Raw genomic sequence first — 54928 nt, forward strand, 5'->3', positions numbered from 1 at the left:
CCGCCTCCTTCGAGCCGACCATCGACTACGTGGTCGTCAAGGTGCCCCGCTGGCCGTTTGACAAGTTCAAAGGGGCAGACCGGACGCTCACCACCTCGATGAAGAGCACCGGGGAGGTCATGGCGATCGGGCGCACGCTCGAAGAGGCCTTGATCAAGGCCAAGCGCTCGATCGACACCGATGTCCGGACCCACACGAGCCCGAGCGAGATCCGGATGATCCTCTCCCGCCCGACCGACGAGCGGTTCCATGTTCTCTTCGATGCGTTCCGGCAGGGCTTTACCGTGGAAGAGATCGCGCACCTCACCTCGATTGTCCCGTTCTTCCTCGAAAAGATCAAGAACATCGTGGATCTCGAAAAGCGCCTCGCAGCAGGTGCCACGGATGCCGATATCAAAGGTGCAAAGACCTTCGGGTACACGAACACCGAGATCGCGGCGATCTCCGGCAAAGAGCTGACGGCGATAGAAGAACTTGCCGGCATGCCGGTGTACAAGATGGTGGACACCTGCGCTGCGGAGTTCCCGGCGGTAACCCCCTATTTCTATTCCACGCACGATGCAACGACCGAGATCGTAAAAGATGACCGGCAGAAGATCCTCATTCTCGGTTCGGGCCCCATCCGGATCGGCCAGGGGATCGAGTTCGATTACTGTACCGTCCACGCGGTAAAGGCGCTGCGGGAAGAGGGTGTGGAAGTCCACATCGTCAACAACAACCCCGAGACTGTCTCCACTGACTTCGACACCTCGGACCGGCTCTTCTTTGAGCCCATGCAGCTCGAGGATATCACCAACATCCTCAGGACCGACTCTTACTATGGCGTGATGGTCCAGTTCGGCGGCCAGAATGCGGTCAACCTCGCCGTGCCCCTCGAAAAAGAGATGAAGCGCCTGGGACTTCCCACAAAGATCCTCGGCACTACCCCGGATGCGATGGATATCGCCGAGGACCGCGACCGGTTCAGCGTCATGCTCACCAAACTCAACATCCCGAGTCCGGCAAACAGTTCTGCCTACTCGGAAGCCGAGGCAAAGGAAAAAGCCGAGAAGATTGGCTACCCGGTGCTTGTCCGGCCTTCCTATGTGCTCGGCGGCAGGGCCATGGAGATCGTCCACGACACCTCGGAACTCGAGACCTACATGAAAGAGGCAGTCCGGGTCAGCCGGCACCACCCGGTGCTGATCGATTCGTATCTGAGGAACGCCGTGGAACTCGACGTCGATGCTGTCTGTGACGGGGAAGAAGTCCTTATCGGCGGCATCATGGAGCATATCGAGCAGGCCGGCATCCACTCCGGGGACTCTGCCTGCGTCATTCCCACCCAGTCCCTCTCAAAGGAGATTGTGGATACCGTCCGCGAGTACACGAGAAAGATCGCGCTGGGTCTTGGCGTTGTCGGTCTCGTGAACCTCCAGATGGCGGTAAAAGAGAACGTGGTCTATATCATCGAGGCGAACCCCCGGGCGAGCCGCACCGTCCCGTTTGTCTCAAAGGCAACCGGCCTCCCCATTGCAAAGATCGCAGCAAAGGTAATGATTGGAAAGAAACTGCGCGACCTGGGCTTTAAGGAGAGGACCATTAAGCATGTCGCGGTAAAGGAAGTTCTCCTGCCGTTCAACAAACTTGCCGGGGTCGATACCATGCTCGGGCCCGAGATGAAGAGTACCGGCGAGGTCATGGGGATCGACTACGACTTCGGCCTTGCCTTCTACAAGGCCTGCATCTCCGCAGACAACGAACTGCCGCTCAAGGGAAACGTCTTTATCTCGGTCAATATCGGGCAGAAAGACGAGGTAATACCCATCGCACGGAAACTGCGCGATCTCGGTCTCACCCTCTATGGGACAGAAGGAACTGTGGATTATCTCAATGCGGCAGGTGTAGAAGCGCACATGGTCCTCAAAGTCCAGGAAGGTTCCCCGAACGTGCTCGATATGATGCACCACGGGGAGATCCGCCTCATCATCAACACCCCGCAGGACCGGCAGTCCCGGCAGGACCACTACCAGATCATGCGTGCGGCAGTGGACTTCGGGATCCCGTATATCACCACCATCCAGGCGGCGCGTGCAGCGGCGCTTGCAATCGATGCAATCAAACGCGAAAAGATTACTCTCGAACCGATCAGCCATTATCTCGCATAATGCCGACGGCAACGGCCAATCTCTTTTTTATCAGTGCAGATCGCTGCATACCCTCCCGGACATAAGTGCCGGCCGTTCATACGTAATTCAAGAGAATACTCTTAAATACCGAGATAGCAAAAAATCATGCATGAAGAAATTTCTTGTTGTTCTTGTAGTCCTGTTTATCGGGATCCTGTTCGCGGGATGCACATCCCAGAGCGCGACCCCCGCAACGCCGACCCAGACGGCAGTTCCGACCACGGTTGCCACACCCAATGTGACCGCAGTTCCGACCACGGTTGTCACTGCAAACGTAACGGCCAATGTAACTGCAAACGTAACCGCAGTCCCGACCACGGTCGCACCGGTTCCGGAAAAGCTAGTCGTATTCAAGGACTCCCTCACGGTAACCCCCACGGGAACGATCTATATCCCGACAGGTACAAAGCTCGTCTTCTACAATGCAGACCCGCTCAAGCCCCATGGCGTTCAGCCGGTCGGAATCCTGTCGCAGTCGGTTATCAAGACGGTAAACATCCCCTATAAGGGATTCTATAACGTAACCTTTGACAAGAAGGGAACGTACAACTTCGGTACGCTCTTCCAGCCCTCAATTTCCGGGACAATCGTTGTCAGTTAAGGTAACACGATACCTGCGTTCAGGAGAAACCTCCTGGACAACTCATTTTTGTTCTTTGCTTTACCCTAAAAAAGGGAACTTTACCGGCTCTTTTCGGCAGGATCTACCCTTTTACATATATGGAAAAACATCCTATCTGACTAACGGAAGTATCCATTATGGGAAAAGGAACGATAGTTCTTGCATATTCCGGGGGCCTTGACACCTCCATCTGCATCCCGCTGTTAAAGGAGCGGTACGATTACGACCGCGTGGTAACGGTTGCGGTGAACGTGGGCCAGCGCGACGAAGAGATCGATGTTGCCACAAAGAAGGGTAAAAAGCTCGCCGACAAGCACTATACTCTCGATGTACGGGAACGCTTTGTTGCCGAGCACATCTTCCCGGCGATCAAGGCGAACGGGTCGTACGAGGGTTACCCTATGGGAACCTCGCTTGCCCGTCCTCTGATTGCTCAGGAAGTCGTAAAGATCGCAAAAAAAGAGAAGGCAGTCGCGATCGCCCACGGGTGCACGGGGAAGGGAAACGACCAGCTGCGTTTTGATTTTATTATCCGCGCAGCAGGGTTCGACGTTGTTGCACCTATCCGCGAGCATAACCTGACCCGCGACTGGGAGATCGGGTACGCAAAAGACCATAATATCCCGGTGCCGGTGAAAAAGGATAAGCCCTGGAGCATGGACGAGAACTGCTGGAGCCGGAGCATTGAGGGCGGCAGGCTCGAAGAGCCGGACTTCCACCCCCCCGAGGAGATCTACCTCTGGACGGTCTCTCCCGAGAAGGCACCGGCAAAGCCGGAGAAGATCACCCTTACCTTTGCAAAGGGTGTCCCGGTGGCGATCAACGGGAAGAAGATGTCCGGTATCGATCTCATCGACCGGCTCAACGTCCTTGCCGGGAAGCACGGGATCGGCCGGAACGATATGATCGAGGACCGTATCCTCGGCCTCAAGGCCCGGGAGAACTACGAGCACCCGGCAGCAACGGTGATCCTCTTTGCCCACCGCGACCTTGAAGGGCTGGTCCTTACCCGGTCAGAACTTGCATTCAAGCGTATGGTCGACGACAAATGGTCGGAGCTGGCGTACAAGGGCCTTGTATACGAACCACTGTATGCAGCGCTCAATGCCTTTATCGACACTACCCAGGAGCGGGTGAACGGCAAGGTCGATCTTGAGCTCTATAAAGGAGCAGTACGCGTACTGGGCCGCAGCTCCCCGCAGGCGATCTATTCGGGCGATCTCGTCTCCTTTGACAGTTCGTCCATCGACCAGTGCGATGCCATCGGCGTGTCCCGGTACTTCGGGATCCAGGCACGCCTGGTCCATGCACTGGGTGAAAAACCCACAAAAAAGACCGGCAGGAAATAATTTTTTTTCTTGTCTGGTCCAGGGGGACACGGTTCTCCCCGGCCGGTGATATCCGTTTTTTTATCTGACAGGTAAAAAGAAACATATATCCGATGACAATCAGATCGGATCATATGTGCGCCGGTTTTTTTTCCCGCTTCACGAAACCAAAACCCCATATCGTTGAAAGCCCGCAACCGCCGTCAATTGCGCATGGCGCCGGGATGCAGGTCCCGGAATACAAGAACAAGCCCTATTTTATCGTGGCCTCCGTGGAGATGGGAAATACCACCACGAAATGTATTCTCACCGGGGTAAGTCTCGAGACCGGTAAATCCTATGTGATCAACAAGACCGTGAGCATGAGCCGGGACATCCGGCCTCCCCGGCCGGGCGAAGAGGTCTTTGGCGAGACGCTGGACGGGACAAAACTCTCGCGGCAGGCCGTGACTGAGCTTGTACGGGACACGCTTGTCCAGTGCCACCAGGAGGCGCATCTCGATATTGAAAAAGACCTTGACTTCGTTGTCCGCAGCACGGGAGTCGTGGCCGAGATGGAGTCCCCGGACCAGGTGGGGGATTTCGTAATCGCCCTTGCAAACGGGTGCCTTGCCGCCGGCGTCCCGCCAAAGAAGATGACCCCCCCCATGGCAAAGGCAAACCAGCCGCAAAAACTCCAGCCGTTCAGTTTTGCCGACAAGGTGGTCTTTGTCGGCGCAGTTGCCGGGGTCGTCCCGCCGGTGGGCTCGACCGGGGTCGAGATGGTGGCAAACGAGATGGAAGGGGAGCTCGCCATGGCCGGGATCAAGGAAGGGGCGAAGTGGACCCCGGTTGATTTCCGGAACCCCTGCGTTTCCATGGACTTCGGGACTACCCTTGACGGGAGGATCACTAGCGATGTGGCCCCGGACGCGCCCAGTCCTTTCGCAAAGACCATCGGGAACTTCTGCGGGCTTGCCGGGGCGATCCCCGATGCAATCGTGCGGGGGACCGGTCTTGTCCAGGAACGGACCGGTACAGCCCTTGATATCTTTGGCGAACACAGCGTGACCGGGGGCTTCTTCTCGGGGGGCAACCGAAAGGTTATTGACGATTTCGTGGACCGCTGCCACGAGCACATCGATATCCGGATCGTACCGCCGGACCGCGACCGGTTCGGGAGGGTGCCGGTCAATGCAAAGCTGGCAATTGAATCCCATGTGGCCATGATCGGATGCGACTGCGGGGAAAACAGCAGCGATCTTGGCAAGCTCTCCGCAATCGGTGCCGAGATCCACAAGGACTACAACCTCTCGGTGCTCAACGAGGTTGTTGACCGGGTCTGTGCGAAGATGGCCCTGCGGATGGTTGATATTGCTGTCGGGGAAAACCTTGTCCCGAAGAACGCGTCCATCGGCTTTACCGGACGGGCTGCGATCTCCGGGAGAAAACCCGAATATATTCTCGACGGGATCATCGAGAGGAACCTGTTCGATGACCCCAATGACCACCTGGTCTTTGTCGACGACGGTCTTGCCCGGGGCGCCTCTTTAATGGGCCGGTGCATGAACTCGCTCGGAAAACCGAAAAACCCCATTGGCGGGGTGCGGGGCGGGCCCTGTATTATGAGCCGGCGGATCAAAATAGGTAAGTGAAGGGTAGATCAACCATGGCAGACGAGATTACCGAACCGGCGGGCGCCGGGACTGAAGGAAACGAGGAAGAACTCTTCGATGTAATTATTCCCCCGGGGGTTCCCCGCAAAATCATCATCGACCTCGCCAAAAAATACGATGTCGATGTCGTTGAGCGCAAGCAGAAGCTCTATTTTGCCAATATGAACGGCGACGAACGGGAACTCCTTGCATTCAGGGCAAGCCGCGAGATCGCCGAAAAGATAGAGAAAGAAATGGTAGAGAAAGTCCGCGAATTTATTGCAACATAATCCCGGTGCCCCCGTAAATGCGGGGCGCACACGGAACAGATCTATTTTTTTAAGAGGCTGACCAGAAGTGCTTTTTGTGCATGGAGCCGGTTCTCCGCCTCGTCCCAGACAAGACTCTGCGGACCGTCCAGAACGTCACCGGTGATCTCTTCGCCCCGGTGCGCCGGAAGGCAGTGGAGTACGCGGGCCTCGGGGTCGGCATGTTTCAGGAGGTCGTCGTTTACCGTATACCCGCGGAACGCCGCAAGCCTCTTTTCCTTTTCCGCTTCGTCCCCCATCGAGATCCAGGTATCGGTGACGATCACTTGGGCATCCTTTACGGCATCCTGCGGGGTCTTTGCAAGCGTGACATTGCCGCCAAGGTTCTGTGCCTGCCTGACCAGTTCCGGTGCCACTTCGTAGCCTTTCGGGCTTGCAACGGTCACTTCCATGCCGGTCAGGGCCGTGGAGAGCACAAGGGAGTTGCAGACATTGTTCCCGTCCCCCACCCAGGCGATCCGGAGGCCCCTGACATCCCCGAAATGCTCCCGGATTGTCAGGATGTCGGCAAGGAGCTGGCAGGGATGCTCGTGATCGGAGAGCCCGTTTATTACCGGCACGGTTGCATGGGTGGCAAGGTCCACGATGGTGCTGTGACGGTAGGCGCGGATCATGATGGCTGACACGTACCGCGATGCAACCCGGGCGGTATCCCGGATCTCTTCTCCCCTCCCGATCTGGAGGTCTTTTGCATTCAAAAAGAGCGCATGGCCGCCCAGCTCGTGCATGCCGACTTCAAACGAGATATGGGTCCGTGTCGAGGACTTCTCGAAGATCATGGCAAGGGACATACCCCGCAGGAGCTCGTGCGGGACGCCGGCCCGTTTCTGGCGCTTGAGGCGCTCTGCCCCGGTCATTATCTCGTCGAGTTCGATTTTTGAGATATCTAATATGGAGAGGAAATCTTTCTTCATTTAGAGCTCCTTCATATGAGCGATCCGGCGCTCAAGCAGGGCACGGGTGCCGATATCGCGGCGATGGAAGACGCTTCCCTGTACTGACGAGGCAGCCTGTTCGGCAATCTTTTCTGCCTCTTCAAGGGTCGCTGCCTTGCCGACAAACGCGAGCGTCCTTGAGGTAAGCGTCCGTAAAGCCCCGCCGGACTCCTCGACGTTTGCATAGTAGAGGAGGGCTTTTCCTGCATTTCCCAGGGAAATCGGCCGGTTTACCTGCGGGGACGACGGGTATCCTTCGGGAACAAGGTACTTACAGACCGTTGCCGCGGGTTCGAATGCAACCTTTGAGGCGGAGAGCGTCCCGTCCGTGATGGCAGTGACGATCCCGGGAAAATCCGATGCCAGGAGCGAGAGCACATTCATGGCCTCGGGATCGCCGAACCGTGCATTGAACTCGATCACTTTCGGGCCCTCTTTTGTGTCCATAAACTGGCCGTACAGGATGCCCTTATAGGGCGTTCCTTCTTTTGCCATTGCCGCGACCACGGAGATCATGATGGAGAGCGCCGCAGTGAGGTCGTTTTTTGCCACGAACGGCAGCCGGTGGTCGGGCATCGAGTAGGCGCCCATTCCCCCGGTGTTCGGGCCGGTATCCCCGTCAAAGGCACGCTTGTGGTCCTGCACGAGCGGCATGGGGACGATATGAGTCCCGTCGACAAACGCCTGGAGGGTGAACTCTTCGCCTTTTAACCGCTCTTCGAGGACAACGTCCCCTTTGATCTCGCGGATGTAGTCGATGGCGCCAGCGGTATCCACCTGCTCTCCCATGATCCGGACGCCTTTCCCCCCGGTAAGGCCGATGGGCTTGATGGCAAGATCGCCGTCATGGTTTTTTACAAACGCAATTGCCTCGTCTGCATCGTGGAAGACCCGGTATTCCGGGTTCCCGCTGATGTGGTGCTCCGCCATGAGGTTCCGGCAGAATGCCTTGTCGGTCTCTATCCGGGCTGCCGCTCTGGTGGGACCGACACAGGCTATCCCGTCTTTTTCCAGCCGGTCGACGATTCCGGCTTCGAGTGGGCTCTCCGGGCCGATAACCGCATGGGTAACCCCGGTCTTTTTTGCAAATGCCGCCACTTTTTCCAGATCGGTCTCGCGGGCAATGCAGCATTCCCGTGCGATCCGGGCAATACCGGGATTCTTCTTTGCCATTACGGAATAGATCCCGGCTTCGCTGTTGCGGGAGAGTGCAGCAGCTATGGCATGTTCCCGGCCACCTCCCCCGACAACGAGGATCTTCATATCCATCACATGGGCGCTATTGGTTAAAAATTGTTTACGCTTCTTTTAACGCGCACGTATCCGTCAGAGGATCTCGCTGACCCGTACGAGGGGAAAGAGCCCGATCCCCTGCTTTTCGAGCGTGTCCTTTGCTCCCTGTTCGCGGTCTACCACCGTAACAACACGGTCGGCCGTTGCCCCGGCATTCCTGAGCATGGAGATCCCGTAGAGCGCCGAACCGCCCGAGGTCGTGACGTCTTCCACCAGGAGGACGTTCTTTTTTGCAACATCCCCGATAATGACGCTCTTCTTGCCGTGATCCTTCTCTTCGGCCCGGATGATGGCAAACGGTTTTTTTGCGGCAAGGGAGACGGCGACGGCAAGCGGCACGCCGCCGACTGCAACACCGGCAACGATATCGAACTCGTACCGCTGCGCGATCTCCTGTGCGATCCGGGCAAGGAAATCCGGGTTCGTTATTGCGGTCTTTACATCGACATAGTATCTGCTCTTTGCACCGGAGGCGAGGGTAAAGTCCCCGAATTCCAGCGCCTTATACTGTATCAGCAGGTCTGCAAGTGCGTTCATGCGAATTCACCAGGGTTCTTTTTTGACCTTGATCCGGTACCCGATGATGTTGACCGAACGGTGGAGAACCGGGGTCAGGACGAGGATCACGATCAGGATCGGGAGGGTCATGACGGAGAAGACCCAGGCCGGGTCAAAGACAAGGACCAGTAAAAATGCCCCGGCTACAAGGTCGTACTGGTCAGCGATCGGCCAGGCATCTCCCCGTTCCTTCCCGAGCCTCCGTTTGAAAAAACTCTTTGCCATATCCCCGAGCAGTGCCCCGAGGGCAAGGAGAGAGACCGAGACAAGGGTGTGCTGCGGGAGATCCCAGTGGCAGGTAGTTACCAGCCAGATCTGAAGCCCTCCGCAAAGGATACCTGCCGCTACCCCGCAGACAAGCCCGCGGTAGGTCTTGCCGTCCCCGAAGATCCGTTTTTTGTCGGAGAAATTTCTCCCGAAATCAATGGGGGTGCCGCCACCGCATACTGCAGCAACGGGATTGGGAACATATGCAGGAACCATAATCCAGAAAGCGGCGAGCAGTGTCGAGAGCAATGGTATTATGAATGACTCCACACTAATAATGTAGCACTCCAATACCTCTAATAAAGAGCAGATAAAAAGATTAAAGTTACTCTAAATCCTGTCAATACCAGTCATTTGCTGCATCGGGTGGAATAGATGGAAATCAAGAAAACACGCAGTCTCTGCCCAGTCTGTGGAAAAGTCCTTGAGGCAGATATCGTAGAAGAAGAGGGTAAGATCTGGATTGTACGGACCTGCCCCGAACATGGGAAATTCAGGCATATCTACTGGTCCGACCCGGAGATGTATCACCGGTTCAGCCAGTACGATGCTGTAGGGAGGGGGGTTACCAACCCGCAGAACCCGGTGACCTCCGACACCTGTCCTACGGCATGCGGCCTGTGCAGCAACCACCACTCGGGCACGCTGCTTGCAAATATCGATCTCACCAACCGGTGCAACCTCAACTGCGACTTCTGTTTCGCAAATGCCCGTGCCTGCGGTTTTGTGTACGAGCCGACCTTCGATGAGATCGTGAAAATGATGCAGGTGCTCCGGGGCGAGAAACCCGTCCCGGCGCCCGCCGTGCAGTTCTCCGGCGGCGAGCCGACCATGCGGGACGACCTTGTCGAGATCATCAAAAAGGCAAAGGAACTCGGGTTCCCGCAGGTCCAGATCGCGACAAACGGCGTGAAACTGGCAAACAATCCCGAACTCGCCCAGCAGCTCAAGGATGCCGGCCTCTCGACCGTATACCTGCACTTTGACGGGGTTACGGACAAGACCAACCCGTTTTTGAAGATCCACATAAAAGCGCTGGAAAACCTCACCAAGGCGGGAGTCGGCACTGTTCTCGTGCCCACCATCATCAAGGGCAGGAACGACCAAGAGGTCGGGCAGATCCTGAAATTTGCCGCCGACCATATTGCGGTTGTACGTGGCGTCAACTTCCAGCCGGTTGCATTTACCGGGGCGGCAAAGGACGAGGACATTGACCGGGAACGGATTACGATCCCTGAACTGATCGGCAATATCGAAACGCAGACCGGCGGTATCTTAAAGACGAGCGACTTTTACCCGGTTCCCTGCGTGCTGCCCTTCTCCGACCTTGTGGAGGCCTACACGGGCCGGCCGCAGGTGCGCTTTACCGCCCACGAGCACTGCGGTGCCGCAACGTATGTTTTTGTCACAAAAGACGGCATGACCCCGGTGACCCGGATGGTAGATGTGGAGAGCCTGTTTGCTGCGATCGAGCAGATGTCAGAGAAACTCAAGAAAGGCGGCACCATCAACAAGTATGCAACCCTTCTTGAAGGTGTCCGGGAGCTCCATGCCTCCTTTAAGAAAGGGGAGAAGGGGAGCACGGCGGAGTTCTGGAAGCTGATCGGAAAGACCCTGGTCGGGCAGAACTTCGATGCGCTCAGGGAATTTCACTGGAACGCACTCTTTGTCGGCACCATGCACTTCATGGACCGCTACAATTACGATATCGAGCGCGTCCAGCGCTGCTGCATCCACTATGCCACGCCAGACGGCAAGCTCATCCCGTTCTGTACCTACAACAGCGGCCCGGTGTACCGCGAGCAGGTATGGAAAAAGCACGCAAAATCCCCGCAGCCTGAACAGAAATAACTTTTTTTTAAAATTCCCTGTTATTCAAACGGTAGTTCCATCGATACAGCCTGCCGAAGGGCAATGGATGCAATCGCGAGATCCTGGATTGCAAGCCCGGTGGAGTCAAAGACCGTGATCTCGTCCGGCCGTTCGCGCTTCCTCTTACCGGTCACGACTTCACCGAGCGTCCCTGCAATCATCCCCGGCGGGTAGAGCCCCTTCCTGATGGGGACGTTGATCTCCCCCGAATGGAACGCCTGAGCGGGATCGTCTACAAAAACACGGGCCCGGTGCAGTATTGCCGGGTCGAGCTCCTCTTTTCCCGGTGCATCGGCACCGATAGCATTGATATGCGTGCCCTCATGGATCCATTCGTTTTTCACCACGGGCGTGCGGGAAGGGGTGGTTGTGACAAGTACATCGCAGTCGCAGGCCTGTTCCAGGGTAACGCTCTTTGCATCAAACTCCCTGAACCGTGCAACAAACGCTTCCGCATGGGCCGGGTTCCTGCTCCAGGCACGGATCCCGGAGATAGCAAGCTCATTTGATGTGGCCCGGACCTGTGCCTCGGCCTGGCGGCCGGTGCCGATGATGCCGAGAACGCACTCTTTTTTTGGGGCAAGGAATCTGGCGGCAATTGCCCCGGCAGCCCCGGTCCGCATATCCGTAAGCCGCGTTGCGTTCAGGATGGCCGTGGGTCTGCCGGTCTCTGTATCGAGGATGATGGTGAGTGCCATTACCGAGGGAAGCCCTTGTCCCGGGTTATCCGGGTGGACGTTTACTATCTTTACCCCTGCAATGTCGAGCGAGGGCAGGTACGCAGGCATGGTCCGGAAATCTCCTTTCGGCAGGGTTACGTACAGCTTGGGAGGCATCTGGACAAGGCCCCTCCCGTGGTCGGCAAATGCGGCCTCAACGGCCCGGTTGATTTCGGCAAGATCCAGTCCCCCTTCCGGTGCGGGGTAATAGCGCATGGACGAGAAGTATACCTGTGAGGGTTATAGGGTTATGCATGCCGCGGGAAAACGATAACAAGCGGTCAGGTAGAAAAAAAGCGTATCCGGGTGCCGTACCATGAGAGCGGCAAAATGCTGGTAAAAATTGTTATGCGTATTCCATTTCCTTAAGCGTCTTGTCGGCCAGATCCTTCATCCGGGCCGAGATCCGTGAAGACGAGGTATAATCCACGTCTTTCATGGCATTGGCGATCTCGTTACCCAGCACAAAGATCGCATATTTATGCTCAAGTTTGCTCTTGTGCAGCTGGGAAGGGGTAATTTTAAGGGCATTATACTGCGTGAACTTCAGGTCAGGGTTGACTTCTTCAAAATAGTCCTTGACCTCGTACAGCATCTTATGAAGACTGATCAATTCTTCCTTATGCATACTGCCACACCAAAGTGTTACATGGGGCGCACCATGCATAAATAAATTTGTGTGAGCCCAATTTTACGGGCTCATTTTCATCAGCCGTATGTTTAACGGCCTTTTTATAATTCCCTTAAAATCTTTTGCCGCGATATACTCGACACCCTTGTACACAAGACGGTCGAGCAGTTTCTGGTCCACGGAGCGGTCGGTCACGATACCGGTGACCGGCGTATCGAGCGTCTCGACCGCTTTTTCCATCTCGTCGGTCGAGGTCTCGCGGATCACCGTCATCTCCCCGTCAAGAAACCGGGCGATATTCTTTCCCCGCACATCCTCCAGGTGGTCACGGATCGTGACCGGGGTTTTTGCCGGACTGCCCCGGGATTTCTTCTGTCCGCCGCCGGCGGGGCGGTCGGCCGGTTCCCGCGAGTCGTTATCGTCGTGGGCCGGCACTGAACGGCCGGGCCGGGGGAGATCCGTCGGGAGCTCTGCTGCGTCCTCGAAGTACTGGTCGCGGACATACTCGACCGGCACCTTGTTCCGCAGGGTCTTGATGACCTCTTTTCTTGTCATGTCCTCGACGCTCTTTCCCCGGGGGGAGAAGGCCACGAAATCGATATCTGCCATCTGGAGAAGTTCCCGTAAGATCAGTTCCCCGCCCCGGTCGCCATCGAAGAATGCAGTCGTGGTCTTCTTCCCGCAGAGATCGACGATCGATGCCGGGATGTTGGTGCCTTCGACGGCAACGGCATTCTTGATGCCGTACCTGAGGAGGTTGACCACGTCTGCCCTCCCTTCGACGATGATGATCGCGTCGGACTCCATGACATTGGGACCGGCCGGGAGTTTTTCTTCCCCGATCGTCCCTATCTTTTCGACACGGATCGTCTGGCGTACATCGTCGAGGAGCTCGTCGCTGTCGATAGCCCCGTCGTCAAAGCGCTCGATGAGGATCTCTTTTGCCCGTTCAACGATCTTCTTGCGCTTGCTGACCCTGATGTCCTCGATGGACTCCACGGTCACATGCGCAACGCAGGGGCCCACGCGGTCGATGGTCTCCAAGGACGCTGCAAGGATGGCTGTTTCCGCCCGGTCAAGGGACGTGGAGATCAGGATGTCCCCGGTGGTTTCTCCTTTTTTGCTTGCAATCTGGACGTCGATCCTGCCAACCCTCCCGGTCCTCTGGAGGTCCCGCAGGTCGAGGTCTTCGCCGAGTAACCCTTCAGTCTGCCCGAATATCGCGCCGACTACATCAGGTTTCTCGACCACCCCCTCTGCGCTGAGGCTGATGTGAATAAGGTACTTGGTAGTATCCGGTGAATACACGTAAACGCACCCCCATGTATCATGCGAATGATGATGTGCCTGATCATAGGTATAAAATATATATAACGTGGGGAATTACTTAAAGTGTAGGTTCGTTCCAGCCCCGGGGAATACGAGCGGATCAGGATAGTTTGGCAAGGCGCCCGGCAACTTCGTCCGGGGCGAGTCCAAAAACGAGCACTTTTTTCTGGGTCGAAGTCTGGCCGGCAGCAAGGGTAACGGATGACGGGGAAACGCCGAGCACTTCGCTGATAAGAGCAATGACGGCACGGTTGGCCTTCCCTTCGGTTGCCGGAGCCGTAACCCGGCAGCCAATCGCGTTTCTCCAGGGGTTGTACCCGTCAGGAAACCGTGCAGATTTGGCGTTTGCGGAAACTTCGATAGAAATCAGCGTGCCGTTTTTGTCTGCAGAAAGGGCATCGGTCAGCGCTGGCATGGGGAACGTTCCCGTTGAGAGTGAAGATGTCGCCCGGCTTAAACACACAACGGATCACCAGTGGCTGCTGCCGTTCTTCACCGGTGTATAAAACCCTCAGCCGGGCGATGCCTGTCGCGCACCCGGGTTGTCCCATGGATCACTTCCAGGCGTTTGCCAATCGATCACCCGGGGACCTATGGGTGCGCTATGTCGGCACCTTTTCCCATCTGTTGTTTCTGGCACATTACCGTTTCGGAGACATTAGTGCCGGAGTGTACCCTTTGCCGGCGTACCATACCGGGGGTATCCGGGTAAATTCACCGGATTCATACACGACAGCACCGTCCCGGATCACGATAGCGGGGAAGACCGCCGGCATTCCTTCGTACGGCGTCCACCCGCACCGGCTGTGGAGATTGTCTGCTGCGATCGGTACCGCCTCGCAGGGACAGATTGTAAAATCGGCCCGGTCCCCGGGCAAAAACCCGGCAGCAGGGATCCCCAGTAACGCGGCGGGCGCGGTCGATGTTTTTTTGATCACATCGGGGAGCGCAAGGCGCTTTTCGAGCACCTCTGCCAGTAAGAGGGGAACCATCGTTTCCACCCCCGGGACACCCGATGGGGCAGAGGAAAACTCCTGTGCCTTATCCGCAGGGGTATGCGGGGCATGGTCGGAGGCGATCAGATCGATCCGGTCCCAGCAGGCGAAAAGGGCCTTTCTCTCGCGTTCACTTCGCACCGGGGGGTTGACTTTGAAGGTGGTGTCCTCGTCCCTGGTCTTTTCCCGGGAGAGGAAGAGGTGGTGAGGCGTGACCTCGACTGTTCCGCGGGCTGCGGCAAGTGAGCGCGCCGAGCTCATATGGCAGAAATGGAGCCGGCAGCCCGCCGTGTTGCAGGCCTGGACCGCGAGTACGGCGTCACGTTCCCCTTCGGGGGACCTCAGTCTATCGTGTGCCGCAAGGCCAAAATCCTCCCCGGGCCGGACGCTCTCTGCATGGATGGTGGCAAGGCCGCCGAGAGTCCGGATGCGCCCGAGCATGAGGGAGAGGTCGGAAGCTGAGAGCGCTTCGCCGTAACTCGACGGAGCAAAGAAGGTCTCGCCAAAGGCCATCGCACCGCTGCTCCACATCTCCTCAACCGCGGTCTGCGGCGTCACCGCGCTGTTGATGGCAAAACTGCACAGCGAATGTGCCTGTGCATCTGCAACCCTCCGCCGGTAGACCTCCGGGGCAGTAAGCGGCGGGACGGTATTTGGCTGGTCGACAACGACCGTCACGCCGCCGGCAAGCGCGCTCCTGCTCCCCGTCTCCCAGTCCTCTTTTTCTGACTGGCTCCCGCCCCGCATATGGACATGGACATCGACCGCAGCCGGGAGAACAATTTTACCGGTACAGTCGATCGTCCGGTCTGCCGGTCCCGATGCCCCGGTATGGACAACGCGGCCGTCCCGGATCGAGACATCCGCCCGGCGCCCGTCCGGGAGCCGGACGTTTATGAGTGCGAGGTCCACACGGGATTCCATGCAGATATGATCGGCAGCAAACCATAATAGTCATGCTGCTTCTGGAGAAGTTTCCGATGTGGCGGCGGCAGCCGTTTCCCGGGAGAATACAATGTTTTTTCCCTCTTTACTCTAAACTACAGGTATTGCTCCCGGGACTGGTGCAAAGGGCAGAAATCCCCATCATTCAGTCCCGTGCGGGAGGGAAATCATGGACCGGATCATAAAAATCACGATTGGCTTGTTTATCGTTATTCTGATCGCCTTTGCTGCGGTTGTGACCTATAATAATTACGTTGTCACGGAATACCGGAATTCGCTTACCAGCACCTATTCTTACAGCTGTACCTTTTCGACCGAGGAGGTTCTCACCAATGTGACGTTCTTCTTACCGGTGCCCGAGGATACCAAGGGCAATTCGCCCATTATCACCGAGATTGGCAATCATCATATAACAGGCATCCCCCATGACTGGTCTGCCGTACTCTACGGGACCGGTAAGACTACGTACCTGAAGATATCTACACCGTCGCTTGGCCTGCCGCCCGTTAACGGGAGCGCACAGACCTCGATTGTCATGCTAACGGTGACTGCCCCTTCGCCGGGTCCGATCGATACCCGTTCCCCGATCCAGGACGCAGCGGTATTCCGCCCGGTGCAGAGCATCCAGACTGAAGCCTGTCCCAATGTGAACGCAACGGCCGGGCAGACCTCCTGTTACCGGTACCTGACGAGTGTATATGCAGATTACACCGCATCGCCCGGGGCAGTCGTGCGGATCAACGCCGGCCTCGATGCACGGAATACCTGGAAGATCAGCGAGCCCGAATCAAATGCCTATAAAAACACCGTGGCAGTAGAGCTGCACGGCGAAAATCACGGATGGGTAACCACGACCGGGTGGCTCGAATCCGGTATCGGCTCATACAATGTACCGGATATCTCATCCTGATTTTTCCCCGGTATATCCTTTCCCTGAATTCCCTTTTTGGGGTGTATAGACAAAACCGGTACCGTATCTTATGACCTCGGGAAAAAACCGGGCCGATATCCACCCGGGCTGCACGGTTGATATTGTCCAGAAGGCAGATCAGCGGAGCGGGAGGCTGACCCGGGGAACCGTACAGGAGATTTTGACAAACTCCTCGTTTCATCCCCATGGCATCAAGGTCCGGCTCGCTGACGGCCGGGTGGGACGGGTGGCCGCAGTCATCGGCAGCGGTACTCCTGCAAAAGAGTCGTAACGGTCCCGGAACATCCGGGTAAAAAAAAATAATCTGGCCTTTTGGTATTTGTTATTTCCAGTCGCGGGTGACGACCGTGCTGCCTTCCTCTTTCTTGTGCTCGATCTGTTTTTTGAGGGCGGCGAGCAGTTCCGGTGTGATAAGGGAACCGGTCATTACGTAAAGCGAGGTCTTGTGGGTTTTTGGATCGGTCTCGTAGGTTACTACGAAGTCCTCATGGTTGGCAAGCGCGGAAAAGACCATCTCGGGCAGGTTGTCAACGAGCGTGGTCTTTTTCCGTATGCGGTGTTTTTTTACCAGAGTCATAGTGGAGTGTATCCCTTCGTGAACAGATAAGGTCTCTTACGGTTCCTTCACCGGGCGGGCAAACTGGTAGGCAACTTCAGCCCGGGGGTCCCCTCCCAAAAACACAGCTTTTAAGGTGTTGAATCCCCCGAGATATGTCGAATTTGAACGGTTCATAGTGCAATGGAGCATTTGTTGGAGTAACACTTTGAGTGATAATATTTCCCCGGGTGATTAGAATCCACCCAATAATTACAATTCCAATTATCCCCAGACATAGAAAGATTCCAAATTTCAGACTTTTTTTGCTGGAGTTTTTTAACAACATTTTGTTCTTTCCCGCAAACGGGACATTGATCTGGTGCAGATAGATCCAATTTCGCACCGCAATTTCCACAAAATTCTTCCGTTCAGAAACGTGAGATTTTTTTCATTAATAGGGTTTTGTTATAGATTTATGATAATTCGATAATTTTATTGTCCAGGGGTATAGATCACACACAAAAATTAAGGGGATTAAAAATTTTTCTTAATTATATGGTAGCCCTATTGGTTTCCAATGACCATCAAATTTCAAAACATATGCAGTTATTACAGTGTTTTGGTCATTGTGTTTTCCAGATGGGTCATTACGGGAGTATGATACTAAGCATGTAATTAAATATTTGTTATCATTAATTTTTTCCGAGGATACAACTTTAATTTCAGAACTTTGGACACTAGTCAGGTCTTTAAAACTACCTAGTTCGGAGATCGCTGTTTGTTTTCGTTCTGGCGTGAATGGTTGATTTGTGTAAGGATCCAAACTCAAATCAACGGCTTGAGAATATTCACCTTTTTTAAGAAGATTGTAAGATTGAATGACGGCATCTCCCGGTTGTGTGTCTAATAAAAGTGATTGGAATACCCAGATAAATGCAATTACTGCAATTATCCCTATACCAATGAGCAGGATTTTTTTTCCATGTGCTTTTAAAAAACCAGAACCTGTCAATTTACGTCGGGTTTTGTTTGGATCCGGAGCGCCAGAGACCCAACCGCAATTCGGGCACACATTGGAAACAGATAAGTCCATTTTTGCGCCACATTTCCCACAAAATTCTTCCATTGTTAAGTTTTTAACAATTTATAATAATAATATTTTGTTTTTTTTCGAAAAGAGCGCGCCACTATGCGCGCAGTATGGCAAAATATGAAAGCAATTTTAGAATAGTGACAGCCTTTTACGGAATTGGGCAATTTTTAGAAGAGTGGCGTATTTACAAGATACCTATATCCCAGAATAGGTATGCGAGGGATGGGAGTCGAACCCATGAATCCCTGCGGAACTGGATCTTAAGTCCAGCCGAGTTGGCCACTTTCGTACCCTCGCCCAGGAATGCCATACACGGTGCTTCCCCGTTTTTTAGTTCTGGCAGGAAGCGCACGCGCTCTATAGTATTTGCCGGGTACAATAAAAAAATCGTGGCCGGATCCGGCAGGGATCAGTTGCCACGTATTATAAACCCCCCTGATGCCATACTAGATCCGGCGAAAGCATGGCATCATTCACATGTACCGGCTGGGTAGAGCTGGACGGCAGGAAACTCGCACCTGCCGAGATCGAGACAATCTGCACGACAACACCTGAAAAGGCTAAAAATTTCGGTGGCGAATTTTCCCTCTCCTTTGACACCTGCCATGCCCGCGACCATTTCGGGATCATGCCGGGCCCCGGCCCCAAAGGCGCGCTGGTCTGTCATGACAAGATCATTACTGCAATAGACCCGGACCCGGCGCCCTGCACCCTTGAAGAAGCGATAATTGCCGCCGTAAAACTCCGGAGCGATGAGGGTGTTGTCGCACTCTCGGGAGGCGTGGATTCAAGTCTCGTCGCTGCCCTTGCCGGGCGCGAGTGCGTGGCTGTCGGCCTCGAAGGCTCCCACGACCTCGCGCAGGCCGAGCATGCCGCAGAGCTGCTCAACCTCTCCTGCACGATCGTTGTCATCGAGCCGGAAGAAATCGAGGAAGCCCTCCCGAAGGTCATCAAAGTCATTCCGAAAAAGGATCCGGTAAACACCGGGATCGCAGTCACCCAGTATTTCATCTCGAAGTGGGCCGGGGCAAAAGGCTACCGGCGCATCATTGCCGGGCAGGGAGCAGACGAACTCTTCGGCGGCTATGCCCGGTACCTGTCATCGCAGAATCTGGAGGACGACCTTGCCCGGGATGTTGCCGGCCTCGAACTCCAGGCCCAACGCGACCAGGCAGTAGCGGGATTAAACGGCACCTATCTTTCCATGCCGTACATGGATGTCCGGGTCGTGCGCGCCGCCCGCGCGATCCCGGCGGCGGAAAAAGTCCGTGACGGCCGGCGCAAGATCCCCCTCCGCGAAGTCGCCGCCCGGCACATGCCGGAAGAGCTTGCCGGCTACGGGAAAAAGGCCATGCAGTACGGGAGCGGGGTCTGGGGAGTACTACAAAAACTTGCCCGTAATAATGGTTATAAAACGTCCATGCAAGATTACATAGACCAAATCGGACGGGGAAATCATGGTCAGTGAAAAAGACGTGGAACATATCGGGGAACTCGCCGATATCGGGATCGATGCCGCGGAACTTGCCACTTTTACCGGCCAGTTCAACGCCATCGTTGAATATTTTGACGTGCTGGACAAGGTCCGCGGGGACGATACTGGCGCCCGCGACCTCTATAACATCTTACGGGAAGACAAGGTCGAACCTTCGCTCCCGCACGACGTGGCATTAGGCAATGCCGGCGCACAGGAAGACGGGTTTATCAAGGCACCGCGGGTGATGTAGTGAGCGCACTCCGGTTTGAGCCAGACGACAAATACAACGCGTTCCTTGCCGTGTGTAAAGAGCCGAAGGGAGGGAGCGGGAAACTCTCCGGGATCCCCGTCGCGGTCAAGGACAATATCTCCACACAGGGAATCGAGACCACCTGCGCCTCGAAGATCCTCAAAGGGTACATCCCCCCCTACGATGCCCATGCGGTCGCGCTTGTAAAATCCGCAGGTGCGGCTATTGCCGGCAAGACCAACATGGACGAGTTCGGGATGGGGACGAGCACCGAGAACTCTGCGTTCGGGCCCACCTTAAACCCCCGCGACACCGGGCGGGTTCCCGGTGGATCATCCGGTGGCAGCGCGGCCGCAGTCGCAGCCGGCATGGTCCGGATGGCCCTTGGTACCGATACCGGCGGATCGATCCGCTGCCCGGCCGCATTCTGCGGGATCGTTGGCCTAAAGCCGACCTATGGCCGGGTCTCCCGGTACGGTCTCATTGCGTATGCAAACTCGCTTGAGACGATCGGCCCGATGGCGGCAAACGTTTCCGATGTCTCGCTCTTAATGTCGGTGATCGCCGGCCACGACAAACACGATGCAACCTCGCAGGACCGGCCCTATACCCACACCCCGTCCGCCGATATCAAAGGTACCCGGATTGGCATCCCGCAGGAGTACTTCGGGGCCGGTGTCGACCCGGCTGTTGCCGCGGTTGTCAAAAAGGCGATCGGCAGGCTCGAAGAGCTTGGCGCAACAACCGTCCCGTGCAGCATCCCGTCGATGGAATATGCCCTTGCCGCCTACTATGTGATCTGCACGAGCGAGGCGAGTTCGAACCTTGCCCGGTTCGATGGCGTGCGCTACGGCCCGGCGGTAGAGACCAAAAAGTCATGGCATGCCGCGTTCCAGGATGCCCGGCGCGAAGGGTTCGGCCCCGAGGTCCGGCGCAGGATCATGCTCGGGACCTTTGCCCTCTCTTCGGGTTACTATGGCAAGTACTATGCAAAGGCGCAGGTAGCCCGGGAAAATATCCGAAAGGATTTCGCCCGGCTCTTTGCCGATGTCGATGTCCTCTGCGGGCCTACCATGCCCACGATTGCGTTCAGACTGGGCGAAAAAAGCGATCCGCTCTCCATGTACCTTTCCGATATCCTGACCGTGCCGGTCAACCTTGCCGGCATCCCGGCGATCTCGGTGCCCTGCGGGACCGTGCAGGACATGCCGGTCGGCCTCCAGATCATGGGCCGGCCCTTCGAGGACGAGCGCGTGATCGATGTTGCCTATGCGTACGAACAGGGGGGACAGCCATGAGCGAAAATCCCCCCGCCGATGCGCAGGTGGTTGTCGGCCTCGAAGTCCACTGCCAGCTCGATACAAAGAGCAAGCTCTTCTGCGGCTGCTCGACCGATTACCGTGACGACGGCCCCAACACCCATGTCTGCCCGATCTGCCTCGGTCTTCCCGGCACGATGCCGATGATAAACAAAAAAGTGATCGAGTACGCCATGAAGGTGGGTAAAGCCCTCAACTGCGAGGTCTCTGAAGAGTCCGAGTTCTCGCGGAAGAACTACTTCTACCCCGACCTCAACAAAGCCTACCAGATCACCCAGTACGACAAGCCTCTTGCCCTGGGCGGGTACGTGGAGATCGAAGGCGACGACGGGAAAGAGCGCAAAATACGCCTCACCCGCATCCATGTGGAGGAAGACCCGGGCCGGCTCGTGCACATGGGAAATGCCGAACGCGGCCGGTACTCTCTCGTGGACTACAACCGTGCGGGCATCCCCTTGATCGAGATCGTCTCGGAGCCGGATATGCGCTCGCCAAAAGAGGCGCGGAAGTTCTTAAACAAGCTCCGGGCCACGCTCGAATACCTCGGCGTCTTTGATTCCGACAAGGAAGGCTCCCTCCGTGTCGATGCGAATATTTCCCTCAAAGGGAGCGAGCGGGTGGAAGTCAAAAATATTTCCTCCTACAAGGGTGTGGAAAAGGCGCTCACGTTCGAGGTGACGCGGCAGAAAAACCTCCTCCGGAGGGGACTCAAAGTCGACCGGGAGACCCGACACTACCTTGAAGCACGCGGTATCACCCAGTCGGCCCGCTCAAAGGAGCAGGAGAACGACTACCGCTACTTCCCCGAGCCAGACCTACGGCCCCTCCGGGTCAAGTCCTGGGTCAAAGACATTGCCCTCCCCGAGCTCCCCGATGCCCGGCGCGAACGCTTTGTCACCCAGTACAGCTGCTCGCTTAACCACGCGAGGACGCTCACCGGCGAACTGAAGATGGCCAATTTCTTTGAGTCCGTTGTGGCGCAGAACAAGGACGCCTGCGCCCTTGCCGCAACCTGGATCGCCGACACGCTCACCGGCGAGCTCAACTACCGCGACATGGGGATCGAGAGCGTAGACCCGGCAAAGTTTGCCAGCCTCCTCGCCCTCTTAAAGGCCGGGACAATCACCGACAAGAGCGGGGTCGAAGTCCTGCGGGTGATGCTCGACGAGCAGCACAAGGGCGAAACCGTCGAGACACCGGATGTCATTGTAAAAAGGCTCAACCTTGCCAGAACCTCCGGCGATGATGGGGTCCTCCTTGCCGCCATACAGGAGGTCATCCGTGAGAACCCGAAGGCCATCGAGGATTACAAGGCCGGAAAGAAAGGGGCCCTCAATTTCCTTGTCGGCCAGGCCATGAAGAAGACCCGGGGCCGGTCCGATCCCGGCGAGCTCAACACCCTCATGACAAAAGCCCTGTCTGGTCTGGAGTGAACATATCGTGCACCTGATCGTTGCGGAAAAGAACATCTCGGCCCGGCGGATCGCGCAGATCTTAAGCGAAGGCAAAAAAGTCACCGAGTCAAAGGACTCCGGCGTCTCCACATACAGTTTCGGGGACACGACGACCGTGGGTCTGCGCGGCCACGTAGTCGAGATCGATTTTGTGCCGGGCTATGAGAACTGGCGCAGCGAGACGTACACCCCCCGCAGCCTGATCGATGCAGAGACCATGAAGGTACCGACCGAGAAAAAGATCGTCTCGCACCTCCAGAAACTTTCCCGCCACGCCGACCGGGTCACGATCGCCACGGATTTTGATACCGAAGGAGAGCTTATCGGCAAAGAAGCCTATGAGCTCGTGCGTGCGGTCAACAAGAACGTTAAGATCGACCGGGCTCGTTTCTCGGCCATCACCCCGCAGGAGATCAAAACCGCATTTGCCAACACCACCGATCTTGACTTTGCCCTTGCCGCGGCCGGGGAAGCCCGGCAGGCGATCGATCTCATGTGGGGCGCATCGCTCACCCGGTTCATCTCGCTTGCCGCAAAGCGCGGGGGCAACAACATCCTCTCGGTGGGCCGTGTCCAGAGCCCGACGCTCTCCATGATCGTTGACCGGGAAAAGGAGATCGAGAAGTTCGTCCCGGAGAAATACTGGCAGCTGGGCCTTGTCACCGAAAAGGCCGGGGAGCAGATCGAGGCCCGGCACACGAACGGGCGCTTCAAGGACCAGAAGGCAGCAGAACTTGCCCGGGACAGGACAAAAGAACCGCTGCTGGTCACCGAGATCAAAGAAGGGACCAAACAGGACCGGTCCCCCTCGCCGTTCGATACCACGACCTACATCGTTGCCGCAGCCCGGCTCGGCTTTTCCGCGGCAAACGCAATGCGGATCGCAGAAGAGCTCTACATGAACGGGTACATCTCCTACCCGAGGACCGACAACACGGTCTACCCGGTCTCGCTCGACCTAAACGGCGTACTTGCCACGATCAGAAACTCGCCCTTCAGGAAAGATGTCGAGTGGACGATCGCCCACCGCCGGGCCGAACCGACCCGGGGAAAGAAATCCTCGACGGACCACCCCCCTATCCACCCGACCGGTGCCGGGACACGTGAAGTTCTCGGGGACGATGCCTTCAGAATCTACGAGCTTGTCCTCCGCCGTTTCCTGGCCACCCTTGCCCCCGACGCGCTCTGGAAGACCTTAAAAGTCAACTTTGAGGCCGGCGGCGAGCCGTACACGGTGACCGGCGGCCAGCTCCTCGAACCGGGCTGGCACGCGGTCTATCCCTTCTCGGAAGCAAAGGAGACGATCCTCCCCGGGTTTGTCACCGGGGAAAAACTGCCGATTCGCAAGGTCAACCTTGACGAGAAGGAGACCATGCCCCCTGCCCGCTATACCCAGAGCAAGCTCATCCAGCGGATGGAGGAGCTGGGCCTTGGGACAAAGAGCACCCGGCACGAGGTCATAGCCCGGCTTGTTTCGCGCAAATACGTCGAGGGCAACCCGCTGCGCCCGACCCTTGTCGGCCGGGTGGTGACCGAGGCGCTCGAACACAACGCCGATACGATCACCAAACCCGACATGACCCAGACGATCGAATCGCACATGCAGCAGATAAAACAGAACGAGCGCACCCGCGACGACGTGATCAGCGAATCGCGGGGCCTGCTGCATAAAGCATTCGACCAGCTCGAAACAAACGAGCAGATTATCGGCGACGATATCCGGAACCGGACTGCCGAGGAACTCAACCTCGGGAAATGCCCGGTCTGCGGCAAAGGAACGCTCGCCATCAAGCACCTGCGGGGCTCGACCCAGTTCATCGGCTGCTCGCAGTACCCGGAGTGCACGTTCAACATCGGCCTTCCCGTCACCATGTGGGGCTGGGCCGTGAGAACGGACGACATCTGCGACAAGCACCACCTCCACTATGTCCGGCTCGTGCGGAAAGGGGCCCGGCCCTGGGATATCGGGTGTCCGCTCTGCCACCACATAACGTCAAACGTCGAATCGCTCACCGAACTTGGATCGATGGACGAGGCTTTGCTGGAAAAGGCCCGTTCAAAGCATATCTATTCGGTGGCAGATATTGCAAAAAGCGAGCCGGAAAAGCTTGCGCACCTGCTCGGTCTTGGCCCTGACGCTGCGCAGAAGTTGAAGACCGAAGCGGTTGCCATGCTCGAAACGCTGCGGAAACGTTCCGAGTGCCGCAGGTTCATGAGAGCCCACCTGATCCCACGGAAGGGACGAAGCTCGGCTAAGATCATGGCCGCGCTAAAAGAGGCCGGGATCACCGATCTTGCCGGCCTTTCCAAGGCAAGCCCGGCAACCCTCCAGAAGGCAGGGATTGGGGAGAAGGAGGCAGCGGATATCCTCGCCGAGGCCCGGATCACCTATAACGGGCAGCTCTTAAAAGAGACCGGCATCCCGGCAGTCAGCCTCAAAAAGTACCTTGCCGCGGGGATCGCGGGGCCCGAGGAGTTCTGCACAATTCCCCCGGAGAAGCTTGCCGGCATGGCGGGCATGAGCGCTGCGACCGTGAACCGCCACATCGCACTTGTCTGCGAGTACCTCCACCGCCCGGTGCCCGGGGGGGCAGCGGCAAAGCCGGCAAAAAAAGCGACAGCAGCCCCCAAGAGCGCTGCGCCCAGGACAAAGAAGGTGTTAAAGGAATTGCTCACCTTAAAGGGCATGACCCCGAAGGTGGCACGTGCCTTTGCAGATGCGGGAGTCATCCGGTCAGCCGATCTCATCGGTGCCGATCCCGCAGAGATCGCCACCCGGACCGGGACCGAACGGGCGCTGGTGGCCGATCTCCAGAAACAGCTTAAAAAGCGGGAAGAAATTATCCAGATTTAAGATCCCGCTCTTTTTGTCGCAGGGTTCCCCGGGTCACGGGATTTTTTATTTTTCTCTCCTTAAAAAAAACCTCCCATGCACCGGTTTATGGACTTGGAACGCACACATACTAGGTGATACTGACATGAAGTGGAAAGACTGGGTACATGTGACAAAACTCGATCCCGACAAACAGCTCAAAGCCGGTGATATCGACGCCATTGCCACGAGCGGCACCGACGCCCTGATGCTCTCGGGGACGCTCAACGTGACAAAGGAGAACCTCGAAACCCTCCAGAAGCAGATCGCGGCATACGGCCTGCCCCTCGTGATGGAACCGGCCGGGCCCGAAGCGGTCCTCGTCAAGGGGGTAAACTATCTCTTTGTACCCAGCGTGATGAACACGACCGACGTGCAGTGGATCGTGGGCAAGCACCGGTACTGGGTCCAGCAACAGGACGGCCGCATTCCCTGGGACATGGTCGTTCCCGAGGCCTACATTGTCTTAAACCCCAACTCCTCGGTGGGCAAGGTAACAAAGGCGGTCTGCGATCTCAAGGCTGAAGAGGTTGCCGCGTACACCGCGGTTGCCGACCGGTACTTCCACTTCCCGGTCGTCTATATCGAATACTCGGGGACCTACGGCAACCCCGCGGTCGTAAAGGCCGCTTCCGAGGCGCTCGATGAAGCGATCCTCTACTATGGCGGCGGGATCAACTCGGCGGAGAAAGCTGCCGAGATGGGCAAATATGCGGATACGATCGTGGTCGGGAACGCCGTGTATGACCTGGGCGCTGCGGTCCTCAAGGCTACCGTGGACGCTGTCCAGTAATTCCTTTTTTTTATGCCCGAGATCGACATCGTGCTTGTTGCCCCTCTCTACGAGGGAAATGTGGGATTTTCGGCACGGGTGATGAAGAACTTCGGGTTTACCCGGATGGTGCTCATCGATCCCTGCCCGCTCGGGGATGAAGCAAAGGCCCGGGCATCGCATGCGCAGGATGTCCTGAGAAATGCGGAGATCTGCACGATAGAGGATGTCTTTGCCCGGAGCAGCCTTGTGATCGCAACCACGGGGCAGGTGAGCAAGTCGGTCTGCACGCCGATGCGGATGCCGTTTTATTCGCCAAAGGAACTCCGCGAGAAGATCGGGACGGCGGAGGGACGGATCTCGATCCTCTTTGGCAGGGAAAACTGGGGACTCAACAACGAAGAGGTGAAACGGAGCGATATCATCTGCACGATCCCGACCGCAGACGAGTACCCGATCATGAACCTCTCGCATGCCATCGGCGTGGTCTGCTACGAGCTTGCGAACCTTCCCCTGCCGCAGTACCGCCTTGCTTCGCCCTACGAGATGGGGCACCTGTACCGGCATATCGACCGGTTCCTCGATTCGGTGCACCACCCGGCGTTCAAGCGCGAGAATACGATGATCATGATCCGCCGGATCCTCGGGCGGGCCTGCCTGACCACCCGGGAGGCAAGCACTGTTCACGGCCTCCTGCGCCGGACCGAGTGGCACGTGGATCCCGATGCGCTCAACCGGGAAAAAGAGGAGATGCGCCGGCACAAGAACCCGGAGGAAGAGCCGGATTCGGATCCCGCTCCTGACCGCGAAGAATAAACCCATAACAAAGATTGATCCAACGGCAGGGGATTCTCACAAAGGATCGACCCGCGGTCCGGCAATTCCTAAAAAAACCCGGGGGGTCACCCCCACCTTTAAAAAAAATGGTGCCCCCCTCCCCCCTGCCCTTCACGCAACAAAAAAAATGATCGGACCGATCGATCTCAGAGATCGGTCGGGGCGGCCTCTTTTCTTCCAGTTCTGCGACCTACAGTTCCTCTGGAATTTCAGACGAGAAGAGGTGGTCGCCCCGACCGTACCCGATCAGAGGTCGGGGTGACCGATTTCAGACATTGGCCGGGGCGACCATTGATCCACGCGGATTTGAGATCGCCCCCACCCCCCTGCCATGCACGTAACAGAAAAGCTGGTCGGGTCGATCATTTTTAAAAATCGGTCCGGGTGGCCTCATTTCTTCCGGTTTCCCGGCCGGTGTTTCCACTGGAGTTTCAGATGAGGTCAGGCGGTCGCCCCCTAGGCCGGGTTCCGGAATGTGAACCTGCTCTGGCCGTGGTAGTTCCAGAAGAACGCACAGCAGGTTGCAAGGATCTTTGCCAGCAAGGGCGGGAAAGCAAGGAACGTGACTACGAGCCAGACGATCCCGAGATTGACAATCAGGCAGGAGACCGAGATTGCGGCAAAGGTCGCAAACTGGGTTGCGGTCTGTTTGCTCTTGTCATGGAAGGTGAGGTACTTGTTTGCCGCATAACTCACCATGATCCCGCAGCCGTACGAGAACGCCGCAGCGTACAGGTACCAGATATCAAGGTACGTCATCGCGGCATACATCAGCCCGATATCGACAAGCGACGAGAGGATCCCGACAAAAAAGAACGGGACGATCCGCGAATGGCAGTACCCGGCGATCCTGTTATCCATACCAGGTTGTCTCCCGCGCACCATCTGTTCGCTTTTACCCTCACGCCGCGCCCAGGCAGTCGTAGAGGGAAATTCCTGCCCTGTTTTCGCTGCTCCGGTTCGCTGCAATCCCTGCCGCTCCGGTCCCTTCTGAAAGGGAGACCGCCGTACACTGAGCGCTCACCCAGCTGAAGATCGCGCTGTTCCCGCTTCCCGTGGGGCTGCTCTGGCTGTCGGTCTGGAAGAACCGGACCTTCCCATCATGGATGTATTCCTGGAGCGTGGTCACGTTCAGGACCTGGTCGCTGCCGGCAAATCCCCCGAGGCACATGACCGGTTTTCCCGTAGCGATGATCAGGTCCGCACCCTGGTGCGAGCTGGGGACGGCAAGGATCCAGGTCTCGTTTGTCGTGTGCGAGAGCAGGTAGTTTGTAAGCGTTGCAGTCGATCCGCTCTCCCCGGGTCCGCCCATGCCGCCCGGTCCGCTGCTCATGGAAGAGCTTCCTGTAGCCCGGTCACCTGTGTTCCCTTCCCTCGAAGGCATCCCGGAGGTCCCGGTCCACGGGCCGGACCGGTCCATTCCCTGCCGGTCGGAAAGGCGCGTGCTGTTCCCTGCCATACCCGGCTGCATGCCACCAATACCCGGATCGGCACCGCTGCTGCCCGGGCCAGAGATTCCGGTATTCCCGGGCCCGGCCATACCCGACGATAAGGGGTCCCCGGACATACCTCCGCCCGGCCCACCGCCTCCCATGCTGCCTCCGGAACCGCCGGACAGGCATGCTGACGGGAGGTTCCCGCTGTTTCCCCCCGGTAGCTGCGTGCAGGACCAGACCAGCGGCGCGATAAGGAGGATCGCGATGGCAATGGCGGTGATATGCCCGCGGTAGTTCCCCGGCACCACGGTTGTGTGGATCATCATCGGGGCGAGGAGTACGGCGCAGATGAGGGTCGCGGCAAGAATGAAGGGAGAAAGCGAGCCGGCAAAGCCCGTAACCTTCCCGAGGAAATATGCCTGGACGAGGCCGGTGGCAAGGACGGCGATGACGAGCAGCCACCCGGCCCGGCTGCCCGTGATGTACTCGTGGTACATACCCGCCGCCCCGATCCCGACAAGGGCCGCGAGGGGCGGGGCCAGCGTTGCGATATAGTAGTCGTGCCAGAACCCGGAGGTGAAACTGAAGTAGATTAGCCCCGGGACGAGCCAGAGCAGCATGGCAAGGAGCGTCAGCCCCCGCTCACTGAAATACCCGGCCTCTCTTACGCCGGTAAGGGTGAGGGAGCGGGGTTTTTTTGCCCATGCAAGGACCCCGATAAGGGCAAAGACAAGGAGCCACCCGATATCGCCTGCAAGATCGTTCTGGAAGAGCCGGAAGATACCCGGACTGCTTTTTCCCGATCCACCTCCGCCCATGCCTCCGGGACCGCCCGAAGACATACCGGAGCTGCCGGCTGCATTGCCCGGGCCGGTTCCTTCTCCAGGTTCCTGGGATAAAGATCCTCCGGGCTGAGCAGAATCACTGCCGGGAGAACCCGGGCTGCCGCCCGGCCCCGCCGATGAGAGCCCTCCCGTGGATCCCCCTGAAGAAGGACCGGCCGAACCGCCGGGACCGTTGCTGTCCCCTATCCCGAGACGGTGAGCGCCGTTGTAGTTGAGGATAAGGCCCAGTTCCGTATTGTCGTCGCTGCCGCCAACAAACGGGCGCTGGTCTGCGGGGATGCTGTCGACTACGACAGCCCAGGAGAGGGAGACTGCAAGGAGGACAAGGACCGCAAGCCCCATATGGACGACCCGCTTCTTCCACGAAAAGTCCGTTGTTGCCAGGAGATAGACGATGAGAATGGCAGGGACGACGATAAAAGCTTGGATCATCTTGATATTGAACCCGATCCCGACAAGGACCGCCGCGCAAAGGAGCCAGGGAAGCGACTGCTCGCGGGCGGCTTTGAGCGCTGCCCAGACTGCGAGAAGGACAACAAAGATCATCTGCATGTCCATGGTCCCGTTTCTTGCTATGGCAACCGAGATCGGGGTCACGGCAAGGGCAAAGGCTGCGACAAGTCCCGCCGGTTTCCCGAACGGGCGGGAGACGATGAAATAGATAAGCGCGACCGAGCCTGTCCCGGCAAGCGCCTGGGGGAGGACGAGAACCCACCCCGAGAACCCGAGCACGGCAGCAAATGCGGCCTGCACCCAGAGGCCGACCGGGGGCTTGTCTATCGTGATAAACCCGGCCGGGTCAAGGGAGTTAAAGAACCCGGCAACCGGGTTTACGAGCGTGCTTTTTACCGCCGCTGCATAATACGCATTCGAGAACCCGCCGGTCCAGATGTTCCAGAGGTTTAAGAATGCCGAGAGGCAGAGGATCGCACAGAGGGCGATCTCTGCGGGATATTTTTTAACAACCTCAGCAGGCATCATGTCAGGCGCCGCTCAACATTTTTAATGATTTCTGCGGCCATCCTGAGATGCTCGCGTGCAGGGCCCTGTACCGTCCGCCCGGCCAGGGCGAGGTTCATGAGGATCTCGTTTGTCTCATCTGCGGTAATGATATACCACCGGGCAGGGAATTTTTTTGCCCCGCTGGTTACCGTATTCGTGGGTTCCGGCAGGGATCCGGTATTTCCTGATTCTGTCATGGAGAGTCATCCTCACGGGTGTCCGGGACGGGAACGGTAAAGGTCCGTTTCCACGGGCATAAGTTGGAAGATGAAACTTCCCGGTCAGGTGATATATTGGTGAGATAGCCTCGGTATAACCCAAAACCCGGTCCGCGATATATTGAACCGGCACGGATCATCAATCGTCCGGCTCCCTGCTATCGGATTCGTTCATGCCTGCGGCGGAGGCCGGGACCTGCTGCCAGCCGGAGGGAATGCCAATCCTTTTTATCACTCCAAAAGATAGTAATGGTAGAGAATACCTGTTTGGTCAAACAGGAACGGGAGGCTATCTTCCATGGCTGACAAAAAAACGGTATGCATCTCAACCGATCCGGATTTTATCCAGGAGTTGTCCGAGTACCTCGAAGTCCTCTCTAACCCCGTCAGGCTCAAGATCCTCAAGGTGATAGAGAAGGATCCAAAGGAGATCAGCGAGATCGCATCCCGAATCGACACGAGCTATGCAAACACGAAAAAACACATCGATCAGCTCGTCCGGATTGGCCTGGTAAAAAAGGAGGCCGGCTTTGGGCGGGAGACGGTCAAGGGCATCCACCCGGTCTGGAAGTTCTCCCTTGCCGAGGGCAGCCTTGAGATGCTCATAAAAAATCTCGGGGTCTTTTCCCGGGTCAATATCCCGGTTGGCTTCGGGGGCCTGCAGGAGAAACTCGATTCTGTCCGGGCTGCCGTGGTAAAAGAGGCCGGGGCAGGAGTGCCGGCGCTGCACCTTGTCGGGGGAGCATGGGCGGGTCGCACGTTCCTGGTAAAGAAGGACCATATCGCGATCGGGCGGACGGATCCCGACACTTCCTCAAAAATGGGAGAGTCTGATATCGTGCTTCCCGAAGAGTACGTAATGGTAACAAGGATCACAAAACCCCATGCAGTCGTGTCCCGGTCATCGTCGGGCTGGCAGGTCGAGGACCGCGGCAGCTCGGGGGGAACGTACGTTAACTCCGATCTCATCGCCCCGATGCGCAAGACCCCGGTGAAGAATGGCGATGTCATCGATCTTGCACTGGGCGAGAACGCGGCCCGGTTCCTGTTTATTTCAGACGCCTGAGTACGGATTTTCCTGTCCCCGGGATAACGAGAAGTGAGATGATGATGGTTCGGAGAAACACGTACTGGGTTGTCCTTGGCCTCCTCATTGCCCTTCTCGTTCTTGCTGCCCCGGCCCCGGCAAAAGTCATTACTTATGACCGGTCAGGATCCGCCGGATCGGTACAGGACGTAATCAGCAATGCATCAGGAGGAGACAGTATCTTCCTCCCGTCCGGGACGTACTACGGGAACCTTGTCATCGACCGGCCGATCGTTTTTGGCGGCCTCGATACCGCAAATCCCCCGGTCATTGTTTCCGATAATTCATCGGAAGCCGGCCTTACCCTGTCATCAGACGGGATCACGGTAAACGGCCTTGTGATATCCGGGAACGCGACCGCGGGCATTGTCGTACGCTCGAACAACAACCGGATCAGCTCAACCACGTCGACCGGTCACCCAGCCGGGGTTTCTGTAAGGGGTGGATCGAACAACTACTTCGTGGACAATACGATTGACGGAAATTCCGTAGGGGTAAATCTCGATCGTTCGTCCCGTTCCAACACGTTCTTTCTCAATTCCTTAAACAACAGCATAAATGTCGTCAGTCCGGGATCCCAGAATGCATGGTATTCGGGCCGGCAGGAGTACCAGTACAAGGGGGCGGCATTTTCCGGGCCTCTGGGAAATTACTGGGCCGGAACAACGTTTTCCGATACCGATGGTAATGGCGTCGGCGATACCCCGTATACGCAGGACGCGCCTGCCGGGACAACGCCCGGAACTTCCGGGGTGATCGATGAGGCTCCCCTGGTAAGTCCGCCCTCCGCATACACGGTTACTGCCTCGTCTGTCCCGTTCAATGCAACCGGTCTTGGCAACCTGATGCAGCCCCGGGGCGACCTGGCCACGGGCCTGTCCCCTCAGTCGAATAATCCCCAGTCATCGGGCTCGGGCTTTCCGAGCGAACCATTTACCGGATCCCAGCAGCAGGGCCAGGGTCTCCTTCCCGATAACCTGCAGCCCCCCAACAACCCTGTCGGAGGTTTCCTGGCCCGGTTCTGGTGGCTTGTACCCATCGCCATCATCATCTCTGTTGTCGGGGGTATCCTCTTCGAACGCTCGCGCCGGCGGATGAAGGCTGCGGTCCCCGCAGACAACCTGTCTCCTGCTGCACGGAATGCAACCGTTGTCAAAAAGCCGGATTCGCCCGGTACCATGCCTGCCCTGACGGATCAGGAGTACGGTGCCCGCCTGCCGGCAGCCCTTGAAAAGAGATACCCGGATGCGGAATATATCGCGGAGGGCGGGGTTGCCCGGGTCTTTAAGGCACACGATGAAAAGAACAACCGGGATATCGCGGTGAAAGTCCCTATCCGGTTCGACGAGGAGACGGGATCCCAGTTCACAAAAGAGCTCCATGTCTGGGAAGGTCTCCACCACAAGAATATTGTCGAGATCTATGCGGCAAACATCTTCCCCCGCCCCTATATTGAGATGGAATTCGTGGAATCGTCCCTTGCCGGGATGAAGTTCCCCCTCGATGAACCAACCGCGGTCCGGATTGTCACCGGCGTTGCAGAAGGTTTGGAGTATGCCCACGAACAGGGGATCGTCCACCGGGACATAAAGCCGGGGAATGTCCTTATTACTCCCGACGGGATCCCGAAGATCACCGACTGGGGGCTCTCGAAAGCACAGGGGACGCGCCAGTCCGGGCTGATCGGGTTCTCTTTAGAATACGCAGCGCCGGAACAGCTCGCACCGAACCTGTACGGGGAGCCCGGTCCATGGACCGATATCTACCAGATGGGGATACTCTTTTACGAGATGCTGACCGGGCGCGTTCCCTTTGGCGGAGATGGGATGGGCGAGATCACCCATGCGATCTTACATGGCGAGCCGGAACCCGCGTTATCCGAAGGCCCGCACGCAGCGGCGATCAATGCGATCATTGCCCGGTGCCTGAAAAAGAACCCGAAAGACCGGTATGTATCGGTCGCCGATCTCCTTGCCGATTTACAGAAACTCTGATCTTTTTAAAGGAGTGGGATGAGAGAAGATGCCCCGGTACTCCAGGGAAGAACTGCATACGGAAAATTAAAAAAAAAGATTACTGTTTTTCAGGTGGGGTGCCTGAGGGTGCAGTACCCGAGGGGGGTGTCCCTGAGGGAGCCGTGCCGTTCATCTGTCCGCCAGCCTGGCCTCCCGATGGCGGAGTGCCTGACGGGGCAGTCCCATTCATCTGCCCGCCCGCCGGTGCGCCGGAGGGTGCGGTACTGTTGGTCTGATCTCCTGCAGGCGGAGTGCCCGAAGGAGTCATTGCTGCGTTTTGTCCTGAGGACTGGCTGTTGTCGGTTACTGCGGGAGTTGCGGACGCAGTGCTGCCCGACGACTGGGTCGAGTCTGTTGAGCTGGTGCATCCGGCAATCATGATGCCTGCGATCAGGATTGCAGAGGCAACCAGCAGGAGTGTAATGCTCTTCTTCATGAGATTGTTCACTGTCCTTGTTTTCATATTCCCCGGGTTAGGGAGAACATTCTCTCCCCCCTTACCCGGTGGAGTTATTATATCTGCTGTATGGCACCGGTGATACCCTGTAAAAGCCGGGGAATATTTGAACCCCCTGGTATTGTATATGGAGCTTGGAAAAGCGGGGCATCCTCCTTCCTGGTACCGTTCGCCATACCTGGGGGAAATCCGTAAAAATCTTCTGCCGGCACAGGACCTGGTGGCTAAAAAAAAGAATAAAAAACAGACACCTGCTGCGGTCCGGCAACAACAATCCTAAAAAAAGTGCTTTTAAAGATCCCTGCCTCCGCCGGAACGAGGGCCGCGCGGGGGACGTTTCAGCAACAGATAACCGGTGGTTCCTATCGCTACAAGAACCGCGATACCCGCATAGGGGAGAATACCTGATCCGTCTCCCGATCCCGCTGGGGCCTCTGCCGCAGGAATGTCAGTTGTCTCTGTCATCTCCGGGTAGGTGGTGGCAGCGGTCGGAGTGGCTGCCTCTGTCACGGGGGAGGTTGTAGTGACGGTAATGTACCCGTTCCTGACAACGGTATCGGTACCCCCGGTGTTGGATGCCGTGAGTTTAACGGTAAAACTGCCTGCCGCTGTGTAGGTATGGGTGGGGTTTGGCAGGGTCGAAGATGCACCATCGCCAAAGGACCAGACCCAGGCAGTGGGGGTGTTAGACGAGGTATCGGTAAACTGTACGGCAAGCGGGACAGAACCGGTTGTGGTGTCTGCCGTAAAGGATGCAGAGGGGATTCCAATCGCGTTGCTTACCGCGATAAACCCGGATTGTGTTGTCGTATTGCTGCCCTCGTCGTTGGTGGCAGTGAGGGTGACCGAGTAGCTTCCGGTATTCTCATAGGTATGGGTAACATTCTGCGCAGACGAAGTGCTCCCGTCGCCAAACGACCAGTACCACGCGGTCGGCGTATTTGTCGAACTATCAGTAAATGCGACCGTGAGCGGGACCGTGCCTGACGTGATATTGGCAACAAATGCCGCAACGGGCTTGGCAGGATCTGCCACAACGCAATCCTCTTCAACTTCGGTATCGCTGCCCGCAGTATTGGATGCGGTCAGCGTGACGGTGTAACTCCCTGCTGATGTATAGGTATGGGAGGGATTCTGGCTTGTTGCATAATCCCCGTCCCCGAACGACCAGACCCATGATGAGGGGGCGTTGGACGATGCATCGAAGAACTGGACGGTCAGCGGGATCTCTCCGGAAGACCCGGATGCAAGGAAGGAGGCTACGGGAACCGCAGCCTCTTTTGTGACCGTAATATATCCCGGCTGGGAAATGGTAGTCGATCCGGCGCTGTTTGAAGCGGTGAGGGTCACCGAATAGGTCCCGGCGGACGTGTAGGTATGGACCGGATTCTTGGTAGTTGCAGAAGAACCATCGCCGAACGACCAGAGCCATGCAGTGGGGGAGTTGGAGGAAGTATCCATAAACTGGATGGAAAAGGGTACTGTTCCCGAGGTCTGGTTGGTCACGAATGCAGCAACCGGCACCGTCCCGGATTTTGTCACGGTGATATACCCTTCTTCTGTGTCCGTTGCGCTGCCTGCGGCATTGGATGCAATCAGGGTGACCGTGTAGGTTCCTGCCGTTGTATAAGTATGGGAGGGAGTCTGGAGCGTGGACGTACTGCCATCGCCAAACGACCAGAGCCAGGCAGTCGGTGTATTCGTGGATTCATCGACAAAAAGGACGCCCAAAGGCAGGGTTCCTTCGGTAACATTCGAGGTAAATGCCACGGAAGGCAGTGTCGCTGCAAAGCCCGGTACAACAAGGATAAGGCAAAGGAGGAGGCCGCAACCGGCGCAGAGGGGAATTTTCATGCGAAACCCCCGGCATGCATATGCAGGAAGATCCCTGGGGAGTCAATGTGCGTTTTTTTCATCAGATCACCATTATGATCCCCCCATCGCCGATCCCCGTATTTATTATGAGCATATATGCCGCGTGCAGGTTTTTCCCGGAAACGGTAAGTATTGAACCAACTGGTACAAGGTACCCTTTCTCGGAATGCAATCGTGCAGAGAACGGGAAGCTAAAAAGAGGGTAGGTGAGGGAAGATCCCTCCCTCACGCGTCTGCATTTCCCGACCGGCGGGCCCTGCAGGGTGTATCTCCATCCCGGTCATGGAATGCCTGGCCGTACGCGATAGGGTTCCGGCCTGTTTCCCGGGAGCTGCTGCACATCCCGGGAAGATAACGGTCTCATTCGTATCGTGCTTTTTCCTGACACCCCTTCACGGCAGGGGTTGTTTTGTGCCTTTCCTGATCGTGTGCTCTTCCTTGTCTTTTGTCGGATATCTGCGAATCGTTTCGTATATCCGGTTCATGAATGCTCCTGCAGGGCAAAAACACCCGGCCCCGGGTCTCATCACGGGGTTGTGACGGATTCAGGGTGTTTTTTAGGAGTTATCCCGTATGCTGCAAATCTCTCATCTCACCTCCGCTGGTGATTTCCCGGTCGGGTACTCACCATACATGCCCGTGGTAAGCAGGACTCTTATAATGCCCTCATGGCAGTCGTGAAATTAAGGACAGCAAGGGATATGGATGAAACCGGGAGGTACAACATATCCGGTAACCGGCTCTTCCGGGCAAACAGGGTGCATGGAAAAACAAAAAAGAGGGGGGGAAAACGGGGCGGGGTATGCACCCGCATACCGTTTATTCGCTCCGCAATGCATCGATGGGATCCATATTCGAGGCCCGCCACGCCGGGTACAACCCCGAGACCACGCAGACCACGATCCCCACCAGCATCGCCGCCGGAACATACATGATGCTCTCCGGCATGAAGAAGTATGCCGTTGTCCCGATCATGGCATCCACCACCGAGTACCCGATGATGAGACTGCTCACCCCCCCGATAACCGCCCCAAGGAGGCCGAGAATGAATGCCTCGTAGAGGAACATCCGGCGGACTTCCCCGCGTTCGGTCCCGATAGAGAGCAGGATGCCGATCTCCTGGATCCGCTCGTTCACCGACATCATCATCACGTTAAAGATGCTCACTGCCGCGACAAGGAGCGAGATACCGCCGATAGCCATGATAAATGTCGTTACGGTACTCAGCGTCGACGTTGCAGTTTCGAGCTGCGAGGTCGCATCCGTTATCCGTACTGCCGGCGATTTGCTGTTGGTATTGATCTTTGCATCGATCGCCTCTTCGATATCGGCAATATTATCGGTATCCTTGACGATCACGTTCACCTGACTGTATTTGTCTTTCCCGCCGTACTGGTCGGTGTACCATTTGCTGTTCACGATGATCGCGTTGTCTGCGGATACCCCATCCGAGGTAGTCCCCCGGGCCTTTAAGACCCCGGCGACCTTTACCTCGGGACGGGACGTGGACGAGAACGAGCCGATCTTGATCCGGCTCCCTACTTTGAGGTTGAACTGTTCGGCAATGTTTGCCCCGACAAGTGCATCATTCACGCTTTCAATGCTCGAGTTCCCGTAGGTCTGGTTGAGGGTCAGAAATGTGGTGATATCATCGGGATCGATACCGTAGATCTGGGCACGGCCCGGTACCGATGACAGGGTAAACTCACCCGTCGTCGAATAGATCGGGATCACCGTACCGTTTGTCCCCACAATGGTTTTGATCTTTGCAAGCTGGGTTTTTGTGATCCCAGTGGCAGTCGACGAGGTCGGCGTTGACCCTGGCGGGCCCATACGGACGGAATCCGACGAGATGACGATCGTATTCGCACTCGATGAGAGCTGGTCTTTTACCTCCAGCTGCATGTTTGTACCCAGCATTCCCATCGACGCGATGGCGACCACACCGATCACAATCCCGATGGCAGCAAGGAGCGAGCGGGTGAAGTTCAGCTTCACACTCCGTACCGAGAGGCTGAAGAAGATATCGCCCTTGATCATGATTCCACGATCCTCCCATCGTCCAGCCGTATGGTACGCTGTGCGTACTCGGCGATCTTCGGGTCATGCGTAACGATGATTACCGTTTTGCCTTTGCTGTGCAGGTCGCAGAGAATATCCATGATCTGGAGCCCGGTCTTCCGGTCGAGGTTACCGGTCGGCTCGTCACAGAGAAGGATCTTCGGATCGTTCACCAGCGCCCGCGCAATGGCTACCCGCTGCTGCTGGCCTCCCGAAAGCTGGGTGGGGCGATGGGCGCTCATGTCCTTATCAATACCTACCTGTTCGAGGAGGTCAGCCGCCCTCCCGGTTGAATCATGTTTTTTGTATTTCAGGATCAGCGGGTACTCCACGTTCTCGTACGCGGAGAGGAGGGGGATCAGGTAGAACTTTTGAAAGATGTACCCAATCGTGTCCCGGCGCATGTGCGTCCGCTCCAGCGGCGTCATCTTTGCCACATCTTTTCCTGCAATGTACAGTGTCCCCGATGTCGGGACATCGAGGATCCCCAGCTGGTTCATCATGGTCGATTTACCCGATCCCGAGGGCCCCATGATGGCGACAAAGTCGTTCTCCCTGATATCGAGGGTGACGTCATTTAATGCGGTAAAGTCGCCGCTTTCGAGATGGTAGGTCTTTGTCACGTTAACAAGCTGGATAATGGGGGTATCGGTCATGTCCGATCCCTCACTGCTGCTTTTTGATCTTTCCCATGACCCATTTCCGCTTTTTCCACAGGACAATCCCTGCCACAAGTACGATTGCGGCGATGATCACCGGCATAAATGAGCTGATTCCGCCGCCTTTGCTGCCGGTAAGGAGCGAGGTTGCGCTGTTGCTGCTGCTACTGCCGCCAGGGCCCCCGCCCATTCCCCCGGGACCTCCGCTCATGCCGCCCGGTCCGCCGCTCATGGATGAGCTGGAGAAGGTCTTTGTGCTGCTGCCTGACGTGCCTGTAGTGGCACCGGCAGAGCTGGTGGAGAGGTCGAGGGTCTTGGTGATGCTGTAATCGTTTCCTTCACTGTCTTTCCAGCTCACAACGAGCGGGATGGACGAAAGGTCGTTTGTGGTAAAGGTCACCTCAAAACTGTTCGAATCGTCAGAGGCAATGCTTCCGATGGCGTATTCGGGATACGTGCCGGTCCCTTTGGCCGGGGAGCCTACGCTCACCACCACACCTTTTGCATCGGAGACACCGGCGTTCGTAATATCCCCGGTGATATCGTAGGCGCTGCCCGACGAGGAGAGCACCACGTTATTTACCACCGGCACAGCTGCGGTCTTGTCCGCACCGAAGTTTATCGGCAGCACGACATCGATGGAATGGGGGTTGTTGCCGTTCTCGTAACTGACATGGAACGTCATGTTTGATGCCGTGTGGGGGGTAATGCCAAACGTCACATCGGTGGAACTGCCAGCACTGATTGTCGGGACGAGATAGGTACTTGGGTAGGCATCGCTCCCGGAACCTGTTGGAGTAATCACAACATTGTTAACTGCACCATCACGGGTGTTCATGATAGTAAGTGTCACGTTCTGTTCTGCTTCCGGAGAGAACGAGGTGGGCTTATCCGTGATGGCTGCTGAGAGCGGGTCTGAATCAATAATGATCTTGATAGGGTAATGGATGGAGTTGCCGCTCTTGGTTCCTATAGAGAACAGTCCATAATACGTCCCATCGGTGGATTTTGCGGTGGTGATCAGGGAATAGGAAATTGTCGAACCTGCACCGACATAGCTCATCGCTTCCCAGTTATCCTCGTTGTTTACATTCAGTTTGGAACTCAGAAGATCCGGATGCGAGAGCCCGATCGCGGATGTGCCGCTGTTTGTGAGCGTTACGGTGATCGTACCAGTATCGCCCGGAAAGTACGAGACCGGATCCATGGTCACATTCGAAACATAGACCAGCGCTGCATCATCCACATTCGTCGTGCTTGACGAACTGCTTGACGAAGTACTGCTGGTGCTGGAACTACTGGTCGTGCTGCCCGATGAGGTGCTGTCTGCGAAACAGACCGGCACCATCATCAGCAACAGGATGATGGAAAATATTCCCAGTTTTACCTTCATAATATCTCCAGAGAGTATGAGCCATCACTTCCCCTGCCACGACAGATATATTCACAGCATACCGACCGGCGAATTATGAACTATTCCGGGTATGTATTGAACCGGGCGGTTCACTATATCGTCTCCACATTCCCTGATGTGTACTAAAATCAGAGTTTCCCGCCGACCTGCTTTGGCCGCTCGTAAGAAAATGAAAAGGGACCGGTCAATCCGGTGGTAACATTGTCGGGACAATCCGTTCTTGGAGTCGCCGCTGGTGCGACCCGTTCCAGTACAGTCTCCCGCATGCTTCGCACCAGAAAAAAGTAAAGCCGGTCTTTTCCTGCGGGGCATATGGAGCTGAGGCAATCTCGTCATCGGCTGCCCTGCGCAGCACGGTATTGCACAGCGAGCACCTGCACATCAGGAGCCGGCGGCTGATCAGTCCGCGCCCGATAAGCAGTCCGCTCTGCCCGATGACGTCTTCTGCCTCTACGAGTACTGCCTGTTTTCCGCCCCTTCGGGCAAGCTCATGGTCCCGGGTCAGCAGGATCCGCTTTTCACGGTACGCCAGATCGAGCAGCCGGGTGTCTTCCCGGGGATCCCCCGGGGACCAGCCATTCGCACTGATCGTGTCGTACCCCATGAACCGGAGGTACCGGGTAAGGGTACCAAGCATCCGGTCGGCAAGGAACCGGGACTCATCAGCAACCGGCTCTTCAGACATGACGAACGATCCCGATGGTCTCGCCGCAGTTTTTGCACTGACGTTCATCGAGGCCGACGATCTCTGCGGAAAATCCCCGCCGTTTTATGAGGAGCGAGCCGCAGGCCGGGCAGCAGGTGTCGTCAAACCCGTTGTGTCCCACGTTCCCGGCATAGGGGAACTGCAGGCCGAGCTCTTTTGCCCGGGTGCAGATCTTTTCGATGAGTGCTGCCGGTGTCCCGCCACGGTCGGTCATCCGGAAATCCGGGTGGAATGCGGAGAAGTGCATGGGGGTCTCGGGGCCAAGGTTCTCGATCACCCACCGGATCAGGGCTTCCTGCTCCTCCATGCTGTCGTTTTCCCCCGGGATCACGAGCGTCACGGTCTCGATGTGCATGCCCAGTTCGCGGGCAAGAACCACAGCATCGAGCACCGGTTGCAGGTGGGCCCCGCAGATTTTCCGGTAAAAATCGTCGGTGAATGCCTTGAGGTCCACCCGGAATGCCGAGAGCATGGGGGCAAGCTCCCGGAGCGCCTCTTCGGTGATATAGCCGTTCGTGACATAACAGGTGCCCAGGCCCCTGGACCGGGCAAGCATCCCCATATCGAGGGGATATTCGTGCCAGATGGTCGGTTCGTTATACGTCCACGAGATACTTGCGCACCCGCTCGCGGCGGCGCGGCTGACGCCCTCTTCCGGGGAAATAGAAACGAGACGGGCACTTTGCCGATCGGCCTGCGAGATCTGCCAGTTCTGGCAGTGGCGGCAGGTAAAATTGCACCCGATCCCCCCGAGCGAATAGGTGAGTGTGCCGGGCAGGAAATGGTAGAGCGGTTTTTTCTCTATCGGGTCTACGGCTTCGGCACTCACCAGGCCATAGGTTGTTGCATAGAGCGTTCCGTGGGTATTCTGCCGGACGCCGCAGATCCCGTGCTTCCCGTCGGCGATCCGGCACCGGTGGCTGCACAGGGTACACTGGACCGCGTTATTCCCTGTTTTTATGTACTGGCGCGCTTCCCTCATGGCCCGTCACGCCGCAGATCCCTTACGTATGCAACCCGGAGGTTTTCCCGTCTTTTTCCGGTTCGTCATCAACCTCAAGGACAAACGAGCCGCGGTACTTACAGTCTTTGCAGAGATATACCTGGCCGATATATCCCCCGGCGACCGGGAAGATATTGCGGCTCTTGCAGGCCGGACAGTATAACATGACAAACTCCCCTTCAACAACTCTATATGAGCATCCGGCACAAAAACTAGTGCAATGAAGACGGTCGTAATCTCGCTGGGCGGCTCAATTCTGATCCCGGAACTTGAAAAGAACCGGATCAAGGCATATCTCGCGGTCTTAAAGAAGCTCGCGGCAAAGCACCGGATTTTTGTCGTGGTCGGCGGCGGGGGAGCGGCCCGGGATTACATCGATGTTGCACGGGACCTTGGGATCGACGAGGGGACAGCAGACGAGATCGGGATCCTCGTGACAAGGCTCAATGCAACGCTGTTAATCGCCGCGCTTGGCGAGGCGGCCTATCCGAAGGTGGCGGAAAGCCATTCGGAGGCAAAGAAGTTCGCCGAGGCAAAGAAGATCGTGGTGATGGGCGGGATTACGCCGGGCCAGACCACCGATGCGGTCGCCGCCGTGCTTGCGGAACGGGTCCGGGCCGATCTCTTCGTGAACGTGACCTCGGTCGACGGGATCTACGACCGTGACCCCAACCGGTATACCGGTGCCCGGCGCTATGACACGCTCACCCCAGCAGAACTCCTCGATATCGTCGGGAAAGGCGGCCTGGGGGCCGGCTCCCATAACGTGCTCGACATCATTGCCGCCCGGATCGTCGAACGCAGCCACATCCCGCTCGTAGTAGTAGACGGCCGGCGGCCGGCGAACCTGGCCGATGTCCTGCTTGCCGGGAAAGGGACCTGCTCGGTTGTGAGCGACACAAAAGATACGATCCTCCCTCTCTGACGTGAGGGGAGGTAACGGCAGGTATTTTTAGCGGCCGACAACAATACTGTAAGGCGCGGGGTAGTAGGGTAGCCTGGTCCATCCTAGAGCGTTTGGGACGCTTTGACGGCGGTTCGAATCCGCCCTACCCCATACGGACATGAAAAAACAGGACGCCCTTCGGATTTACTCTCTTTTAGTAAAACAGTATCCGCACGCCCGTGAATCGCCGACCACCGTCTGCCGGGGCACCCCGTTTGAGGTGCTTGTCCTAACGATTCTCTCTGCCCAGACCACCGACAAGGCGGTCCTGATGGTAAAAGACCCCCTTTTTGCAGCCTACCCGACACCGGCGGCCCTTGCCCGGGCAGAGATCGCGGATGTGGAACCGATCATCCACCGGCTCGGGTTTTACCATGCAAAGGCAAAGCACATCGTCGCCGCTGCACAGGCATTGATCGACCGTTTTGGCGGAAAGGTTCCCCGCACCATGGATGACCTGCTCACGATCCCCGGGGTCGGCAGGAAGACGGCAAACATCGTGATGTATCACGGTTTCGGGCAGAATACCGGGATTGCCGTGGACACCCACGTGCGCCGTCTGGCACAGAGGATCGGGTTCTCGGACACGGACGATGTAAAAAAGATCGAACAGGATCTCATGGCGCTCTTCCCGAAGAAGGAATGGGGCGATCTCACCGATGTCTTCATTGCCCACGGGCGGGCGACCTGCGATGCGAGAAAACCTCTCTGTGAAACCTGCGTGATCCGGCAGCACTGCCGGTACTACCACGGCCTGCACTGACCCTCAAAAGCTCACAGCGCTTTTTTTAAAGAACTGCACGGGGCACTACATTAAAAAAAAGGCGGTTATGCCCCGACAAAGATGCGGATCACCGCAAACGCGGCATACCCGATCAGGGCGCTCACCGGGATCGTCAGGATCCAGGCAAACATGATGCTCCGGGCCATTCCCCATTTTACCGTACTCGACCCCATCGTGGTACCGACACCCATAATGGACGAACAGATCACGTGCGTTGTGCTGACCGGGATCCCGGCCGCAGATGCACCAAGGATCGTTGCCGCACCCGCGGTCTCTGCTGCAAACCCGTGGACCGGGCGAAGTTTGGTGATCTTGTATCCCATGGTCTTTACGATCCGCCATCCCCCGGCAAGGGTGCCGAGGGCAATGGTCGTGTAACAGACCATGATCAGCCAGAACGGTACCGGAAGCGAGGTCGTGCTCGCGGTTGCACCGAAATACCCGATGGAAAAGAGGAGGGGGAGGATGATACCCATCGTTTTCTGGGCATCGTTTGTCCCGTGGCTGAAACTGTATGCTGCCGCAGAACAGAGCTGGAGTCGTTTGAAGTAGCTTTCCGCGGTAGGCCGGTTCGAGCCCCGGGTGATCCAGAGGATCGCCGCCATAAAGAGGAACCCGCAGGCAAGGCCGATCAGCGGCGAGAGCACCATAAAGAGGGCAACCTTTCCCACGGTCGACCATTTGATTGCAGCAAGCCCGGCAGCGGAGATGCCGGCCCCGGTAAGACCGCCGATCAGGGCATGGGACGAGGAAGTGGGCAGGCCAAAAAACCAGGTGATAAGGTTCCAGCTGATGGCGCCGGTCAGCGCCCCGAGGATGATATAGGGAATGACCAAGGTCGAAACAATGTTGAGCTGGACGATGCTGCTGATCGTATCTGCCACCGCCACCCCGAAACCGAATGCGGCAAGGAAGTTGAAACACGCGGCGAAGATCACGGCGTTCCTGGGAGAGAGAACCTTGGTGGAGACCACGGTCGAGATCGAGTTTGCCGAGTCGTGGAAACCGTTGGTGAAATCGAAGATCAGGGCGACGATGATGATCGCGATAATCAGGATCAGGGGGGCTTCTATCACGGGATCTCACCGCCGGACCGCTTGTTCATGTCAGTACCCTCACGAGTGCCGGATCGCAATGTCCGAGAGCACATTCGCTACATCTTCGCAGTAGTCGGTCGCTGTTTCAAGGTTCTCGTAGATATCCTTGTACTTGATGATCGCCACGGCATCGTTTGTCTTGAAAAGGTCGGTTACTGCATGGGCAAGCACATCGTCGGCAAGGTTTTCGAGTCGGTTCACCTCAATGCAGCGCTCCTCGATATACCGGGGGTCCTTGATCGAGCGGATGCCTTTTACCGCCCCTTCGATCTCGACGGTTGAGAGGTGGATGAGCTTTGCCAGTTCGATCATGTGCGAGTCGGTGCTCTCGATCCCGTAGTAATACATCTTCTCTGCCGAACTGTCGATATTGTCCATCACGTCGTCGAGAGCCGATGCGAGTCGTGAGATCTCTTCCGGATCGAGGGGGGTAATAAACGTCCTGTTGAGCTGCTCGTAGATCCCGTGGGTGATCTGGTCGCCCTGGTGCTCCAGGAGTTCGATGGCGTGCCGTTTCTCCTTGACGTTGGTGAAATCCTCGCTCAATCCTATGAGCTGGTAGGCGGCTTCGCGCACGGTTGCCGCCTGGCGTTCGAACATCTCAAAAAAGATCTTGTCCTGCGGTATCAGTAATTCCCGGAGCCCCATATGCTAAAACCTACTCTTCATCAGCGCAGAAAGACTAAAAATATACCGAAAGATCGTGCCTACGGGATAAGGGTGCCGACAAGCAGGAAGAGCATGTAGCCCGCCCACGCGCATATGGCTGCAAGCGGGATCGTGACCACCCACGCCGTCATCATCTCCCGCACAACCTTCCACTGGACCGCATTTTTTCCCCGGGTTACTCCGACACCGACAATTGCCCCGCTTATCACGTTGTTCGACGAGACCGGGATGCCGTGCGTCGTGACAAGGGCAAGCGTCATGCTGCCGGCAGTTCCCGCACAGAACCCCTGGTAGGGCCGGATCTTCGTGATCCCTTTTGCCATCCGGTCCACGATCTTCCACCCGCCAAAACAGGTGCCAATCCCGATGGCAGCGACAGAGGAGAGGAGAACCCAGGAAGGTACGGTAAATGTGGATAGGATCCCGGCAGAGACGAGAAGTGCGACGATCACACCGACGGCGTGCATCCCGTCGTTTGCACCATGGCCTGCGGCCTGGAAGCAGCACGCAACGATCTGGAGCGGGGAAAAGATCCGGTTCATCCGGTCCTGGCGGGAATTCCGGAACAGGTGCGAGACCAGTATATCGAAGAGGAACGATGCCGTTGCGCCAAGAACCGGCGAGATAAAGATGAAAAGGACGACCGCAAGGAGGCCGGTGATCTTCAGCATGCCAAAAAGGATGAGGAGGGGGATTGCCAGGGCTCCGCCGCAGATGGCGCCGATAATGGCTGCCAGCCGCATGTCCCCCTGGAACGTGGCGGCAATTGCACCTACCACAATCGCTCCCACAGCAGCCCCGGCCAGTGCCCAGGCAAACGTATCGAGGATAATTCCCGCATCCGGCCAGATCACCGCCCCGATCCCGAACGCGGCAATGCCCGCCCCGATGAGCCCGCCGATGAGGGCATGGCTGCTTGAGACGGGAAGGCCGAGCCGGGTTGCAAGGAACACCAGTGTCGTAGAGGACAGCATCGCCACGATGAGGGTCTGGGGGGTGAGCGCCCCCGGAGTTACGATTGCTGTCCCGATGGTCGCTGCAACGGCCGTGGTGAAGATAAACGGGCCGATCATGTTACAGAACCCGGTCAGGAGGACGGCTTTGAACGGGGAGAGCGCCCGGGTTGCTACTACCGTGGCGATCCCCTGCGCAGCATCGGCCATGCCGTTCAGGAAGTTGAGGACGAGCGCCAGTGCGATACCGAATACGATAAGAGGCTCGATACCGGTCATGTATGACTCATCGAGATATCAGAGAGTGCATGCCCGACATCGTTGCATTTCTCCATCACCTTTGCAAGGCTCTCGTAGATATCCTTGAGCTTGATGATCATGAGGAGATCCTTGGTCTTGAAGATCTCAAGAATGGCACGGGAGAGCAGCTCGCTTGACAGGTTATACAGCCTGCTGATCTCAAGGATATGGCTGTGGACTTCCTGGGGTTTTGTTAAGTCTGCAAGGGCATCCACCGCCTCAACGATCTCGTTACTGGTCATCAGGATGAGGTACGAGTATTCCTTGAGCACGTCGCTCGACCGGGTGAGTTCATAGGTAGCCAGCTGGTGGGCCACCCAGTCGAGCTTGTCGAGGACATCGTCGAGAGCCGGGGCAAGGCGGGCGATCTCATCGGGTTCGAGCGGCGTGATCAGCGACTCGTTGAGCCGCTCGTAGATATGCCTCGTTACTTCGTCCCCGAGATGTTCGATCTGGCGGATCTTATGGGCTTTTTCGATCCCTTCCGGGAGCTCGTGGGTGATCTCGTTTAAGGTTGCCGAAGCCTCGTTGATCTTCTGGGCCATATCCTTAAAGAGGGCAAAAAAGATCTGGTCTTCGGGAAGGATCAGGTCGCGGATGCGCATGGTCTCCTGACATACCGTTTGCCGGGAAGTATAAAAAGGTGATTAAAAACGGATCAGAAAAATGGACCGGGCGGGAATTGAACCCGCGGCCTCTTCCATGCCAAGGAAGCGATCTACCACTGATCTACCGGCCCGCTCTAACAGTGTAGAACGGCATAGGTTAAAAGAATTGGGGGAAAGACCGGCAAAAAACAGGGGGTGGCAATGGAACGGTGCGACCCGTTACTCCGGGGATTTTGCCCCGGCTTTTCCTTTCGCACCGTTCTTTCTCTCTTTTTTTGCGGTTGCGTCCGGATTCGCTGCCTCTTCGGCAACATGCCGGATCCAGGCAAGCACCCGTCCCCGCGCCGTCGGTATTTCGGACTGTTGCACGATCTTCCCGTTCTCGATGTACCGGACGATTAAGGGCGTGGCATTTGCCGGGGCGGCCTGCCCGGCCGGCAGGGTGCGGTGCTTTCCGCAGACCAGCTCCCAGACCTGTTTTATCCCGCTCTTTTTTCCCCGCTTTGCCTTTGGCACTCCTTCGATCTCCACAATATCCATGGCAAAGTCGACCACGGGAGCATTCGCAATAGCGCCTCCGATCCCAAACGCATCCACGCAGTCCCGGTAGGCAATCACATCGTCTCTGGTGACCCCTCCCGAGAGGAAGATCTGCACCCGGGAATAGCCGTGCGAATCGAGCTCCCAGCGGACTTCGTCGATGATCGCCCGCATGTTCCCGCGCCGGGACCGGGGCGTATCGAGCCGGACCGCGGTCGCCCCGCACTCCGCTGCATGGAGCGATTCCGCTTTCTCGTCGCAGTAGGTATCGCAGAGCATGATCCGGGGCACGGCCTTCGGGGCGTCCCGGTCAAAGGCCCGCCATGCCTCTTCGGGGTTCTTAAAACACATCACCATTGCATGCGGCATGGTGCCGACAACGGGCATACCCGGGGGGGCGCAGGTGTTCGAGACCCCGTCCGCACCCCCGATCCAGGCCGCCCGTTCGATCATCATCGCAATGGAGGGGTGCTGGCGGCGGGAACCAAAGGAGTACACCGGCTTTCCTTTTGTCTCGCACATGATATGGGCGGTTGCCGATGCGATCCCTGAGGCGTGGCAGAGGAAACCGAGAATGGCGGTCTCGTACCGGCAGAAGTCCCGGTAGCGCCCGGTGATCCGGACCACCGGTTCGCCGGCAAAAAAGAGCGTGCCCTCCTTCAGGGCATCGACCGTTACCGGCACCCCTTCGAGGAGCGCGAGCACATCGGCAAGGCCGCAGAAGATACCCCAGGTATCGGGAAGAGCAGCAGCGGTTACTTCCATCGAGACCAGCGGGTTGATCCCCTCCTTTTTGAGGATCTCCTCGGTCCGGACAAAGTAGATATCCGTGCATTCCCCAGACTTGATCTTCGCGTCGCTCACCGTGTCGAAAAGGCCCATACGCAGTTATTGGGATACCGGAAAATTTACGTCTGCTGGTCGCACCCCCCCTGTGATTCGCTAGGTATTAGTTCCGGGGCAACCTACCCTTGACAGAAGGTCTTCATGGAGAAACAACGTGCAAACGGCAGCCCCGCTTTTTCCGGGCAGAGGGGGCGTGCCTGAATGCTTGGCATCATCGGCGGGACAAGCCTGCTCTTCTCTACCTTACCGGAACTAAAAAAGGAGACGGTTGCAACCCCGTTTGGCAGCGCCGAGATCCTCAACGGGGAGATCGTGATGCTGATGCGCCACCAGTTCGGCAGGCCGCCGCACCGGATCAATTACCGGGCAAACCTTGCCGCCCTTGCACTGGCCGGGGTGGACCGGATCGTTGCGTTCGGGTCGTCGGGGTCGCTTAAAGCAGCGATCCCGCCGGGCACCGTCCTGATCCCGACCGATTATATGAGCGTGACCGACATTCCCTCGATCCATGATCATAAGATCGAGCATGTGATGCCGGAGCTCCCCCGGGCATTTGCCGAAGAGCTTTCGCGGACGGTCCCCGAAGCCCGGCTCGGCGGGGTCTATGTCCAGACCCGGGGGCCCCGGATCGAGACCGTTGCTGAGGTTGCGGCGCTCGCCAAGGTTGCCGATGTGGTCGGCATGACGGTTGCCTCGGAGGCAACGCTTGCCTGCGAACTCAAAATGGACTTTGCCGCGCTCTGCACGATCGATAACTATGCAAACGGTCTGGGGAAGGATGTGCTCAGCTTCGACCACATCCTCTCCACTGCAAAGGAGAACTGCCAAAGGACCGAAGAGACCCTGGGCGCGATCATAGAAAAGATGGGATGAATGAGGAGTTGCCATGACGGAACAGAATCACCAGACTACTGATATATTCGGGAAAAAGAAGTCCGTGCTCATTACCAATGTTGTCGCGGAGAAAACGCCGGTCGACATTTTTATCGATGCATCCGAGACCATCACCGATATCGGCCACGATATCCGCAAGCGCCACCGGGGCGAGGCGGAGTTTATTATTGACGGCGACGGGGCGCTTGCGCTTCCCGGCCTTGCAAACACCCACACCCATGCGGCAATGTCCCTTTTACGGGGCTATGCGGACGACATGATCCTGCAGGACTGGCTTGCCACCAAGATCTGGCCGCTTGAGGCCCATCTTACGGCAGACGACGTGTACTGGGGCACGAAACTTGCCTGCCTCGAGATGATCCGGACCGGGACGACTGCCTTTAACGATATGTACTTCTTCATGGAGTCCGCGGCAAAGGCCGTGGACGAGAGCGGGATCCGGGCCCTGCTCTGTTACGGGTTCATCGATCTCGGCGATGCCGCAAAGCGGGAGCACGAGTGCAAAGCGACCGAGGCGCTGGTCTCCCATATCAAAGGGTTGAAGAACCCGCGGATCCGGGCCGCTGCCGGGCCGCACGCTCCTTACACGGTCTCACCCGAGGGCCTGAAATGGTGTGCGGAGTTTGCAAAAGAGCAGGAGATTCCCCTCCACATCCACCTTTCCGAGACGGAAAAAGAGGTAAACGACTGCGTTGCGCAGCACGGGAAACGCCCTGCCGCCCTGCTCGATTCATGCGGGGCGCTCACGCCAAAGACCATTGCAGCCCACGGCTGCTGGCTGGATGACGGCGAATGTGCGCTGCTCGGGAAACGCGGGGTCTCGGTCTCCCACAACCCGGCAAGCAACATGAAGCTTGCCACCCACCGGGCGCTCCCGTACCAGAAGCTGGTTGCGGCAGGGGCAAACGTCTGCCTCGGGACTGACGGCTGCGCCTCGAACAACAACCTTGACATGTTCGAGGAGATGAAGATCGCTGCCCTGCTCCAGAAGTTCTTCTGGAACGACCCGACCGTGCTCCCGGCACCGGCGGCTCTTGCAATGGCCACCACCAACGGGGCAAAGGCACTGGGCTTTGGCACCGGGACCCTTGTCGCAGGCGCACCTGCCGACCTTATCCTTGTCCCGACCCGCACGGCCTGCAACACGCCCCTCCACAATGCGGCATCGAATCTGGTGTACGCATGCAGCGGGGCTGCGGTGGAGACCACGATCTGCGCCGGGCGCGTCCTGATGCTCGACCGCGAGATCCCGGGCGAGCACGAAGTCCTTGCCGGTGCAGCGGATGCCGCAAAGAACCTGGTGAAACGGGCACAGACTGCCTGATCCTTTTTTTCATGAAAGCCGTTATCGAGCGCATCGGGGATCCCACCGCGGTGCTTGTGCTTCCCGACCGGGATTTTCTCCGGTTCAACATACCGTCAGTCCTTCTTCCGGAAGGGTGCAGCGAAGGCGATATCATCACGGTCTCGCTCGCACCCGATCATGAGGCGACCCGCGAGGCCCAGGATCGTGTCGCCCGGCTCATCAACGGCCTGATGGATCAGTAATCCCCCGGATCATATCCGACATATCTTTACCCTATCCCGGGCAAACTTTTGCACTATGACGTGCTGTGAGAAGCATTCGGAACACAATCACTCTAAAACCTGCAAGATCTGCAAATCCGAGTTCTGCCACGACTGCCACCCGTCGGCATTTGGCATCTGCGAGAAGTGCGGGTACAAGATCCTGATCGTCCTTGTCGTCGTGATGGTGATTGCCTCGTACATGGCCTGGTTCGGCGTATTTTAAAAAAAGGCCGATATCATTCTCCTTTTTATTCTACCTGCCCGGAAGCGAGGGTAAAAAAATGCAGTCATTAGAACCTGCAAACGGCGATGCCGCAGCCCAGAGTCCCGCGATCTGCCGGACCCCGGCCCGGCCGGTAACCGCGACCGAGAAGCACATTGTCCTTTTAATCGCGATCCTTGCCGGCTTTTTAACGCCTTTTGACGGTTCTGCGGTCAACATTGCCCTCCCTACTATCGGTACCCAGTTCCACATGGACGCAATCGCCCTCTCTTGGGTTGCGACCGCATACATCCTCGCATCCGCCCTGTTCCTCGTGCCGTTCGGGAAGATCGCGGATATCTACGGGAGAAAGAAGGTCTTTTTATGTGGCCTTGCGGTATTCGGGGCTGCGTCGCTGGTCATGACCCTTGTTGCAACCGAGCAGCAGATGATCGCGGTCCGGGTTTTACAGGGGATTGGCGCAGCGATGATCTACGGAACCGCGGCTGCGATCCTGATCGCGGTTTACCCCCCGGGCGAACGGGGAAAAGTGCTCGGCATCTACATCACAGCCGTGTACCTCGGCCTGACGATCGGGCCGTTTGCCGGCGGGATCCTTACCGATCTCTTCGGCTGGCAGACAATATTCTACATCAACGTGCCCATTGCTATCGGTGCGATCGCCCTTGTCCTGTGGAAACTCAAAGGCGAGTGGGCCGAATGCGCAGGAGAACACTTCGATCTTATCGGATCGCTGATCTACAGTGTCGGCCTCGTGGCGCTCATGTACGGGTTCTCTGTTCTCCCGGCCGTGTACGGGGGCGCACTCGTGATTGCCGGTATCGTCTTTTTGGCCTTCTTTGTCTGGTTCGAGCTGCATCAGGCCTGCCCGGTCCTCGACATGAAGCTCTTTACCCGGAGCCGGATCTTCACGTTTTCGAGCCTTGCGGCGCTTATCAACTATGCTGCAACGTACGCGATTGCCTTCCTGCTCAGCCTCGACCTCCAGTACACCAAAGGCTTCTCAGCGGAACACGCCGGCCTGATTATCGTCGCAGCCCCGTTTGTCCAGATGCTTGTCTCGCCCTTTGCCGGCTGGCTCTCGGACCGGTACGACTCGCAGGTGATCTCATCGGTGGGGATGGGTCTTTCCGCACTGGGGCTCTTCCTCTTTGTCTTCCTGACCGCAGCAACCCCGCTCTGGTATATCATTGCCGTGCTCATGCTCCTCGGGCTGGGTTTCGGCCTGTTCTCGTCGCCGAATACAAACGCGATCATGAGCGCGGTGGAGAAGCGGTACTACGGTGTCGCATCGGGGATCAACGGGACGGTCCGTCTTCTCGGCCAGATGCTCTCGATGGGTATCGCGATGATGATCTTTGCCATCTTCATCGGTGATGTGGAGATCACGCCGCAGTATTACCCGCAGTTCACCGCAAGCCTGCACTGGCTTTTCATGATCTTTACCGTGATGTGCGTGATCGGCATCTTTGCCTCCCTTGCACGGGGGAAAGACGAGCGGCCCGCCGAAGCGGAATAATTTTTTTCTTAAAAAAAAGAGGACGGGGCCGGGCTCTTTATGCGGTCTTGATCCCGTCTGCGGATTCAAGGCCCAGTTTTTTGATGGACTCTTCCCGCATGGCAAACTTCTGGATCTTGCCGGTCACGCTCATGGGGAAGTCGTCGACAAAGAGGACATACCGGGGGATCTTGAAGTGGGCGATCTTTCCCTTGCAGAACTCTTTTACCTCGCTCTCGGTGAGTGCCTGCCCGCTCTTTACTTTGATCCAGGCGCAGAGCTCCTCGCCGTACTTCACGTCCGGCACGCCGACCACGTACACATCGGAGACCTTCTCGTGGTGGTGGAGGAACTCCTCGATCTCGCGCGGGTAGATGTTCTCCCCGCCCCGGATCACCATGTCCTTTAGCCGGCCCACGACCTTAAAGTAGCCCTCCTCGTCCATGGTGGCAAGGTCTCCGGTATGGTTCCAGTGGTCCTTGTCGAGGGTTGCATGGGTGGCGGCCGGATTGTTGTAATAGCATTTCATCACGCAGTAGCCGCGGGCGCAGACTTCGCCGACCTCGCCCATCGGGACAATTCGGCCGGTTTTGGGGTCCACAATCTTGAGCTCCGTGTGCGGGAAGGCTTTGCCGATGGTCGTGACCCGGCGTTCGAGCGGGTCTTTTGTCGTGGTCATGGTAACGCCCGGCGAGGTCTCGGTCTGGCCGTACACGATCACGATGTCCCGCATGTTCATGAGGGTATTGACCTTCCGCATCACCTCGATCGGGCAGGGGGAACCGGCCATGATGCCCGTGCGCAGGGTGGAAAGATTGTATTTCCCAAAGTTCGGGAGGGAGAGCTCGGCAATGAACATCGTGGGCACGCCGTGGACGGCGGTGCAGCGCTCTTTTTCGATCGTCTTTAAGACCTCCTCGGCATCGAAGGTGGGGCAGGGAAGCACCATGGTCGAGCCGTGGGTGGCAGAGGCCATGTTGGAGAGGACCATCCCGAAACAGTGGTAGAACGGTACCGGGATGCAGAGCCGGTCCTTCTCGGTAAAGCCCATGCCCGAGCCGATGATGTAGCCGTTGTTTAAGACCCCGTGGTGGGTGAGGACAACGCCTTTGGGGAACCCGGTCGTACCGCTCGTGTACTGGATGTTGATGGGATCGTCGAACGTGAGCGACTCGCCCCGCTCGACCAGTTCGTCCTGCGAGATCTCTTCGGCCTTCTTCATGAACTCGGGCCAGGTGAACATGCCGTTATACGGGATGTCCCCCATAAAGACGACATTTTTTAAGAAGGGGAACTTCTCGCTTGAGACCTTTCCCGCCTTCTGCTCGTAGGCTTCGGGGCAGGCCTCGTAGAACATCCCCACGTAATCGGAGGTCTTGAACCGCCCCTGGAGGATCAGGGTCTGGATCTCGGCCTGCTTTAAGGCGTATTCGAGCTCGTAGGTACGGTAGGCGGGGTTGATGTTGACCATGATCGCCCCGATCTTCGCGGTTGCGAACTGGACTACGATCCACTCGGCATGGTTCATTGCCCAGATGCCGACCCGGTCGCCTTTTTCTACCCCGAGGCCCATGAGCGCCCGGCCTACCTCGTTGACCTTCTCGCGGAACTCCTTATACGTCCAGCGGATGTTCTGGTGGACCGAGACCACGGCCTCGTTATCCGGATATTTTGCTGCGATCACGTCCAGCATTTCCCCGATGGTCATCCCCAGCAGCGGGTACTCTGCGGTGCCGCACGTGTAACTGATACCCTGAGCCATCGTAAAATATGGGGGGAGAAGAGCATATATCATTAGTGCCGCCCCGGCGTTCGTCGGTGTCTTTTGGAGACTGGGCCGGGGAAAACCGACGGGCCTTGCAGGGCTGCCTGTGGCGGGAAAACCGGGCGTCCGGTAACAACACTTAAATTTTGTCAGCACGATTTTGTACAGTCAGCTGTAGCAACATGCTGCATGACGGGCGGGGTTGTGGCCAAGCCCGGAATGGCGACGGGCTCCAGCGGTCTTTGCGTTCAAAAAACGTGCTCGCAGATGATGAACAATGGGTCTGCTGA

General features: G+C 57.3%; 53 protein-coding genes and 4 tRNA genes (1 of these 57 cut by a window edge). 27 read left to right on the top strand and 30 right to left on the bottom strand.

Going from position 1 to position 54928, the window contains the following annotated elements:
* The 5 genes from carB to BP758_RS00025 all read left to right on the top strand — a co-directional run.
* Window positions 1-2147: carbamoyl-phosphate synthase large subunit (gene carB / locus BP758_RS00005; protein ID WP_292367475.1), on the top strand; the 2147-nt coding region annotated here is incomplete at its 5' end.
* Window positions 2148-2277: 130 nt separating this feature from the next.
* Window positions 2278-2769, top strand: a complete 492-nt coding sequence (locus BP758_RS00010; RefSeq protein ID WP_292367478.1) for a hypothetical protein — start codon at window positions 2278-2280, stop codon at window positions 2767-2769.
* A 158-nt stretch (window positions 2770-2927) separates the two neighbouring features.
* A complete protein-coding gene (locus tag BP758_RS00015; RefSeq protein ID WP_292367480.1) occupies window positions 2928-4139 on the top strand; it encodes an argininosuccinate synthase in 1212 nt (403 codons plus the stop codon).
* A gap of 113 nt (window positions 4140-4252) precedes the next feature.
* Complete coding sequence (locus tag BP758_RS00020; protein WP_292369934.1) at window positions 4253-5752, top strand: methanogenesis marker 14 protein; 1500 nt, start codon at window positions 4253-4255, stop codon at window positions 5750-5752.
* A 14-nt stretch (window positions 5753-5766) separates the two neighbouring features.
* Window positions 5767-6042: a hypothetical protein gene (locus BP758_RS00025; RefSeq protein ID WP_292367482.1), complete on the top strand. Its 276-nt coding sequence runs from the start codon at window positions 5767-5769 to the stop codon at window positions 6040-6042.
* Window positions 6043-6083: 41 nt separating this feature from the next.
* Here the strand turns inward: BP758_RS00025 and argF are convergent, their stop codons facing one another.
* Genes argF through BP758_RS00045 form a run of 4 tightly spaced genes read right to left on the bottom strand, consistent with a single transcriptional unit; the run spans window position 6084 to window position 9383 of the window.
* Window positions 6084-6995: an ornithine carbamoyltransferase gene (gene argF / locus BP758_RS00030; protein ID WP_292367484.1), complete on the bottom strand. Its 912-nt coding sequence runs from the start codon at window positions 6993-6995 to the stop codon at window positions 6084-6086.
* Window positions 6996-8285, bottom strand: coding sequence for a phosphoribosylamine--glycine ligase (gene purD, locus BP758_RS00035; protein ID WP_292367486.1), 1290 nt, complete (start codon window positions 8283-8285; stop codon window positions 6996-6998).
* A 57-nt stretch (window positions 8286-8342) separates the two neighbouring features.
* Window positions 8343-8846, bottom strand: coding sequence for an orotate phosphoribosyltransferase (gene pyrE / locus BP758_RS00040; protein ID WP_292367488.1), 504 nt, complete (start codon window positions 8844-8846; stop codon window positions 8343-8345).
* A 6-nt stretch (window positions 8847-8852) separates the two neighbouring features.
* A complete protein-coding gene (locus tag BP758_RS00045) occupies window positions 8853-9383 on the bottom strand; it encodes a CDP-2,3-bis-(O-geranylgeranyl)-sn-glycerol synthase (protein WP_394339189.1) in 531 nt (176 codons plus the stop codon).
* Window positions 9384-9509: 126 nt separating this feature from the next.
* Here BP758_RS00045 and tes point away from each other — a divergent pair, with 126 nt between their 5' ends.
* Entirely contained in the window at window positions 9510-10985 is a 1476-nt protein-coding gene (tes, locus tag BP758_RS00050; protein WP_292367489.1) for a tetraether lipid synthase Tes, read from the top strand.
* A 20-nt stretch (window positions 10986-11005) separates the two neighbouring features.
* Here tes and BP758_RS00055 read toward each other — a convergent pair whose 3' ends face one another.
* The 5 genes from BP758_RS00055 to pyrC all read right to left on the bottom strand — a co-directional run bounded on the left by BP758_RS00055 (window position 11006) and on the right by pyrC (window position 15604).
* A complete protein-coding gene (locus BP758_RS00055) occupies window positions 11006-11941 on the bottom strand; it encodes an ornithine cyclodeaminase family protein (protein ID WP_292367492.1) in 936 nt (311 codons plus the stop codon).
* A 130-nt stretch (window positions 11942-12071) separates the two neighbouring features.
* A complete protein-coding gene (locus BP758_RS00060; protein ID WP_292367493.1) occupies window positions 12072-12353 on the bottom strand; it encodes a UPF0058 family protein in 282 nt (93 codons plus the stop codon).
* Between the two features lie 63 nt (window positions 12354-12416).
* On the bottom strand, window positions 12417-13664 hold the full coding sequence (gene dnaG, locus BP758_RS00065; protein WP_292367495.1) for a DNA primase DnaG: 1248 nt from the start codon (window positions 13662-13664) through the stop codon (window positions 12417-12419).
* Between the two features lie 121 nt (window positions 13665-13785).
* On the bottom strand, window positions 13786-14100 hold the full coding sequence (locus BP758_RS00070; RefSeq protein ID WP_292367497.1) for a DUF167 domain-containing protein: 315 nt from the start codon (window positions 14098-14100) through the stop codon (window positions 13786-13788).
* Between the two features lie 226 nt (window positions 14101-14326).
* A complete protein-coding gene (gene pyrC / locus BP758_RS00075; protein WP_292367499.1) occupies window positions 14327-15604 on the bottom strand; it encodes a dihydroorotase in 1278 nt (425 codons plus the stop codon).
* Window positions 15605-15794: 190 nt separating this feature from the next.
* On the opposite strand from pyrC, the gene BP758_RS00080 reads away from it, so the two are divergent.
* Together BP758_RS00080 and BP758_RS00085 are read left to right on the top strand one after the other, a co-directional pair.
* Window positions 15795-16535 carry a hypothetical protein gene (locus tag BP758_RS00080; protein WP_292367500.1) on the top strand — a complete coding sequence of 247 codons (741 nt, stop codon included), beginning with the start codon at window positions 15795-15797 and terminating at the stop codon, window positions 16533-16535.
* 70 nt (window positions 16536-16605) lie between these two features.
* Window positions 16606-16827 carry a YwbE family protein gene (locus tag BP758_RS00085; protein ID WP_292367502.1) on the top strand — a complete coding sequence of 74 codons (222 nt, stop codon included), beginning with the start codon at window positions 16606-16608 and terminating at the stop codon, window positions 16825-16827.
* Window positions 16828-16878: 51 nt separating this feature from the next.
* Here BP758_RS00085 and BP758_RS00090 read toward each other — a convergent pair whose 3' ends face one another.
* The 3 genes from BP758_RS00090 to BP758_RS00100 all read right to left on the bottom strand — a co-directional run bounded on the left by BP758_RS00090 (window position 16879) and on the right by BP758_RS00100 (window position 18484).
* Window positions 16879-17133, bottom strand: coding sequence for a hypothetical protein (locus BP758_RS00090; RefSeq protein WP_292367504.1), 255 nt, complete (start codon window positions 17131-17133; stop codon window positions 16879-16881).
* Between the two features lie 508 nt (window positions 17134-17641).
* Complete coding sequence (locus tag BP758_RS00095) at window positions 17642-18220, bottom strand: hypothetical protein (RefSeq protein ID WP_292367506.1); 579 nt, start codon at window positions 18218-18220, stop codon at window positions 17642-17644.
* A 181-nt stretch (window positions 18221-18401) separates the two neighbouring features.
* Window positions 18402-18484, bottom strand: a tRNA-Leu gene (locus BP758_RS00100).
* Window positions 18485-18650: 166 nt separating this feature from the next.
* On the opposite strand from BP758_RS00100, the gene BP758_RS00105 reads away from it, so the two are divergent.
* The 7 genes from BP758_RS00105 to BP758_RS00135 all read left to right on the top strand — a co-directional run bounded on the left by BP758_RS00105 (window position 18651) and on the right by BP758_RS00135 (window position 27147).
* Window positions 18651-19655 (top strand): asparagine synthase C-terminal domain-containing protein, encoded by a 1005-nt coding sequence (locus tag BP758_RS00105; protein WP_292367508.1) that lies wholly within the window; start codon window positions 18651-18653, stop codon window positions 19653-19655.
* The gene (gene gatC / locus BP758_RS00110; protein ID WP_292367511.1) at window positions 19645-19914 is read left to right on the top strand and encodes an Asp-tRNA(Asn)/Glu-tRNA(Gln) amidotransferase subunit GatC; all 270 of its coding nucleotides are present in this window, start codon (window positions 19645-19647) and stop codon (window positions 19912-19914) included. The genes BP758_RS00105 and gatC overlap by 11 nt, the downstream gene beginning before the upstream one ends.
* Window positions 19914-21212, top strand: a complete 1299-nt coding sequence (gatA, locus tag BP758_RS00115; RefSeq protein ID WP_292367513.1) for an Asp-tRNA(Asn)/Glu-tRNA(Gln) amidotransferase subunit GatA — start codon at window positions 19914-19916, stop codon at window positions 21210-21212. The genes gatC and gatA overlap by 1 nt, the downstream gene beginning before the upstream one ends.
* Window positions 21209-22666 (top strand): Asp-tRNA(Asn)/Glu-tRNA(Gln) amidotransferase subunit GatB, encoded by a 1458-nt coding sequence (gene gatB, locus BP758_RS00120; protein ID WP_292367514.1) that lies wholly within the window; start codon window positions 21209-21211, stop codon window positions 22664-22666. Before gatA ends, gatB begins: the two co-directional genes overlap by 4 nt.
* Before the next feature lie 7 nt (window positions 22667-22673).
* Window positions 22674-25541, top strand: a complete 2868-nt coding sequence (locus BP758_RS00125; RefSeq protein ID WP_292367516.1) for a DNA topoisomerase I — start codon at window positions 22674-22676, stop codon at window positions 25539-25541.
* A gap of 124 nt (window positions 25542-25665) precedes the next feature.
* Window positions 25666-26352, top strand: coding sequence for a phosphoglycerol geranylgeranyltransferase (locus tag BP758_RS00130; protein WP_292367518.1), 687 nt, complete (start codon window positions 25666-25668; stop codon window positions 26350-26352).
* 12 nt (window positions 26353-26364) lie between these two features.
* Window positions 26365-27147, top strand: a complete 783-nt coding sequence (locus BP758_RS00135; RefSeq protein WP_292367520.1) for an RNA methyltransferase — start codon at window positions 26365-26367, stop codon at window positions 27145-27147.
* 477 nt (window positions 27148-27624) lie between these two features.
* Here BP758_RS00135 and BP758_RS00140 read toward each other — a convergent pair whose 3' ends face one another.
* Genes BP758_RS00140 through BP758_RS00150 form a run of 3 tightly spaced genes read right to left on the bottom strand, consistent with a single transcriptional unit; the run spans window position 27625 to window position 30648 of the window.
* Window positions 27625-28029, bottom strand: coding sequence for a GtrA family protein (locus tag BP758_RS00140; protein ID WP_292367522.1), 405 nt, complete (start codon window positions 28027-28029; stop codon window positions 27625-27627).
* A 40-nt stretch (window positions 28030-28069) separates the two neighbouring features.
* Window positions 28070-30430: an ArnT family glycosyltransferase gene (locus BP758_RS00145; RefSeq protein WP_292367524.1), complete on the bottom strand. Its 2361-nt coding sequence runs from the start codon at window positions 30428-30430 to the stop codon at window positions 28070-28072.
* A complete protein-coding gene (locus BP758_RS00150) occupies window positions 30427-30648 on the bottom strand; it encodes a hypothetical protein (RefSeq protein WP_292367526.1) in 222 nt (73 codons plus the stop codon). The genes BP758_RS00145 and BP758_RS00150 overlap by 4 nt, the downstream gene beginning before the upstream one ends.
* Before the next feature lie 319 nt (window positions 30649-30967).
* Between BP758_RS00150 and BP758_RS00155 the strand changes: the two genes are divergently transcribed.
* Together BP758_RS00155 and BP758_RS00160 are read left to right on the top strand one after the other, a co-directional pair.
* Window positions 30968-31735, top strand: coding sequence for a helix-turn-helix domain-containing protein (locus BP758_RS00155; protein ID WP_292367528.1), 768 nt, complete (start codon window positions 30968-30970; stop codon window positions 31733-31735).
* A gap of 38 nt (window positions 31736-31773) precedes the next feature.
* Window positions 31774-33750: a protein kinase domain-containing protein gene (locus tag BP758_RS00160; RefSeq protein ID WP_292367530.1), complete on the top strand. Its 1977-nt coding sequence runs from the start codon at window positions 31774-31776 to the stop codon at window positions 33748-33750.
* 79 nt (window positions 33751-33829) lie between these two features.
* Here the strand turns inward: BP758_RS00160 and BP758_RS00165 are convergent, their stop codons facing one another.
* Window positions 33830-34234 carry a hypothetical protein gene (locus tag BP758_RS00165; protein WP_292367532.1) on the bottom strand — a complete coding sequence of 135 codons (405 nt, stop codon included), beginning with the start codon at window positions 34232-34234 and terminating at the stop codon, window positions 33830-33832.
* Between the two features lie 121 nt (window positions 34235-34355).
* On the opposite strand from BP758_RS00165, the gene BP758_RS00170 reads away from it, so the two are divergent.
* A complete protein-coding gene (locus BP758_RS00170; RefSeq protein WP_292367534.1) occupies window positions 34356-34508 on the top strand; it encodes a hypothetical protein in 153 nt (50 codons plus the stop codon).
* 11 nt (window positions 34509-34519) lie between these two features.
* Here the strand turns inward: BP758_RS00170 and BP758_RS00175 are convergent, their stop codons facing one another.
* The 7 genes from BP758_RS00175 to BP758_RS00205 all read right to left on the bottom strand — a co-directional run bounded on the left by BP758_RS00175 (window position 34520) and on the right by BP758_RS00205 (window position 42112).
* Window positions 34520-36082 carry a PKD domain-containing protein gene (locus BP758_RS00175; protein ID WP_292367536.1) on the bottom strand — a complete coding sequence of 521 codons (1563 nt, stop codon included), beginning with the start codon at window positions 36080-36082 and terminating at the stop codon, window positions 34520-34522.
* An 840-nt stretch (window positions 36083-36922) separates the two neighbouring features.
* On the bottom strand, window positions 36923-38143 hold the full coding sequence (locus BP758_RS00180) for an ABC transporter permease (RefSeq protein ID WP_292367539.1): 1221 nt from the start codon (window positions 38141-38143) through the stop codon (window positions 36923-36925).
* Window positions 38140-38820 (bottom strand): ABC transporter ATP-binding protein, encoded by a 681-nt coding sequence (locus BP758_RS00185; protein WP_292367541.1) that lies wholly within the window; start codon window positions 38818-38820, stop codon window positions 38140-38142. The genes BP758_RS00180 and BP758_RS00185 overlap by 4 nt, the downstream gene beginning before the upstream one ends.
* 10 nt (window positions 38821-38830) lie before the next feature.
* Window positions 38831-40216 carry a hypothetical protein gene (locus BP758_RS00190; protein ID WP_292367543.1) on the bottom strand — a complete coding sequence of 462 codons (1386 nt, stop codon included), beginning with the start codon at window positions 40214-40216 and terminating at the stop codon, window positions 38831-38833.
* A 205-nt stretch (window positions 40217-40421) separates the two neighbouring features.
* A complete protein-coding gene (locus tag BP758_RS00195; protein WP_292367545.1) occupies window positions 40422-40922 on the bottom strand; it encodes a Mut7-C RNAse domain-containing protein in 501 nt (166 codons plus the stop codon).
* Window positions 40915-41925 (bottom strand): AmmeMemoRadiSam system radical SAM enzyme, encoded by a 1011-nt coding sequence (gene amrS, locus BP758_RS00200; RefSeq protein WP_292367547.1) that lies wholly within the window; start codon window positions 41923-41925, stop codon window positions 40915-40917. Before amrS ends, BP758_RS00195 begins: the two co-directional genes overlap by 8 nt.
* Before the next feature lie 22 nt (window positions 41926-41947).
* Window positions 41948-42112 (bottom strand): hypothetical protein, encoded by a 165-nt coding sequence (locus BP758_RS00205; protein ID WP_292367550.1) that lies wholly within the window; start codon window positions 42110-42112, stop codon window positions 41948-41950.
* 54 nt (window positions 42113-42166) lie between these two features.
* Here BP758_RS00205 and pyrH point away from each other — a divergent pair, with 54 nt between their 5' ends.
* The 3 genes from pyrH to nth all read left to right on the top strand — a co-directional run bounded on the left by pyrH (window position 42167) and on the right by nth (window position 43655).
* Complete coding sequence (gene pyrH / locus BP758_RS00210) at window positions 42167-42871, top strand: UMP kinase (protein WP_292367552.1); 705 nt, start codon at window positions 42167-42169, stop codon at window positions 42869-42871.
* Between the two features lie 57 nt (window positions 42872-42928).
* Window positions 42929-43003 (top strand) — tRNA-Pro (locus tag BP758_RS00215).
* 7 nt (window positions 43004-43010) lie between these two features.
* Window positions 43011-43655: an endonuclease III gene (nth, locus tag BP758_RS00220; protein WP_292367554.1), complete on the top strand. Its 645-nt coding sequence runs from the start codon at window positions 43011-43013 to the stop codon at window positions 43653-43655.
* A 65-nt stretch (window positions 43656-43720) separates the two neighbouring features.
* Here the strand turns inward: nth and BP758_RS00225 are convergent, their stop codons facing one another.
* The 6 genes from BP758_RS00225 to BP758_RS00250 all read right to left on the bottom strand — a co-directional run bounded on the left by BP758_RS00225 (window position 43721) and on the right by BP758_RS00250 (window position 48725).
* Window positions 43721-44752: an inorganic phosphate transporter gene (locus BP758_RS00225; RefSeq protein WP_292367556.1), complete on the bottom strand. Its 1032-nt coding sequence runs from the start codon at window positions 44750-44752 to the stop codon at window positions 43721-43723.
* Window positions 44753-44791: 39 nt separating this feature from the next.
* Window positions 44792-45421, bottom strand: a complete 630-nt coding sequence (locus BP758_RS00230; protein ID WP_292367557.1) for a DUF47 domain-containing protein — start codon at window positions 45419-45421, stop codon at window positions 44792-44794.
* A 59-nt stretch (window positions 45422-45480) separates the two neighbouring features.
* Window positions 45481-46674 (bottom strand): inorganic phosphate transporter, encoded by a 1194-nt coding sequence (locus tag BP758_RS00235; protein ID WP_292367559.1) that lies wholly within the window; start codon window positions 46672-46674, stop codon window positions 45481-45483.
* Window positions 46671-47300, bottom strand: coding sequence for a DUF47 domain-containing protein (locus BP758_RS00240; protein WP_292367561.1), 630 nt, complete (start codon window positions 47298-47300; stop codon window positions 46671-46673). Before BP758_RS00240 ends, BP758_RS00235 begins: the two co-directional genes overlap by 4 nt.
* Window positions 47301-47362: 62 nt before the next feature.
* A tRNA-Ala gene (locus BP758_RS00245) sits at window positions 47363-47434 on the bottom strand.
* A gap of 88 nt (window positions 47435-47522) precedes the next feature.
* Window positions 47523-48725: a nicotinate phosphoribosyltransferase gene (locus tag BP758_RS00250; protein WP_292367563.1), complete on the bottom strand. Its 1203-nt coding sequence runs from the start codon at window positions 48723-48725 to the stop codon at window positions 47523-47525.
* 165 nt (window positions 48726-48890) lie between these two features.
* On the opposite strand from BP758_RS00250, the gene BP758_RS00255 reads away from it, so the two are divergent.
* Genes BP758_RS00255 through BP758_RS00275 form a run of 5 tightly spaced genes read left to right on the top strand, consistent with a single transcriptional unit; the run spans window position 48891 to window position 52894 of the window.
* On the top strand, window positions 48891-49562 hold the full coding sequence (locus BP758_RS00255) for an MTAP family purine nucleoside phosphorylase (protein ID WP_292367565.1): 672 nt from the start codon (window positions 48891-48893) through the stop codon (window positions 49560-49562).
* A gap of 13 nt (window positions 49563-49575) precedes the next feature.
* Window positions 49576-50907: an amidohydrolase gene (locus BP758_RS00260; RefSeq protein ID WP_292367566.1), complete on the top strand. Its 1332-nt coding sequence runs from the start codon at window positions 49576-49578 to the stop codon at window positions 50905-50907.
* Window positions 50908-50918: 11 nt separating this feature from the next.
* Complete coding sequence (locus BP758_RS00265; protein ID WP_292367568.1) at window positions 50919-51131, top strand: DUF3006 domain-containing protein; 213 nt, start codon at window positions 50919-50921, stop codon at window positions 51129-51131.
* 55 nt (window positions 51132-51186) lie between these two features.
* Window positions 51187-51375 (top strand): hypothetical protein, encoded by a 189-nt coding sequence (locus BP758_RS00270; protein ID WP_292367570.1) that lies wholly within the window; start codon window positions 51187-51189, stop codon window positions 51373-51375.
* Window positions 51376-51433: 58 nt separating this feature from the next.
* Window positions 51434-52894 (top strand): MFS transporter, encoded by a 1461-nt coding sequence (locus BP758_RS00275; RefSeq protein ID WP_292367572.1) that lies wholly within the window; start codon window positions 51434-51436, stop codon window positions 52892-52894.
* Window positions 52895-52931: 37 nt separating this feature from the next.
* Here the strand turns inward: BP758_RS00275 and BP758_RS00280 are convergent, their stop codons facing one another.
* Window positions 52932-54635, bottom strand: a complete 1704-nt coding sequence (locus BP758_RS00280) for an AMP-binding protein (protein ID WP_292367574.1) — start codon at window positions 54633-54635, stop codon at window positions 52932-52934.
* Window positions 54636-54836: 201 nt separating this feature from the next.
* Here BP758_RS00280 and BP758_RS00285 point away from each other — a divergent pair.
* Window positions 54837-54928, top strand: a tRNA-Trp gene (locus BP758_RS00285); it runs 349 nt beyond the window's last position.

The organism is Methanoregula sp. UBA64 (assembly GCF_002502735.1).
Classification (GTDB): Archaea; Halobacteriota; Methanomicrobia; order Methanomicrobiales; family Methanospirillaceae; genus Methanoregula.

Coding starts and splice junctions, on each gene's coding strand:
- tes (WP_292367489.1), top strand. CDS start 9,510: ATGGAAATCAAGAAAACACGCAGTCTCTGCCCAGTCTGTGGAAAAGTC.
- BP758_RS00170 (WP_292367534.1), top strand. CDS start 34,356: ATGGAGCTTGGAAAAGCGGGGCATCCTCCTTCCTGGTACCGTTCGCCA.
- BP758_RS00160 (WP_292367530.1), top strand. CDS start 31,774: ATGATGATGGTTCGGAGAAACACGTACTGGGTTGTCCTTGGCCTCCTC.
- argF (WP_292367484.1), bottom strand. CDS start 6,995: ATGAAGAAAGATTTCCTCTCCATATTAGATATCTCAAAAATCGAACTC.
- BP758_RS00090 (WP_292367504.1), bottom strand. CDS start 17,133: ATGACTCTGGTAAAAAAACACCGCATACGGAAAAAGACCACGCTCGTT.
- BP758_RS00180 (WP_292367539.1), bottom strand. CDS start 38,143: ATGATCAAGGGCGATATCTTCTTCAGCCTCTCGGTACGGAGTGTGAAG.
- BP758_RS00095 (WP_292367506.1), bottom strand. CDS start 18,220: ATGGAAGAATTTTGTGGGAAATGTGGCGCAAAAATGGACTTATCTGTT.
- BP758_RS00135 (WP_292367520.1), top strand. CDS start 26,365: ATGCCCGAGATCGACATCGTGCTTGTTGCCCCTCTCTACGAGGGAAAT.
- BP758_RS00240 (WP_292367561.1), bottom strand. CDS start 47,300: ATGCGCATCCGCGACCTGATCCTTCCCGAAGACCAGATCTTTTTTGCC.
- BP758_RS00155 (WP_292367528.1), top strand. CDS start 30,968: ATGGCTGACAAAAAAACGGTATGCATCTCAACCGATCCGGATTTTATC.
- BP758_RS00150 (WP_292367526.1), bottom strand. CDS start 30,648: ATGACAGAATCAGGAAATACCGGATCCCTGCCGGAACCCACGAATACG.
- BP758_RS00145 (WP_292367524.1), bottom strand. CDS start 30,430: ATGATGCCTGCTGAGGTTGTTAAAAAATATCCCGCAGAGATCGCCCTC.
- BP758_RS00250 (WP_292367563.1), bottom strand. CDS start 48,725: ATGGGCCTTTTCGACACGGTGAGCGACGCGAAGATCAAGTCTGGGGAA.
- BP758_RS00195 (WP_292367545.1), bottom strand. CDS start 40,922: ATGTCTGAAGAGCCGGTTGCTGATGAGTCCCGGTTCCTTGCCGACCGG.
- BP758_RS00255 (WP_292367565.1), top strand. CDS start 48,891: ATGCTTGGCATCATCGGCGGGACAAGCCTGCTCTTCTCTACCTTACCG.
- BP758_RS00270 (WP_292367570.1), top strand. CDS start 51,187: ATGACGTGCTGTGAGAAGCATTCGGAACACAATCACTCTAAAACCTGC.
- BP758_RS00130 (WP_292367518.1), top strand. CDS start 25,666: ATGAAGTGGAAAGACTGGGTACATGTGACAAAACTCGATCCCGACAAA.
- BP758_RS00165 (WP_292367532.1), bottom strand. CDS start 34,234: ATGAAAACAAGGACAGTGAACAATCTCATGAAGAAGAGCATTACACTC.
- BP758_RS00010 (WP_292367478.1), top strand. CDS start 2,278: ATGAAGAAATTTCTTGTTGTTCTTGTAGTCCTGTTTATCGGGATCCTG.
- purD (WP_292367486.1), bottom strand. CDS start 8,285: ATGGATATGAAGATCCTCGTTGTCGGGGGAGGTGGCCGGGAACATGCC.
- BP758_RS00280 (WP_292367574.1), bottom strand. CDS start 54,635: ATGGCTCAGGGTATCAGTTACACGTGCGGCACCGCAGAGTACCCGCTG.
- BP758_RS00020 (WP_292369934.1), top strand. CDS start 4,253: ATGTGCGCCGGTTTTTTTTCCCGCTTCACGAAACCAAAACCCCATATC.
- BP758_RS00260 (WP_292367566.1), top strand. CDS start 49,576: ATGACGGAACAGAATCACCAGACTACTGATATATTCGGGAAAAAGAAG.
- BP758_RS00070 (WP_292367497.1), bottom strand. CDS start 14,100: ATGCCAGCGCTGACCGATGCCCTTTCTGCAGACAAAAACGGCACGCTG.
- nth (WP_292367554.1), top strand. CDS start 43,011: ATGAAAAAACAGGACGCCCTTCGGATTTACTCTCTTTTAGTAAAACAG.
- BP758_RS00080 (WP_292367500.1), top strand. CDS start 15,795: ATGGACCGGATCATAAAAATCACGATTGGCTTGTTTATCGTTATTCTG.
- BP758_RS00265 (WP_292367568.1), top strand. CDS start 50,919: ATGAAAGCCGTTATCGAGCGCATCGGGGATCCCACCGCGGTGCTTGTG.
- gatB (WP_292367514.1), top strand. CDS start 21,209: ATGAGCGAAAATCCCCCCGCCGATGCGCAGGTGGTTGTCGGCCTCGAA.
- BP758_RS00175 (WP_292367536.1), bottom strand. CDS start 36,082: ATGAAAATTCCCCTCTGCGCCGGTTGCGGCCTCCTCCTTTGCCTTATC.
- BP758_RS00060 (WP_292367493.1), bottom strand. CDS start 12,353: ATGCATAAGGAAGAATTGATCAGTCTTCATAAGATGCTGTACGAGGTC.
- BP758_RS00025 (WP_292367482.1), top strand. CDS start 5,767: ATGGCAGACGAGATTACCGAACCGGCGGGCGCCGGGACTGAAGGAAAC.
- BP758_RS00275 (WP_292367572.1), top strand. CDS start 51,434: ATGCAGTCATTAGAACCTGCAAACGGCGATGCCGCAGCCCAGAGTCCC.
- BP758_RS00230 (WP_292367557.1), bottom strand. CDS start 45,421: ATGGGGCTCCGGGAATTACTGATACCGCAGGACAAGATCTTTTTTGAG.
- BP758_RS00055 (WP_292367492.1), bottom strand. CDS start 11,941: ATGCGCTATTACCCCGCACCGGAAGGGGGACTGGATCTTGCCGAAATC.
- BP758_RS00205 (WP_292367550.1), bottom strand. CDS start 42,112: ATGTTATACTGTCCGGCCTGCAAGAGCCGCAATATCTTCCCGGTCGCC.
- BP758_RS00085 (WP_292367502.1), top strand. CDS start 16,606: ATGACCTCGGGAAAAAACCGGGCCGATATCCACCCGGGCTGCACGGTT.
- amrS (WP_292367547.1), bottom strand. CDS start 41,925: ATGAGGGAAGCGCGCCAGTACATAAAAACAGGGAATAACGCGGTCCAG.
- gatC (WP_292367511.1), top strand. CDS start 19,645: ATGGTCAGTGAAAAAGACGTGGAACATATCGGGGAACTCGCCGATATC.
- pyrC (WP_292367499.1), bottom strand. CDS start 15,604: ATGGAATCCCGTGTGGACCTCGCACTCATAAACGTCCGGCTCCCGGAC.
- BP758_RS00105 (WP_292367508.1), top strand. CDS start 18,651: ATGGCATCATTCACATGTACCGGCTGGGTAGAGCTGGACGGCAGGAAA.
- BP758_RS00015 (WP_292367480.1), top strand. CDS start 2,928: ATGGGAAAAGGAACGATAGTTCTTGCATATTCCGGGGGCCTTGACACC.
- BP758_RS00185 (WP_292367541.1), bottom strand. CDS start 38,820: ATGACCGATACCCCCATTATCCAGCTTGTTAACGTGACAAAGACCTAC.
- pyrH (WP_292367552.1), top strand. CDS start 42,167: ATGAAGACGGTCGTAATCTCGCTGGGCGGCTCAATTCTGATCCCGGAA.
- BP758_RS00190 (WP_292367543.1), bottom strand. CDS start 40,216: ATGAAGGTAAAACTGGGAATATTTTCCATCATCCTGTTGCTGATGATG.
- pyrE (WP_292367488.1), bottom strand. CDS start 8,846: ATGAACGCACTTGCAGACCTGCTGATACAGTATAAGGCGCTGGAATTC.
- BP758_RS00140 (WP_292367522.1), bottom strand. CDS start 28,029: ATGGATAACAGGATCGCCGGGTACTGCCATTCGCGGATCGTCCCGTTC.
- BP758_RS00235 (WP_292367559.1), bottom strand. CDS start 46,674: ATGACCGGTATCGAGCCTCTTATCGTATTCGGTATCGCACTGGCGCTC.